General features: G+C 74.3%; 52 protein-coding genes and 3 pseudogenes (1 of these 55 only partly in view). 23 read left to right on the top strand and 32 right to left on the bottom strand.

The window, feature by feature from the left end; genetic code table 11:
• The 11 genes from HUT16_RS28685 to HUT16_RS28635 form a co-directional block, all read right to left on the bottom strand.
• A protein-coding gene (locus tag HUT16_RS28685; protein ID WP_176190941.1) for a toxin glutamine deamidase domain-containing protein crosses the window boundary here: on the bottom strand, window positions 1–1,159 show its 5' end (the start). The gene continues 15,206 nt to the left of window position 1, outside the view; the window shows 1,159 of its 16,365 coding nt (coding positions 1–1,159); it begins with the start codon at window positions 1,157–1,159; its stop codon lies off the left edge, out of view.
• A gap of 4 nt (window positions 1,160–1,163) precedes the next feature.
• Window positions 1,164–2,108 carry a WXG100 family type VII secretion target gene (locus HUT16_RS28680; RefSeq protein ID WP_176190940.1) on the bottom strand — a complete coding sequence of 315 codons (945 nt, stop codon included), beginning with the start codon at window positions 2,106–2,108 and terminating at the stop codon, window positions 1,164–1,166.
• Between the two features lie 400 nt (window positions 2,109–2,508).
• Window positions 2,509–4,461 carry a hypothetical protein gene (locus HUT16_RS28675; protein WP_176190939.1) on the bottom strand — a complete coding sequence of 651 codons (1,953 nt, stop codon included), beginning with the start codon at window positions 4,459–4,461 and terminating at the stop codon, window positions 2,509–2,511.
• A gap of 148 nt (window positions 4,462–4,609) precedes the next feature.
• Complete coding sequence (locus HUT16_RS28670; protein WP_176190938.1) at window positions 4,610–5,416, bottom strand: hypothetical protein; 807 nt, start codon at window positions 5,414–5,416, stop codon at window positions 4,610–4,612.
• 347 nt (window positions 5,417–5,763) lie between these two features.
• A complete protein-coding gene (locus HUT16_RS28665; RefSeq protein WP_176190937.1) occupies window positions 5,764–7,665 on the bottom strand; it encodes a WD40 repeat domain-containing protein in 1,902 nt (633 codons plus the stop codon).
• A gap of 277 nt (window positions 7,666–7,942) precedes the next feature.
• Window positions 7,943–8,479: a GNAT family N-acetyltransferase gene (locus HUT16_RS28660; protein WP_176190936.1), complete on the bottom strand. Its 537-nt coding sequence runs from the start codon at window positions 8,477–8,479 to the stop codon at window positions 7,943–7,945.
• Between the two features lie 347 nt (window positions 8,480–8,826).
• Window positions 8,827–9,957 (bottom strand): methyltransferase domain-containing protein, encoded by a 1,131-nt coding sequence (locus HUT16_RS28655; RefSeq protein ID WP_176190935.1) that lies wholly within the window; start codon window positions 9,955–9,957, stop codon window positions 8,827–8,829.
• 10 nt (window positions 9,958–9,967) lie between these two features.
• Window positions 9,968–10,156 (bottom strand): hypothetical protein, encoded by a 189-nt coding sequence (locus HUT16_RS28650; RefSeq protein WP_176184172.1) that lies wholly within the window; start codon window positions 10,154–10,156, stop codon window positions 9,968–9,970.
• Between the two features lie 721 nt (window positions 10,157–10,877).
• Complete coding sequence (locus tag HUT16_RS28645) at window positions 10,878–11,726, bottom strand: helix-turn-helix transcriptional regulator (RefSeq protein WP_176190934.1); 849 nt, start codon at window positions 11,724–11,726, stop codon at window positions 10,878–10,880.
• 24 nt (window positions 11,727–11,750) lie between these two features.
• Complete coding sequence (locus tag HUT16_RS28640; protein ID WP_176190933.1) at window positions 11,751–12,284, bottom strand: DUF6879 family protein; 534 nt, start codon at window positions 12,282–12,284, stop codon at window positions 11,751–11,753.
• Complete coding sequence (locus HUT16_RS28635) at window positions 12,247–12,519, bottom strand: hypothetical protein (protein WP_176192916.1); 273 nt, start codon at window positions 12,517–12,519, stop codon at window positions 12,247–12,249. Before HUT16_RS28635 ends, HUT16_RS28640 begins: the two co-directional genes overlap by 38 nt.
• 105 nt (window positions 12,520–12,624) lie before the next feature.
• Here HUT16_RS28635 and HUT16_RS28630 point away from each other — a divergent pair, with 105 nt between their 5' ends.
• Complete coding sequence (locus HUT16_RS28630) at window positions 12,625–12,879, top strand: hypothetical protein (RefSeq protein ID WP_176190932.1); 255 nt, start codon at window positions 12,625–12,627, stop codon at window positions 12,877–12,879.
• 7 nt (window positions 12,880–12,886) lie between these two features.
• Here the strand turns inward: HUT16_RS28630 and HUT16_RS28625 are convergent, their stop codons facing one another.
• The 3 genes from HUT16_RS28625 to HUT16_RS28615 form a co-directional block, all read right to left on the bottom strand.
• A complete protein-coding gene (locus HUT16_RS28625) occupies window positions 12,887–15,082 on the bottom strand; it encodes a DEAD/DEAH box helicase (protein ID WP_176190931.1) in 2,196 nt (731 codons plus the stop codon).
• A gap of 163 nt (window positions 15,083–15,245) precedes the next feature.
• Window positions 15,246–15,770, bottom strand: coding sequence for a hypothetical protein (locus HUT16_RS28620; RefSeq protein ID WP_176190930.1), 525 nt, complete (start codon window positions 15,768–15,770; stop codon window positions 15,246–15,248).
• Between the two features lie 163 nt (window positions 15,771–15,933).
• Window positions 15,934–16,671 (bottom strand): MBL fold metallo-hydrolase, encoded by a 738-nt coding sequence (locus HUT16_RS28615; RefSeq protein WP_176190929.1) that lies wholly within the window; start codon window positions 16,669–16,671, stop codon window positions 15,934–15,936.
• Window positions 16,672–16,922: 251 nt separating this feature from the next.
• Between HUT16_RS28615 and HUT16_RS28610 the strand changes: the two genes are divergently transcribed.
• Both HUT16_RS28610 and HUT16_RS28605 read left to right on the top strand, forming a co-directional pair.
• On the top strand, window positions 16,923–17,795 hold the full coding sequence (locus HUT16_RS28610) for an aldolase (protein WP_176190928.1): 873 nt from the start codon (window positions 16,923–16,925) through the stop codon (window positions 17,793–17,795).
• Window positions 17,792–18,703 carry a dihydrodipicolinate synthase family protein gene (locus HUT16_RS28605; RefSeq protein ID WP_176190927.1) on the top strand — a complete coding sequence of 304 codons (912 nt, stop codon included), beginning with the start codon at window positions 17,792–17,794 and terminating at the stop codon, window positions 18,701–18,703. The genes HUT16_RS28610 and HUT16_RS28605 overlap by 4 nt, the downstream gene beginning before the upstream one ends.
• Before the next feature lie 33 nt (window positions 18,704–18,736).
• Here the strand turns inward: HUT16_RS28605 and HUT16_RS28600 are convergent, their stop codons facing one another.
• Window positions 18,737–19,303, bottom strand: a complete 567-nt coding sequence (locus HUT16_RS28600; protein WP_176190926.1) for a helix-turn-helix domain-containing protein — start codon at window positions 19,301–19,303, stop codon at window positions 18,737–18,739.
• 158 nt (window positions 19,304–19,461) lie between these two features.
• On the opposite strand from HUT16_RS28600, the gene HUT16_RS28595 reads away from it, so the two are divergent.
• Window positions 19,462–20,112, top strand: coding sequence for an ABATE domain-containing protein (locus HUT16_RS28595; protein ID WP_176190925.1), 651 nt, complete (start codon window positions 19,462–19,464; stop codon window positions 20,110–20,112).
• A gap of 62 nt (window positions 20,113–20,174) precedes the next feature.
• Here HUT16_RS28595 and HUT16_RS28590 read toward each other — a convergent pair whose 3' ends face one another.
• Window positions 20,175–21,611: a glyceraldehyde-3-phosphate dehydrogenase gene (locus HUT16_RS28590; protein ID WP_176190924.1), complete on the bottom strand. Its 1,437-nt coding sequence runs from the start codon at window positions 21,609–21,611 to the stop codon at window positions 20,175–20,177.
• Window positions 21,612–22,017: 406 nt separating this feature from the next.
• Between HUT16_RS28590 and HUT16_RS28585 the strand changes: the two genes are divergently transcribed.
• Together HUT16_RS28585 and HUT16_RS28580 are read left to right on the top strand one after the other, a co-directional pair.
• Window positions 22,018–22,548 carry an EF-hand domain-containing protein gene (locus tag HUT16_RS28585; protein ID WP_176190923.1) on the top strand — a complete coding sequence of 177 codons (531 nt, stop codon included), beginning with the start codon at window positions 22,018–22,020 and terminating at the stop codon, window positions 22,546–22,548.
• A 31-nt stretch (window positions 22,549–22,579) separates the two neighbouring features.
• Window positions 22,580–23,686 carry an isocitrate/isopropylmalate family dehydrogenase gene (locus HUT16_RS28580; protein WP_176190922.1) on the top strand — a complete coding sequence of 369 codons (1,107 nt, stop codon included), beginning with the start codon at window positions 22,580–22,582 and terminating at the stop codon, window positions 23,684–23,686.
• A 53-nt stretch (window positions 23,687–23,739) separates the two neighbouring features.
• Here HUT16_RS28580 and HUT16_RS39875 read toward each other — a convergent pair.
• Window positions 23,740–23,817 (bottom strand): annotated as a pseudogene (locus HUT16_RS39875) (hypothetical protein); the annotation flags it as partial.
• Here HUT16_RS39875 and HUT16_RS28575 point away from each other — a divergent pair.
• On the top strand, window positions 23,797–24,447 hold the full coding sequence (locus tag HUT16_RS28575; RefSeq protein WP_254898383.1) for a cysteine hydrolase family protein: 651 nt from the start codon (window positions 23,797–23,799) through the stop codon (window positions 24,445–24,447). The pseudogene HUT16_RS39875 and the gene HUT16_RS28575 overlap by 21 nt on opposite strands.
• Complete coding sequence (locus HUT16_RS28570) at window positions 24,444–25,325, top strand: SAM-dependent methyltransferase (RefSeq protein ID WP_254898031.1); 882 nt, start codon at window positions 24,444–24,446, stop codon at window positions 25,323–25,325. The genes HUT16_RS28575 and HUT16_RS28570 overlap by 4 nt, the downstream gene beginning before the upstream one ends.
• An 88-nt stretch (window positions 25,326–25,413) precedes the next feature.
• On the opposite strand, the gene HUT16_RS28565 is transcribed toward HUT16_RS28570, so the two are convergent.
• Window positions 25,414–26,412, bottom strand: a complete 999-nt coding sequence (locus tag HUT16_RS28565) for a hypothetical protein (protein WP_176190921.1) — start codon at window positions 26,410–26,412, stop codon at window positions 25,414–25,416.
• Window positions 26,413–26,503: 91 nt separating this feature from the next.
• Between HUT16_RS28565 and HUT16_RS39395 the strand changes: the two genes are divergently transcribed.
• A complete protein-coding gene (locus HUT16_RS39395) occupies window positions 26,504–27,115 on the top strand; it encodes a TetR/AcrR family transcriptional regulator (protein ID WP_176190920.1) in 612 nt (203 codons plus the stop codon).
• A 123-nt stretch (window positions 27,116–27,238) separates the two neighbouring features.
• On the opposite strand, the gene HUT16_RS28555 is transcribed toward HUT16_RS39395, so the two are convergent.
• Window positions 27,239–28,438 carry an FAD-dependent monooxygenase gene (locus HUT16_RS28555; protein ID WP_176190919.1) on the bottom strand — a complete coding sequence of 400 codons (1,200 nt, stop codon included), beginning with the start codon at window positions 28,436–28,438 and terminating at the stop codon, window positions 27,239–27,241.
• A gap of 111 nt (window positions 28,439–28,549) precedes the next feature.
• On the opposite strand from HUT16_RS28555, the gene HUT16_RS28550 reads away from it, so the two are divergent.
• Complete coding sequence (locus HUT16_RS28550) at window positions 28,550–29,170, top strand: TetR/AcrR family transcriptional regulator (protein WP_176190918.1); 621 nt, start codon at window positions 28,550–28,552, stop codon at window positions 29,168–29,170.
• 170 nt (window positions 29,171–29,340) lie between these two features.
• Window positions 29,341–29,811, top strand: a complete 471-nt coding sequence (locus HUT16_RS28545; protein WP_176190917.1) for a hypothetical protein — start codon at window positions 29,341–29,343, stop codon at window positions 29,809–29,811.
• Here HUT16_RS28545 and HUT16_RS38665 read toward each other — a convergent pair.
• A pseudogene (locus HUT16_RS38665) lies at window positions 29,806–29,996 on the bottom strand (IS5/IS1182 family transposase); the annotation flags it as partial. The gene HUT16_RS28545 and the pseudogene HUT16_RS38665 overlap by 6 nt on opposite strands.
• Before the next feature lie 1,247 nt (window positions 29,997–31,243).
• Between HUT16_RS38665 and HUT16_RS28540 the strand changes: the two are divergent.
• The 5 genes and pseudogenes from HUT16_RS28540 to HUT16_RS28520 all read left to right on the top strand — a co-directional run bounded on the left by HUT16_RS28540 (window position 31,244) and on the right by HUT16_RS28520 (window position 37,473).
• Window positions 31,244–31,774, top strand: coding sequence for a transposase family protein (locus HUT16_RS28540; protein ID WP_254898030.1), 531 nt, complete (start codon window positions 31,244–31,246; stop codon window positions 31,772–31,774).
• 426 nt (window positions 31,775–32,200) lie between these two features.
• Window positions 32,201–32,561 (top strand): annotated as a pseudogene (locus HUT16_RS28535) (IS630 family transposase); the annotation flags it as partial.
• Between the two features lie 89 nt (window positions 32,562–32,650).
• Entirely contained in the window at window positions 32,651–33,403 is a 753-nt protein-coding gene (locus tag HUT16_RS28530) for a PIG-L deacetylase family protein (protein WP_176190915.1), read from the top strand.
• A 179-nt stretch (window positions 33,404–33,582) separates the two neighbouring features.
• Window positions 33,583–34,566, top strand: coding sequence for a LysR family transcriptional regulator (locus HUT16_RS28525; RefSeq protein ID WP_176190914.1), 984 nt, complete (start codon window positions 33,583–33,585; stop codon window positions 34,564–34,566).
• A 222-nt stretch (window positions 34,567–34,788) separates the two neighbouring features.
• A complete protein-coding gene (locus HUT16_RS28520) occupies window positions 34,789–37,473 on the top strand; it encodes a collagenase (RefSeq protein ID WP_176190913.1) in 2,685 nt (894 codons plus the stop codon).
• Between the two features lie 62 nt (window positions 37,474–37,535).
• Here the strand turns inward: HUT16_RS28520 and HUT16_RS28515 are convergent, their stop codons facing one another.
• Window positions 37,536–38,771 (bottom strand): hypothetical protein, encoded by a 1,236-nt coding sequence (locus HUT16_RS28515; RefSeq protein WP_176190912.1) that lies wholly within the window; start codon window positions 38,769–38,771, stop codon window positions 37,536–37,538.
• Window positions 38,772–38,971: 200 nt separating this feature from the next.
• Between HUT16_RS28515 and HUT16_RS28510 the strand changes: the two genes are divergently transcribed.
• From HUT16_RS28510 to HUT16_RS28495, 4 genes are all read left to right on the top strand, one after another.
• Entirely contained in the window at window positions 38,972–39,748 is a 777-nt protein-coding gene (locus HUT16_RS28510) for a hypothetical protein (protein WP_176190911.1), read from the top strand.
• Window positions 39,749–39,992: 244 nt separating this feature from the next.
• The gene (locus HUT16_RS28505) at window positions 39,993–40,862 is read left to right on the top strand and encodes a hypothetical protein (protein WP_176190910.1); all 870 of its coding nucleotides are present in this window, start codon (window positions 39,993–39,995) and stop codon (window positions 40,860–40,862) included.
• A 669-nt stretch (window positions 40,863–41,531) separates the two neighbouring features.
• Window positions 41,532–42,005: an SsgA family sporulation/cell division regulator gene (locus HUT16_RS28500; RefSeq protein ID WP_254898029.1), complete on the top strand. Its 474-nt coding sequence runs from the start codon at window positions 41,532–41,534 to the stop codon at window positions 42,003–42,005.
• A gap of 243 nt (window positions 42,006–42,248) precedes the next feature.
• Window positions 42,249–43,688 carry a hypothetical protein gene (locus tag HUT16_RS28495; protein WP_176190909.1) on the top strand — a complete coding sequence of 480 codons (1,440 nt, stop codon included), beginning with the start codon at window positions 42,249–42,251 and terminating at the stop codon, window positions 43,686–43,688.
• 565 nt (window positions 43,689–44,253) lie between these two features.
• Here the strand turns inward: HUT16_RS28495 and HUT16_RS28490 are convergent.
• From HUT16_RS28490 to HUT16_RS28475, 4 genes are all read right to left on the bottom strand, one after another.
• Window positions 44,254–44,760 (bottom strand): thioesterase family protein, encoded by a 507-nt coding sequence (locus HUT16_RS28490; RefSeq protein WP_217712103.1) that lies wholly within the window; start codon window positions 44,758–44,760, stop codon window positions 44,254–44,256.
• 15 nt (window positions 44,761–44,775) lie between these two features.
• A complete protein-coding gene (locus tag HUT16_RS28485; RefSeq protein ID WP_176190907.1) occupies window positions 44,776–45,033 on the bottom strand; it encodes a hypothetical protein in 258 nt (85 codons plus the stop codon).
• A gap of 314 nt (window positions 45,034–45,347) precedes the next feature.
• Window positions 45,348–47,081 carry a hypothetical protein gene (locus tag HUT16_RS39390; RefSeq protein WP_176190906.1) on the bottom strand — a complete coding sequence of 578 codons (1,734 nt, stop codon included), beginning with the start codon at window positions 47,079–47,081 and terminating at the stop codon, window positions 45,348–45,350.
• 185 nt (window positions 47,082–47,266) lie between these two features.
• A complete protein-coding gene (locus HUT16_RS28475) occupies window positions 47,267–47,710 on the bottom strand; it encodes a hypothetical protein (RefSeq protein WP_176190905.1) in 444 nt (147 codons plus the stop codon).
• A 266-nt stretch (window positions 47,711–47,976) separates the two neighbouring features.
• Between HUT16_RS28475 and sigJ the strand changes: the two genes are divergently transcribed.
• Window positions 47,977–48,954, top strand: a complete 978-nt coding sequence (gene sigJ / locus HUT16_RS28470; RefSeq protein ID WP_176190904.1) for an RNA polymerase sigma factor SigJ — start codon at window positions 47,977–47,979, stop codon at window positions 48,952–48,954.
• A 376-nt stretch (window positions 48,955–49,330) separates the two neighbouring features.
• On the opposite strand, the gene HUT16_RS28465 is transcribed toward sigJ, so the two are convergent.
• The 7 genes from HUT16_RS28465 to HUT16_RS28435 form a co-directional block, all read right to left on the bottom strand.
• Entirely contained in the window at window positions 49,331–49,681 is a 351-nt protein-coding gene (locus tag HUT16_RS28465) for a hypothetical protein (RefSeq protein WP_254898028.1), read from the bottom strand.
• Window positions 49,682–50,018: 337 nt separating this feature from the next.
• A complete protein-coding gene (locus HUT16_RS28460) occupies window positions 50,019–51,209 on the bottom strand; it encodes a methyltransferase domain-containing protein (RefSeq protein WP_176190903.1) in 1,191 nt (396 codons plus the stop codon).
• Window positions 51,210–51,406: 197 nt separating this feature from the next.
• Window positions 51,407–52,237 (bottom strand): helix-turn-helix transcriptional regulator, encoded by an 831-nt coding sequence (locus HUT16_RS28455; RefSeq protein ID WP_176190902.1) that lies wholly within the window; start codon window positions 52,235–52,237, stop codon window positions 51,407–51,409.
• The gene (locus HUT16_RS28450; RefSeq protein ID WP_176190901.1) at window positions 52,234–52,758 is read right to left on the bottom strand and encodes a DUF6879 family protein; all 525 of its coding nucleotides are present in this window, start codon (window positions 52,756–52,758) and stop codon (window positions 52,234–52,236) included. The genes HUT16_RS28455 and HUT16_RS28450 overlap by 4 nt, the downstream gene beginning before the upstream one ends.
• Window positions 52,745–52,936, bottom strand: a complete 192-nt coding sequence (locus HUT16_RS28445; protein WP_176190900.1) for a hypothetical protein — start codon at window positions 52,934–52,936, stop codon at window positions 52,745–52,747. The genes HUT16_RS28450 and HUT16_RS28445 overlap by 14 nt, the downstream gene beginning before the upstream one ends.
• Before the next feature lie 47 nt (window positions 52,937–52,983).
• Window positions 52,984–53,814 carry a helix-turn-helix transcriptional regulator gene (locus tag HUT16_RS28440; protein ID WP_217712102.1) on the bottom strand — a complete coding sequence of 277 codons (831 nt, stop codon included), beginning with the start codon at window positions 53,812–53,814 and terminating at the stop codon, window positions 52,984–52,986.
• Window positions 53,811–54,332, bottom strand: coding sequence for a DUF6879 family protein (locus HUT16_RS28435; protein ID WP_176190898.1), 522 nt, complete (start codon window positions 54,330–54,332; stop codon window positions 53,811–53,813). The genes HUT16_RS28440 and HUT16_RS28435 overlap by 4 nt, the downstream gene beginning before the upstream one ends.
• Before the next feature lie 454 nt (window positions 54,333–54,786).
• Here HUT16_RS28435 and HUT16_RS28430 point away from each other — a divergent pair, with 454 nt between their 5' ends.
• Window positions 54,787–55,698, top strand: a complete 912-nt coding sequence (locus HUT16_RS28430; protein WP_176190897.1) for a helix-turn-helix transcriptional regulator — start codon at window positions 54,787–54,789, stop codon at window positions 55,696–55,698.
• Window positions 55,613–55,843: a DUF397 domain-containing protein gene (locus HUT16_RS28425; RefSeq protein ID WP_176190896.1), complete on the top strand. Its 231-nt coding sequence runs from the start codon at window positions 55,613–55,615 to the stop codon at window positions 55,841–55,843. The genes HUT16_RS28430 and HUT16_RS28425 overlap by 86 nt, the downstream gene beginning before the upstream one ends.
• The last annotated feature ends 40 nt before the right edge of the window (window positions 55,844–55,883 follow it).

The following is a 55,883-nucleotide window of genomic DNA, read 5'->3' as shown; positions in this document are numbered from 1 at the left end:
AGCCCGCGCCCAGCGTCGAGCCTGCGGTCGCACCCAGGCCGGACCCGGCCCCGGCGGTCTCCGTCGCCCGGCTGCCGCCCCCGCTCCCGCTTCCGCTTCCGCTTCCGCTCCCGCCGCCGTGCCCGCCGTCACCGGAATCCGTCCCGGACGGCCCGCGGTAGGCGCTGTCGCCGGAGGAGGAAGAGGCGGGCTTGGTGAACGTGGGCGGGCCGTCGTGGCCGGCCGTGTCGGGGAGGTCGAGCTTGGGGGTGTCGACCGGCTTGGGGGCGTTCCCGTGGCTCTTGATCGCGGAGGCGCCCGCGTGCAGGCCCGCGCCCGCACCGCCGGACAGGCCGGAGCCGAGCAGGGACTCACTGTCGACCTTGCCGGTGGTGATCAGCTGGGTGGAGACGTCCGCGCCGACGCCGACGGCCGCACCCGTGGCGACCTTGCCGGCGGTCGAGTTGAGCGCGCTCTCCGCGCCGATCTTCTTGCCGCCCGCGCCGATGCCCTTGCCGATCAGGTGGGCCGAGGCGCCGCCGACCGCGCCGCCGAGCGCGTTGTGGCCGACCTCGCCCATGTCGATGCTCTTGCGGTGGCCCTCCGCCAGCTCGATGCCCTGGGCGAGGACGTTGATGGCGGCCATCTGGGCGGCCTGCTTGACCGCCATCTCCAGGGTCTCCTTGAGCAGTTGCTTCAGGATCTGCTGGACGACCACCCGGCTGGCCCCGATCATCACCGGCACCTGGAGCAGCGAGGCGCCCGCGGTGAACGGGGCCTCGGCCTCGGCGGTGGCCAACTCGAAGGCGAGGATGCCGAGTTGGGCGATGATCTGGATCTTCGCGGTCTCCGCGGAGTTGGCCATCTGCTCCAGCATGTCGCCCATGCCGTTGAGCGAGTCGACGGCGCCGGGCAGCGCACCGGGCTTGTCGGAGCCTTCACCGACCGTGTACTTCTTCTCCCAGTAGTCGGCCAACGCCTCGGCGGCGACGCCCTGTTGACCGTCCAGGGCGCGCTTGAGCGTCGAATCGGCGCTCTGCGCGGCGTCCTTGAGGTTCTCGGCCGCCGTGCGGCAGTGCTCGGCCATGTGGCGGAGCTGGTCCTCGTCGGCTTCGGGCCAGCGGGTGCCGGCCAGCAGCAGCAGGACCCACTGGAGCGGCTCCGGGAGTTCGACGGCCATCGGGTCAGTGCCTTCCGCTCTGGGTCATCCCCGGGGTGATCGGGACGTGGACGGGGGAGGACGGGAGCGAGGGCGCGACGGGCATCTGCGCGGTGCTCTCGATGCCGCCGAGTTCGGCGACGGTGTTCTCGTCCGCGTTCTGGTAGCTCTCGGCCATCCGCTTGAGGCCGTCGGCGATCCCCTTCAGACCGTCGGGCAGGCTCTTGAGGAGTGCCATGGTGCTCTCGCTGCACTTGAGGTAGCCCTTGTCGCCTTCGGCGAACTTCTTGCCCGACTCGTCGTTGCCCCAGGGGTTCTGGGCCTCCAACGAGGGCAGGTAGGCGTTCAGCGACCGGTAGAGCGAGGCGACCTGCTCGGCGGCCGCGAGCATCGGCGAGACGGCCGCCCGGTACTGGTCGGGGTCCACCTTGAAGCCCGTCCCGGCACCGCCCGAACCCCCGCTCCCGGACGCCGCCGTCCGCGCGGCCACCTTCTGGGCGGCCTGCCCGGTCGGTTCCGCCGCCCGCTCCCGCTGCTGCGGCTGCAAGGGCTCCGACGCCCGCTCGAACGGCTCCACCGGAGTGCCCATCCGCTGCTGCGGTCGCAGGGGCTCCGACGCCCGCTCGAACGGCTCCACCGGAGTGCCCATCCGCTGCTGCGGCCGCAACGGCTCCGCCGCCCGCTCGAACGGCTGCAAGGGCTCCGCCGCCGACTCGAACGGCTCCACCGGAGCACCCATCCGCTGCTGCGGCCGCAACGGCTCCGCCGCCCGCTCGAACGACTGCACCGGCTGCATCGCCGACTCGAACGGCTGCACCGGCTGCACCGGCTGTGCGGGGATGCTGTCCGGGACGGCCGTGCCGACCCGGAAGGGCTCGGGCTCGACGGGGGCCACGGGCACCCGGTGGACCTCGCGGTCGGGTTCGATGCGCGCGGCCTCGACGTACGGGGCCTGTTCGTCGTTGCTCATGGGGTTCCTCCGTCAGTGCGGGCGACGACTGCCGAGCGGTCAGTCCGCGGCGGGCGCGGCCAGGCGGGAGAGGGCGGCGCGCAGGAACGGGCTCGGCACCTGGTAGCCGCCCTCCTCCCGGAGCGGGGCCCGCTCCGGGGCCGCCGCCGCGGCCCCGGCCGCCGCGGGTGCGGTCGTGGCCTCGGGCGCGTCGGGGTGGCCGCGGCGGGCCGCGGCGCTGCGTGCGCGTTCCAGGTAGGCGTCGTCGTCCCGGCCGCCGGAGGTCTCGGCCCGGTCGGTGGCGGACGTCGCGCCGGTGGCGGTCTCGGGGGTGGCGGCGGTGTCCTGGCGGGCCGTCGGACCGGAGGCGGCCTCGCCGCTCGGGGCGGCCCCGGCCTCGGTGCCGTCGGTGGCGGCCGGGTCAGTGGTCGCTCCGCCGCCGAGCAGGACGCCCGCGAGCTGGTTGAGGACCTCGCTCTCGCTCGTGGGTCCGGCCGCGGCGACGGTGGCGGCCGCTTCGGGCTCGGACGTGGTGAAGGCGCCGTCGGCGCGGGCGTCGTCGAGCCAGCGGCGGCGGGCCCGGTGCCAGTGGCGGTCGCGCGGGTCGACGTCGGCGGCCCGGCCGAGGATGCCGGCGTCGCCGTGCAGTTCCTCGTCCTCCTCGCCGCCGAAGCGGGTGGGGCTGACGAAGCGGTTGCCGTGCTTGCCGTCCTTGCCGCCGCCGCCCCGGCCCGCGCCGCCCGCGCCGGGCATGTGGCCACCGGCGGCCGCGCCCGCGGCGCCGCTCCGACCAGCCGTGCCGGCGGCTCCGGAGGCGGCGCCCGCGCCGACCCGCCGGCTCCGGCGGCGGTGCCCGCGGAGCCCGCCCGGACGCCGCCGGCCTGACCGGCCAGGGCGCTGCCGCCCGCGCCGGGGTGCGGCCGGAGGCGCCGCCGAGGCCGTACGGGCTGCCGCCCGCCCCGCCGAACGGGGTGAGCCCGGCCCGGCCGCCGGCGCTCGAACCGCCGCCCCCACCGCCGCCGAGCGATCCCAGGGTGCTGCCGAGGGTGCTGCCGAGGTTCCCGATGGAGCCGGTGCCGAGGCTGCCGGTGCTGCCGCCGATGCTGCTGGGGGTGTAGCCGCTGCCGCCCGGGGTGTAGCCGGCGGTGGACGTCCCGCTGGTGCCGAGGTCGCCGAGGTCACCCAGCCCGGCCAGGCTGAGCGGGCCGCCGGAGCCGGTGGAGGTCGGGCTGAAGACGGGCGCGCCGCCGCCGGAGCCCGAACCGGAGTCGAAACCGGCCAGGTTGGGGGTGGGCAGCGAGAAGGGGGCGAGGCTGGAGCCGCCGGAGCCGCCGCCCGAGGAGCCGCTCCCGTCGAACGAACCGCTGCCGCCGAACGAACCGCTGCCACCGAACGACCCACTGCCACCGAACGACCCGCTACCGCCGGAGGACCCGCTGCCGCCGAACGACCCGCTGCCGTCCAGACCGGGCAGCGAGAAGGACGACCCGTCGGCCGCACCGCCGCCGCCCGCACCACCTGCGGCGCCGCCGCTCAGGCCCGGCAGCGAGAAGGCGGACGGGTCACCGGCGCCACCGGCACCACCCGCGCCGCCGCCGTCCAGGCCGGGCAGCGAGAAGGCCGACCCGTCGGCCGCACCGCCGCCCGGGCCGCCCGCACCGCCCGGCAGGCCGCTGCCGGCGCCCGTGCCGAACAGTCCGCCGGGCGGCACCTTCCCGCCCGAGTCGCTCATCGTGCCGATGCCGCCCGGGCCGCCCGCCAGGCCGCTGCCGCCGACCCCGCCGACGCCCGAACCGCCGTTCGCGGTCGCTCCGTTGAGGGAGCAGGTCTGGGCCATGCCGGTCATGTCGGTGATGTGGTCGGCGTTCTGCCGCAGCATGGTGTCCACGTGGCCGCCGACGCCGTTGACGTACTGGTGGTACAGGGTGGCGGCCTGCTTGATGCCCTCGGACTTGGCGATGTCGTCGTGCTTACCGGCCGGGTGGGCGGCGATGTAGTCCTTGGCGTACTGGAGTTCGCGGATCATCTCGGTCTTGGCGTCGCCCACCGTCTGGGCGGCGTTCTGCAGCGAGGCGGCGACCAGGTGGCCCGACTGCAGGGTGGTGGTGACGTGCGAGCCCTCGCCGCCCGCGAACTTCCGGAGGTACTGGGAGAAGCTGTCGGCGGCGGGCCCGGACATGCTCGCCATGGCCCGCTGGGCGGCCTCGACGATCGCCACGACGTGGTTGTCGGCCACCTCGTTCCAGGCGGCCCAGGCGGCTCCGAGGTCGGCGAGCAGTTCCTCGTCGCCGTCGGGGAAGGTGATGTCGGCGCCGAGCTCGTTGCTCTGGACGGTCTTGAGCACCTCGGCGAGGTCTGCGGGCAGCTCGATCATGGCGACGGGTCTCCGGAGGGGTGCGGTCGAGGTCGGAAGGGGGCCCTGCGGCGGGACGGCCGGGCAGCCGGGCGACGGACGGGCGACGGACGGACGGGCGACGGACGGACGGCCGCCCGACAGCGTCAGGCGGCGTCGGGCGGCGGCGTCAGGCGACCGGCGGCGTCCACACGCCCGGCCCCATGAAGAGCGGCGGCGGGGTGTTGTAGTCGAGCGTGGGCGCGTCCGTGTCCTGGAAGTCGCTGTCCGGGTTGAGGTTGCCGAGCCCCTCGATGGGCGGCGGCGAGGCGGGGGTCCCCTGGTGCGCCGGGGTGTCCGCGGCCGTCTGCAGGGGCGTGCCGTGCAGCCTGGGCGTCGCCAGGTCGGCCTGCGTCGCCTGGAGGACCTCGGTGCCCTCGGTGGGCAGCAGCCGTCCGCGCAGCGCGTGCTCCGGCGTGGCCTCCACCGTCTCGGTGGGCAGCAGCCGCCCCATCGGCGCGTACTGCGGCGTGGCCGTGGCCGAGTCGTCCATCGGCAGCGTCTGCGCCAGCAGCGGCTGGTCCTGCGCGGACGTCACCGTTCCGACCGAGGCGGTGCCCAGGCCGGCCAGTTGCGGGTCGGCCGGCAGGGCGCCGGTGTCGGTGATCCCGCCGAGCGAGGTGGCCTGCTGGTCGTCGTTGGCGCGGTGCCGGGCGGCCATCGTGCGGAGGTTCTCCCCGACCGCGGTGGCGTTCTGCATCAGCGCCTGGATGCCCGCCAGGACCTGCTCCTGGTGCTGGGCGAGGCCGCCGACCGAGGAACTGCCGCCCTGGAGGGCCTTGCCGACCAGGTCGGTTCCGTAGACGGACTCCTGGACCTGTTTCACCTTGGCCGCCAACTTGTTGGCCGGTCCGTTCAATTCGTCCAGCAGCCCGAGGATCTTCTTGGCCGCCGCCTCGACTTCGTCGAGGTCGATCCAGACCGTCTCGTCAGCCATCTGCGCGCCCTCCGCACTCCACCGCCCCCGGTCGGCACGCACCCGTGCCGACGACCCGCGCCGGGGCATGCGGGGTCCGCCGGGCCGAGGCGGCCCGGACGCGCCCGTGTCATGCCCGCACCGGCCCGTTCCGCTGCCACCCTAACCCGCCCCTGGGAGCGCTCCCGGCCAGGTGGGCGTGCCGGGGTGACAACGCGTCACCCCGGCACGATCCTGGCACGCCCGTGCGTCGCGGCGGGAACCGAAAGGCATGCAACAGGTAAATTCACGACATGAACCTGCAAGGGAAGTAAAGACCGGAAGTGTTCACTCCGGGTCGATCGTGAATGTTCCGTGCAGGATTCCGATCAGAGCGTGACCGCTCCGGCCGGGGTGACGATCCGCAGGCCCGCCTCGTCGAGGTCGATGGCCAGCGGAGTGCCGTCCAGCACGGCCTCGTTGAGCAGGGACGCGCTGGCCAGGTGCCACAGCCGCAGCGTCCCGGCGGCGTCCCCGGCCGCAAGCAGCCCCTCGCCGTCGAACTCGCGGCCGACCACGGCCCGGACGGCCGCGCCGCCACCGGCCAACTCGGCGGTGCGGCTGCCGTCCTGGACGTCCCAGACCAGGACGGTGCCGTCGCCCGCGCCCGCGATCACCGCGGGGCGGCCGCCGAGCACGGCGAACGACAGCACCTCGGCGGCCTGCGGGAGCCCGGTGCAGACCGGCCCGGCGGCGCCGCTGCCGGCGTGCCACAGCCGCACCACCAGGTCCTCCCCGGCGGTGGCCAGGATCGGCTGGCCGCCCGCCACGGTGGCGGCCAGCGCGGTGAACGGGCCGCACCCGGTGGCGAACCGGCGGCTGTCGGCGCCGGTGACGGCGTCCCGGACGGCGATCGCACCGTCGCGCCCGGCGGAGGCCAGCAGCGGCTGCTCGCCGGGGGTGAAGGCGATCCCGGCGACCGGCCCGGCGTGCGGGACGGGCAGCGGCAGCGCGGTGCCGTCGGTGAGGCGGTGGCTGCGGACGGCGCCCGCCGCGGTGCCGCAGAGCAGCAGGTCGGCGGTCAGGTCGAGGCTGTGGACGGGGCCGCCCTCGCCCGGCAGGTCGAGGAGCGGTCCGCCGGTGGCGGCGTCCCAGACGGTGAGCGCGCCGTCGCCGAACCCGGAGGCGAGCACCGGCCGGCCGTGCAGGGTGCCGACGGCCAGCGCGGCGAGCGGGCTGCCGGGGCGTCCGGCGGGCACCGCCTTCGGAGCGGGCGTGCCGGTGGCGGCGTCCCAGACGGTGATCCGGCCGGTCTCGTCGCCGGTGTACAGCGCGTCCCCGACGGCGGCCAGCGCGGTGAGCCACTCGCCGGCCGGCCAGCCGTGCAGCGGGCGGCCGTCGTAGACGTCCCAGGTGCGGACGGTGCCGTCCAGCGCGCAGGAGGCGAGCACCGGCCGGTCGGCCAGGGTGGTGAAGGCGAGGGCGGTCACGGTGCCGGTGTGGCCGTCGAGTTCGGCGACCGGCTGGCCGGTGGCCAGGTCCCAGAGCCGGATCCGGCGGTCCTGCCCGGCGGAGGCCAGCACGGCCTGGTTGTCGACGGTGAGCACGGCCAGCGCCAGCACCTCGCCGCGGTGGCCGACCAGCAGGTGCATCAGCTCGCCGGTTCCGGCGTCCCAGACCCGGACGGTGCCGTCGGGGGACGCGGCGGCGAGCAGGTCGACCCCGGCGCAGTGCGCGGCGCGCAGCACGGTCGCGCCGCGGCCGCCGGCGGGCAGGTTGCCCAGCACCCGGCCGTCGTCGGCGCGGACGGCCCGCAGGTCGCCGCCCTGCCCGGCGGAGAACGCCACCGGGATGTCCCGGCAGACCAGTGCGGCGACGGCCTGGGCGCCCTCGCCGCCGGTGGTGCCGTGCGCGACGTCGCCGGTGGCGGCGTCCCAGACCTGGACCGAGCCGTCGGTGCTACCGACCGCGAACAGCGAGCGGCCGCCCGCCTCGCCGAGCGCGACGGCGGTCGGGGCGAGCCCGGCGTCGGCGTCGGAGCCGCCGAGCGGGGCGGCGTCGTCCAGCGCGGTGAGGCCGAACGCGCCGCCCGCCTCGACCAGGGCGTACGCGGCCCGGCCCGCCACGGTGCCGACGGCGGCGGCGCTGCGGGCGGTCCCGGTGGTGGGTTCGGTGCGGGCCAGTGCGGCGGGCAGCGCGGCGGGGCCGGCGGCCTCGCCGAGGACCTGTCCGAGCAGTGCGTCGAGCACCGCGGCGGCGGCGGGGACGGGGCGGCGGTGCCGTCGGTCCACTGCCGGTCGGGCTGGCCGGGCTGCCCCTGGACGGTGAGCCGCCGCCCGGTGGCGGGGGCGCCGTCGGGCGCGGGGGCGGGGTACGGGCCGGTCCCGGCGAGGACGCGGCGGATCAGCGCGGAGTCGATCCGGCCGGTGCGCTCGTGGTCGGCGCGGGCGGCGCGGAAGGTGCCGTCGGCGGTGATCAGCAGTTCGCCGCGGCTGCCGTCTTCCAGCCGTACGCTTCCTGACATGGTGTCACTCCTGGTTCGGTGCGGGGAGTTTGGGAGCCCCGGGGTCAGCAGAGGTCTTCCGGTACGAGTGTCGCGTGCACGGCGTCGTGCAGCCGGTGGGTGCGGGAGCTGCGGAACAGCGCCGGGCGGTAGCCGGCCCGGCGGAAGCCGATCGCGGCGCCGGTGAGCTGGCTGGGCATGTTGTCGGCGGCGGCGTAGGCGTCGATCCGGCGCAGGCCGATCCGCTCGAAGCCGAAGCGGCACACCAGGCGCAGCGCGGCCTTGGCGGTGCGCAGCCGGCGGTGCTCGGGCAGCAGCCAGACGGCGACCTCGGCGCGCTCCCGCTCCGGGTCGAAGGCGACCAGTTCGGCCCAGCCGACGGGTTCCGCCGACTCCGCCGCCTCGACGGTGAAGTAGGCGGCCCGGCCGGTCTCCCACAGCATCGGGGGGATGTCGGTGAGCCACTTCTCGGCGGCGGCGGTGTCCCGGTGCGGGACGACGGCCTGCAGGAACTCGCGCACCAGCGGGTCGTGGGTGCCCCGGTGGACCAGGGCGGCGTCGTCGGGGCGCGGTCGGCGCAGCACCAGCCCGTCGGCTGTCATCGGTTCGTCCCGCACCTCGGTGAGCGCCCGCACCGCTCCCCCCGTCCGCTCCCCTGCCGGCCTGCCCGAACGGCCGCGCGGGCCGCCCCGGCGTACCCTCCCCCGCCGTTCGACCACCCGTCAAGTCGGGCCCGGAGGATGCGCGTTTGCGCACGTCAGCGGGACGTTAGCGGAACGTGAGCGGAGACCCGCAGACTCTGTGGCGGGGTTCGTCACTCCGTGTCCCGCCGCCCACCCGGTCCACCTCGTTCTCTCCCGGACCGGGCGCCCCCGCTACGGGCGGCGGGACTCCCCCTTTCCCTCCGACTCCCGCCCGGTCGCACGACCGCCGCCGGGGCGCGGGCCGGTCAGCCCACGACGTTGCCGGGGTCGTGCAGCCAGACGGTCTGGGTGCCGTCCGCAGCCACGGTGACGCCGAACCGGGACAGCGTCGGCTTGCCCTCTTCGAGCCACCACGAGCGGGCCGCGGCGATCTCGTCCCACAGGCGGCGGGGGCCGGCTTGGCGGACGGCGTCCGGGGCGTCCCAGTCGGTGTAGCGGACGGACGCCCAGGAGCCCGCGCCGTCCGACAGGTGCATCCGGTAGGTGCCGGTCGGATCCGTGCGGTTCCAGCGGTGCTCGAAGCGGACCCCGGGGACACGGACACCGATGGCGAACGCGGTGTCGACGTCGTCGAGCGCCAGGGCGGGATCCATGGCGGAAGCGCTTTGGTGCTCCGGGGGGTGGGCGAGTTCCACCACCTGGTGCGGCCGTTGGGCGCGCATCCACATGAAGCTGACGTTGTCGACGAACCGGCCGTGCGACGGCTCGCCGCGCTCGCCGACGAGGAGGCGCAGCAGCCCGGCGTTGGCGTACGGGGTGCCCCAGGGCGTGACGATGATGCCGCCGGGGGTGGTCTGCTCGATCCAGGCGCGGGGAACATGTCGGACGGCCGCGGTGGAGTGGATGCGGTCGTACGGCGCGTCGGGGCGGTGGCCGTCGAGGCCGTCTCCGACGACGCGGGTCGGGGAGAACCCGGCTTTGGAGAGCCGCTGAGCGGCCTCTGCGGCTACCGCCTGGTCGACTTCGATGGTGGTGACGCGTTGGTCGCCGAGTCGGGCGGACAGCAGGGCGCTGGTCCAGCCGGTGCCGGTGCCGATGTCGAGGACGGTGTTTCCGTCGGCGGCGTCGAGGTGGCGGAGCATGGTGGCGACCAGGGAGGGCATGGAGGCCGAGGACGTCGCGGTGCCCGGTCCGCCGTCGGCTCCGTCGTCGAGCTGGGTGACGACGACGTCGTCGGCGTTCGCCAGCGCCCACCAGGCGGCGGGGTCGTCGTGGCGGGTGATCCGGCGATATCCGGTGAGGCTGTCGTCGTCGGGCGCCCAGACCGCGTCCGGGATGAAGGAAGAGCGCGGGGCGCGCTCGAACGCGCCCCGCCACCCCTCGCCCAGAGCGCCGGCCATCACAAGGCCGGTCAGCAACTGTGCGTTTTTGTCCATCAGTTGGCACTCACTTCTTGATGGGCTTGGACCACTGGCCGTCGGACTCCCTGGGGGACTGCTTCTTGTCCCCGTCGACGCCGCCCTTGCCGTCGCCGCGCTTGCCCGCCATGGTCGGCATCATCGGCTCGGTGACGGCGACGGTGGTACCGGGGCCGGTGTCACCGGGCGGGCGCTGGGTGGGAGCGGGGGTCGTCATACTGGTGTCTCCTTCGCAACGTGCGTGTTCGGAACGCCGGTTGGCGTTCGGACTGTGCGGTGGTGCGGGCCCGCTCCGGCCGGGTTCTTGGCAGATCGGCGGCCGGGGCGGGAGTTCAGGGGTGTTGCGGGGTGGCGGCGTCGCCGATCAGTTCGTCGGGGTGCGCCGGGCCACCGGGGAGGACCGGTCGGGCCGCGTAGTCGGTCTCTACCATCAGGACCGAATCCGTTGCGTGGGTCGGCCGGGTCGTTGGTCTTCAGTGTGACGAAATACCGCGCAGCCGAGTCGGCTTTTCAGGCGGTCGTTTCTCTTAACTGTGTTTTGCAACATGAGAGTTGACTTTCTATCGGCTGCTGGCGAGCTGCTCTTCGCGGCGTCGGTCTTGCTCGGGGGCTGCTGCACGGAGGGTTGGCGGCTCCACCTGGGGCCACCCGCCGCACATCGGGCAACGGCACACCGGCCACGTGATCATGGAACGGCCGTGGTGGGCCGCGATCGACTCTTCGGACGAGGTGCTCGACCGGAGGATGCGGGGGTGGCGTCGGGCTTCACCGTGCTGACACGGATGGTGAGTCTTGCGGTGGAGATGGGGTACGGCGGCCGCTGCGGAGGAGTCTCCATGGAGGTCGCTCCCGTTCGTCCGTCAGGCCTTCCTGCCTGACACGACGTTAGGAGTAGCGGCGTGGGCGGATCCATCTTGTTGCACGGGTTTGCACGGCTGTCACCCGAGGGCTTGAACTGCTGCCCCGATCAGGCCTCGGGCAGCTGCACCGTAGACGGCCATAGCGCTCAGCAGGCGGAACGCCTTGTCGTAGACTGCGACTTCGCTGGGGGCGGTGACGTTGACCACGGCTGAAAGGGACTCGGTCATCACCCGCTGATCGTCGAAGATGAGGAATGCTTCGAGGGGCCACATCGTTCGAGGGGCTGTGTTCGGGATGATGCCGAGAGCGACAGTAGGCAGAGCCATCACTGACAGGAGGACTTCGAGTTGCTCCCTCATGGCGGCTTCATCACCAAACCGGTAGCGGAGGACGGTCTCCTCAAGGATGAACGAGTACCGGTGGCCGCCTGCTCGGAGTAGGTCGAAGCGTTCGCGGCGGGCCTCCACAGCGGCTTCCACATCGTTCGGGGTGCCCTGGAAGTCCGTGATTGTGCGCAGCAACGCTGCGGCGTACCGCTGGGTTTGGAGCATTCCGGGGACGACGTTGGAACAGTAGCTACGACACAACTGGGTGTGCTTCAACAGGGTGGTGGTTTCCTCCTGCGATCGGCGCATGCCGTCGTGGTGGACGCGGCGCCATTGCACGTACATCTCGTCGGCCGCGCGGTTGGCGGCGACCAGGTCGGCGGCCTGGTTCTCGGCGTTGCAAGCCACACACCACTGCCTGATGTCGTCGTCGGAGGCTGGTGTCTTGGCATTGGAGATTCGGGAGACCTTGGACCCGCTCCAACCGGTTCGGGCGGCCAGCTCCTGCCCGGTGAGCCCAGCATCCTGGCGAAGGTCTCGCAGCCGCTTGGCGACCGCTTCCCGGGCTGCCTGTGCTGTGGAGGAGGGTGAGAGGGGCATGAGCTGGCCGTCCGGTCGGGTAGGTCAGACCGCGTACTTTTCGTGTGGAACGGAGCGCCCCCACACCGTTTCGAAAGCTGACGCACAGAGCTGAGCTACCGTCGGGTCCTCGGTAAAGGTCTCACCGAGGTATTCGCCGTCACCGGAGAAGTGTCCGAAACGAACGATCCGGCCGTCGAGAAGCCAGAAGTCGTTACCGGGCAGCGCGATGTCGGACGCTTCGCGGCGGGGCAGCCAGCGGACCTGTTCACCGGCTGCGAGGTTGACCCCCGTGCCCGCGTGTTCGTAACGGATGTAGTCGGTGACCGGCTCGCTGACGATACGGGCCCTCCGGACAGCAACACCTCGGTTCACCAGTTCGGAGACGATGGCTACCCAGGGGCCCCAGTAGGGCGAGGACGGGTCGACGTCGCGCTCTCCGGTGCGTTGCCAGCGTTCGAAGTCTGTGGCCTCGTCGGCTACACCGTAAGCATCACGCATCTCCAAATGGACGGCGGAGCGGGCTACCGCTTGCAACTGCTCAATGAAGTTCGGCGGTTGCGGCACGCTCTGCGTCATCGCAAGCCTTCCTGAGTAGCGGCGCCATTCGGGCCGGGATGTGGATCACGGTCTCGTGTGCCGGGATGACGTTGTCGTGGTCGGCACCGTGCCCGGCGGCGAGTACTTGGGTGATCAGTTCTTCGTTTGCGGTGTAGCCCTGAAGGACGATGTCGCCGTTGTCGTCGTCGACCCACACCGTCGGGCTGTTCGCGGTGCCAGTGTTCGGATCGATACCCACGAACCGTACCGTCATGGTCGCCTCCCCTGTCACGTTGATTTCACGATCTTGCACGGCGCTTCGTTTGCCCCTTATGTTGCCGTTGGCTGGCTGCTCGTGTCCGAGCTTCCCAAAAACGGAATGCCCGCATATGGATGGAGAGGTGGCGTCGGCGCTGCCGCCGCGCCGGGCGAACTGTTCGAGCGGGTGGGCCGCAGCGTCCGCCCGGAGGACTTCCTGATCCGCCAGCACCGGGATGCGCAGCAGGAGTTGTACGACCTGTCGCCCCCGCAGCTGCGCTCCGGTCAGGTACTCGACGGCTTCGACCGCACCGTGGAGGCGTTCCTCGGCGTGCTGGCGGGCGTGAACACCGGCAAGATGCTGGTGCGGATCTGACGGAGCGTCAGTTCACCGCCCCGGCGGGCCGGTCGGCCGATCCGGCCAGGCGGAGTTGCTCGTCCTCGACGATCCGGACCGCGAGTGCCCGGTCGGAGACGTCGACGGCCTCCGGGGCGGCCTCGGCGAGGTCGCTGCGGCGGGCGTACTGGTCGAACAACTCGGCCTTGCCGCGGAGCAGTTCGACCAGGCGGCGGTCGAGGCTGTCGGCGGCCAGCAGCCGGTGCACCCGGACCCGGCGGATCTGGCCCATCCGCTGGGCGCGGGCCACCGCTTGGTCCTCCAGGGTCGGTTTGAGCTGCGGCTCGCAGAGGATCACCACGTTGGCGGCCTGGAGGTTGAGGCCGAGCCCGCCGGCCTGGATCTGGCAGAGCAGCACGGCGTGGCCGTCGGCGGCGGTGAACGCGTCGACCAGTTCCTGCCGCGCCTCGGCGGGCAGCGATCCGGCGACGGTGCCGGTGACGGCTGCGCCGAGCGCGCCGTGCACGGCGGCGAGCACCTCCCGGAAGTACGAGAAGACCACCACCTTGTGCCCGGACTCGGCGGCCTCGGCGACGAGTTCGCGCAGGCGGCGCAGTTTGGCCGAGTGCGCGGGATCGGCGTAGGCGGCGCGGCGCATCGCCATGAAGTTGCCCTCGGCGACGGCGGCGGCGTACGCGGCGCGGTCCGGCCCGGAGAGCTCGTCCCACTCGTCGACCCGTACCACGTCCGGGAGTTCGGTGAGCACGTCCTGCTGGTTGCGGCGCAGGTAGGCGGGGGCGACGGCGCGGCGGAAGGCGAGCGGGCCGAGGGCGCCGAGGCCGGCCGGGAGGTCCGCGAGCAGCTCGGGCTGGAGGTGGCCGATCAGGGTGCGGAACTCCTCGACCCGGTTCTCCATCGGGGTGCCGGTGAGGAACAGCACGTGCTCGGTGCGGGCGGCCCACTCGGCGACCAGCCGGGTGCGCCGGGCGGCGGGGTTCTTCACGAAGTGCGCCTCGTCGACGACCAGCGCGGTGACCGGGTCGGCGGCCAGGGTCCGCAGCGACTCGTAGGTGGCGACCAGGACGCCGCCGGTGGCGAGCCAGCGTTCGCGGGCGGCCTCCCGGCCGGGGCCGTGGTAGCGGTGCGGGGTGAGCGTGGTGCGTCCGGCGGTCTCGCGCTGCCAGTTGACCAGCACCGAGGCGGGGCACACCACCAGGAAGCGGCGTCCCTGCCCCGCCGCGGCCAGGTGGGCGAGGACGGCGAGCGACTGGACGGTCTTGCCGAGGCCCATTTCGTCGCCGATCACCACCTTCTTCCTGGCCAGGGCGAACCGGGCGCCGAACGCCTGGTAGCCGCGCAGCGAGACGGTGCAGCCGCGGTCGTCGAGCGGCTGGGCGCGGACCTGTTCGGCGAGGCCGTCGGGCAGGTGGCCCTCGGCGGCGGCCCGGCCGTCGGTGGCGGTCGGCCCGGCGAGCCGGCCGTCCTCGGCGAGCACGGCCAGTTCGGCGTAGAACTCGGCGGCCCGGTGCTCGAACTCGACCCAGACCTCGACCTCCCCGGCGGGCGGGCGGAGCAGGTCGGCGGAGGCCTGGGCGAAGCGCAGCCCGGCCCCGGCGGCCTCGGCCCGCTCGCCCTCCGCGGCCAGCGACTCGACGGCCCGCCAGGCCCGTTCGCGCTTCTCGGCGCCGGCCAGCAGGCCGCGCAGCCGGCCCCGGGCGTACGCGGCCTCGGCCAGCGGGGCCGCGTAGCGGGCGTCGAGTTCGGCGGCCTCGGCGGCGGCCCGGCGGGCGGCGGGCCCGGCCAGCACCAGCCGGTGCAGGGCGGTGACCAGTGCGGTCGCCTCGGCGTCGGGACGGGCGGGGTCGAGGCGGACGGCGGTGCCCTCCTCGACGGCGGTGGCGATCTGTCCGGCGGCGGCGAGCAGGTGGGCGGCGGTGGGGCCGCCGATGCCGGGAATCCGCAGCAGGTCCTGCCGGGTGGCGTCGCGCACGGCGGCGACGGTGGTGTAGCCGGTGGCGCGCAGGGCGCCGGTCTGCAGGCGGCCCTCGGTGACGTCCTTGAGCCGCTCGACCGGGATGGCCGCCAACTCGGCGCGCACCAGCCGCCGGAAGATCCGCCGGTGCGCCTCGGCGACCTGCCCGACGGCCGCCGCGTGGTCGGCCACCAGGGCCCGCGCGGCGGCCCGCTGCCGTTCGGCCACCGCGACCACGTCCCTGGCCCGGCGCACGCCGCCTCCCGCCACCTGCGTCTCCTCACACCCGCCCGTCCGTCCGCCCCATCCTGGCACCCGCCACCGTCGGCCCGACCCGGGGCCACCGGGCTCGGGCCGGAGCCGGAGTCGGCGGGATCGGGCCAGGGTCGGAGTCGGCGGGATCGGGCCGGGCCGCCGGGCTCGGGCCGCCCGGTCAGCGCTTCCGGCAGGCTTCGGCGGTGAACCGGGCGAGCGGGGCGACGACCGTGGTGGTGCTGCCGTCGGGCTCGGTGCGGTCGTAGCGGACGGTTCCGGGGGCGAGTCCGTCCAGGTCGGCGGCCGTGAAGGAGACCTCGGTGGTGTACCAGCCGTTGTCCGCGCTGTGGGCGTAGAGCCGGTAGCCGGTGCCGGGGTCGAGGGCGCCGACGTAGGCGGTGGCGCTCCAACCCTCGGCGGGTCCGTCCAGGCGCCAGGTGGTGGTGCCGGAGTCGAGGGGGTCCGCGGGCGTCCAGGTGCCGAACCGGCCGTCCTGTCCGGCGACGGTCGTGTCGAGGTTCACGGCGGCCATCTCCCGCCCGCAGAGCGCCAGCACGCCGATCGGGTGCCCGTCCTCGGTCATCGACAGGCCCGCCGCGCCGTCCTGCCCGGCCGTGCAGGCCGAGGTCGCGGCCAGCGCGAGCCCCGCCCCGAGGACTCCGCCCCGACGCCGGAGCGCCGACCCCCGTCCCCCCGGTCCCATGTCCCCTCCTCGTCGGCCCGGGCGCACGCCGGACCGGACCCACGGTAGGGGCGGCCCGTGACGGCGGGGACAGCGGACGGTACCGAAACGATCTCAACGTCCGGCGCGGTCAGCGCAGTCGGCGCGGTCAGCGCGGTCAGCACGGTCAGCGCGTCCAGCGCGGTCAGCGCAGTTCGAGGACGTCCGCGAGGCCGGCCGCGGCGAAGGCGGCGAGCAGCGGTTCGCGGCCCTCGGTGAAGTGGGCCCAGCTGTCGTAGTGGACGGGGACGACCCGGCGGGCGCCGAGGACGCGGGCGGCTTCGGCGGCGCGGGCGCTGTCCAGGGTGAGCAGGGCGTTGTCGAAGATGCCCGCGCGGGCGCCGCCGGCGAACAGGACGGCGGTGTCGACGGGGCCGAAGCGTTCGGCGATCCGCTCGACCACCTCCAGCGAGGCGTTGTCGCCGCTGACGTAGACCACGGGCAGGCCGGGGCCGGTCAGCACGAAGCCGATGACCTCGCCGACCAGCGGTTCGCTGCCGTCGGGGCCGTGCTGGGCGGGGACGGCGGTGACGGTGACGGCGCCCAGTTCGACGCTCTCCCCGGGGGCGAGGCCGCGCGCGGTGCCGCCGAGCCGCTGGGCGCCGCCGCGGGTGGTGAGGGTGAGCGGGACGTCCGCGAGGAACGCCCGGCCGCCGTGGTCGAGGTTGTCGGGGTGCTCGTCGTGCGAGAGCAGGACGGCGTCGACCGGGCCGAGGTCGGCGGGGGCGACGGTGCCCGGGAGCGTCTTGGTGAGGAACCGGCCGTCGCCGCGCGGGTAGTCGCCGGGGGCGTCGAAGGTGGGGTCGGTGAGCAGGCGCAGGCCGCCGTACTCGATCAGGGCGGTAGGGCCTCCGAAGACCTGGACGGTGGGGACGGCGGTCATGGCACACCTCGCGAATCGGCAATCCCCTCATGGGGAATTGAAACTTTCTCCGTGAGGAGAATCTAGCGATCCCTCACGGAGAACCGCAAGCTTTCCCGTGAAGTCGCCCCGATGGCCCGTCAATCCACCCGCCTCGTCGACCAGTCGACATATCAACCCCGAGAGCCCCCCATCGACCAGAGGACACGAGGTGTCCTATAGTGAACTCAGTGTTCAGGGCATCGCCGAACCCACGAAGGAGGCCCCCGGACATGGCCGACAGCTTCGCCACGCCCAAATCCGCCCTGGTCGACCTCGCCCAGCAGCGGATGCGCACCGCCATCCCGGACGGGGACTGGTCGATCCGCCAGAAGCTCGCCCTCACCTGCCGGATCCTGTTCGACGCCGGGCACGACTCCGGCCTCGCCGGGCAGATCACCGCCCGCGCCGAACGGCCCGGCACCTACTGGACGCAGCGCCTGGGCCTCGGCTTCGACGAGATCACCGAGGACAACCTGCTGCTGGTCGACGAGGACCTCGACGTGCTGGCGGGCGAGGGCATGGCCAACCCCGCCAACCGCTTCCACTCCTGGGTCTACCGGGCCCGCCCCGACGTCAACTGCATCATCCACACCCACCCGCCGCACATCTCGGCGCTGTCCATGCTGGAAACCCCCCTGGTGGTCTCGCACATGGACCTGTGCCCGCTGTACGACGACTGCGCGTTCCTGGAGAAGTGGCCCGGCATCCCGGTCGGCAACGAGGAGGGCGAGCTGATCTCCGCCGCGCTCGGCGACAAGCGCGCCCTGCTGCTCGCCCACCACGGGCAGCTGGTCGCCACGGCCAGCGTCGAGGAGTCCTGCACCCTCGCCGTGCTGTTCGAACGGGCCGCCCGGCTGCAACTGCTGGCCTCCGCCTCCGGCCGGATCCAGGAGATCCCCGACCTGCTCGCCCGGGAGGCCCACGACTGGACCTCCACCCCCAAGCGCAGCCAGGCCAACTTCGCCTACTACGTCCGCCGCGCCCTGCGGGCCGGCCACGGCGACGCGCTGACCACCCCGCCCACCGGCACCACCGCCACCACCGCCAGCAGCACCACCGCCACCGCCACCGCCACCGACTCCCCCGAGGACGGCCCCCGTTGAGCAAGCTCGCCCTGGACGGCGTGATCGCCTACCCCGTCACCCCCTTCGACCCGGTGGACGGCGGCGTGGACACCGTCCGCCTGGCCGCCCTGGTCGACCGGCTGGTCGACTCCGGGGTGCACGCCGTCGCCCCGCTCGGCTCCACCGGCGAGAGCGCCTACCTGGGCGACGCGGAGTGGCGCACCGCCGCCGAGACCGCCGTCGGTGCGGTCGCCGGCCGGGTCCCCACCGTGGTCGGCATCGCCGAACTCACCACCCGGGGCGCGGTGGAGCGCGCCCGCTTCGCCGAACGGGCGGGCGCCGACGCCGTGATGGTGCTGCCGCTGTCGTACTGGCGGCTGAGCGAACGCGAGGTGGCCCGGCACTTCACCGAGGTCGCGGACGCGGTCGGCATCGAGGTGATGGTCTACAACAACCCCGCCACCGCCGGGATCGACCTCTCTCCCGAGCAACTCGTGGGCCTGGTCGAATCGGTGGAGAACATCACCATGGTCAAGGAGAGCAGCGGCGACCTCCAGCGGATGCACCGGCTCGCCCAGCTCTCCGGCGGCGAACTGCCGTTCTACAACGGCAGCAACCCGCTCGCGCTGCCCGCGTTCGTCGCGGGCGCGGCCGGCTGGTGCACCGCCGCCGCCTGCCTGGCCCCGGAGCAGGTGCTCGCCCTGCACCGGGCCGTCCGCTCCGGCGAACTCGCCGCCGCCCGCGAGGTGTTCGGCCGTCTGCTGCCGCTGCTGCAGTTCCTCGTGACCGGCGGGCTGCCCACCACCGTCAAGGCCGGACTCGCCCTGCGCGGCACCCCGGCCGGGGCGCCGCGCCCGCCGCTGCTCCCGCTGGACGACGCCCGCAGCGGGCAACTCGCCGCCCTGCTGCGGGAGATCGACGAGGTCGGCGCCCCGCAGGCCGCCTGACGGTCCGTCAAACCGCCTTCCCGGCCCCGCCCTTCACGGCAGGGTCGGGACGCGGCCGTCCGCGGCGCCCGGCTCGTCGTGGATCACCACCAGGATCTCCGCCGCCCGCCCGCCGGTGCTGCGGCAGCGGTGCGGCACGGCGGCGTTGAAGTACACGCTGTCGCCCGGGCCGAGGCCCACCGTCCGGTCCGGGAACTCCAGTTCGGCGTTGCCCGCATGCACGAACAGGAACTCCTCGCCGCGGTGCGACTTGAACGCCTCCGCCGGTCCGTCCAGCGGCGGGTACATCATGAAGGGCACCATCTGCTTGCCCGGCAGCGCCGCGGCGATGCCCTCGTAGCGCGACCCCTCCGGCCCGCCCAGCGGCGTCCGCTCACCGGCCCGGACCACCGTGACCAGCTCGGGTTCGACCTCGTCCGAGAAGAGCCGCCCGACCTCGACCCCGAGCGCCTGCGCCAGCTTCAGCGCGGTGGAGATCGACGGCTCGCTGAGCCCCCGCTCCACCTTCGACAGGTAGCTCTTGGTCACCCCGACCTGCGCGGCCAGTGCCTCCAGGCTGAGTCGGTTCTGCGTGCGCAACGCCCTCAGTCGGCCGGCCATCCGAATCACGTACCCCTTGCTCCGTCGATGCCGCCCATTCTCCCATCCCGCCCGTCGACCATCCCGCCCGTCGGCCATCCCGTCCGTCGGCGCCGGGCGGACCGGATGCCCCCGCACACCCCTCCTCACGGGCAACGCATGCGTTTACCATGAGGGGCATGAGCCAGCGCACCACCCCCGCCCCGACCGGCCCCGCCGCACCACCACCGCCACCGCCCGCGCCCGCGCCCGCGCCCGCGCCCGCGCCCGCGCCCGGGGCCGAGCAGTACCCGGCGCTGGACTTCGCGAACTCGCTGCTGACCCTGCCGGGCGGGCCGCTGGACCTGCTGGGCGAGCCGGCGGCGGCCTCGGCCTGGCTGGTGGAGCACGGCCTCGCGCCGGAAGCGGGACGGGTGCTGGAGCCGTGCGCCGTGCGGCTGCGGGTGTTCCGGGGCGCGGTGCGCGAGCTGCTGGCCGCCCGGACGGCCGGGCGGCCCGCGCCGCCCGGGGCGCTGGCGGCGGTGAACGAGGCGCTGACGGCGGCCCCGGCGGTGCCGCTGCTGTGCTGGGACGCCGAGCGGGGCCTGCACCGCAGCCTGCCGCACCCGGCCGACCGGATCGCCGACCGGGCGATGGCCCGGCTGGCCGCCGACGCCGCCGACCTGCTGACCGGCCCGGACGCCGAGCGGCTGGCCCGCTGCGGCGGCACCCCGTGCAGCCGGTTCTACGTCCGCACCCACGCGGCCCGGCACTGGTGCTCGACCCGCTGCGGGGACCGCGTCCGGGCGGCCCGCGCCTACGCCAGGAAGCGTGCGGAGAGCGGCAGTTGACGTAGCGCCGGAGAACGGCGAGGGCCCCGGCCGACCGGCCGGGGCCCGGGAACCGCGCGACGTCAGCGCGTCGCGGCCGGGAAGGTCGGGTACTCGACGCCGGAGACGTGCTGGACGACCCGGACGACCTGGCAGGAGTAGCCGAACTCGTTGTCGTACCACAGGTACAGGATCGCGTTGTCGCCCTCGACCTTGGTCGCGCCCGCGTCCACGATCGAGGCGTGCCGGGAGCCGATGAAGTCGCTGGAGACCGCGTCGGGCGAGTCGATGAAGTCGATCTGCCGCTTGAGCGGGGAGGTCAGCGAGACCCCCCGCAGGTGCTCCAGGACGTCCTCGCGGGTGGTCTCCCGGGCCAGCTGGAGGTTGAGGATGGCGATCGAGACGTCCGGCACGGGGACGCGGATCGAGCTGCCGGTGATCTTCGCCCGCAGCTCCGGGAGCGCCTTGGCGACGGCCGAGGCGGCACCGGTCTCGGTGATCACCATGTTGAGCGGCGCGGAGCGGCCGCGGCGGTCGGCCTTGTGGTAGTTGTCCAGCAGGTTCTGGTCGTTGGTGAACGAGTGGACGGTCTCCACGTGGCCGCGCAGCACCCCGTACGCCTCGTCCATCGCCTTCAGCGGCGGCACGATCGCGTTGGTGGTGCAGGACGCGCAGGAGATGATCCGCTCGTCCGGCTTGACGGTGTCGTGGTTGACGCCGTGCACGATGTTCGGGACGTCGCCCTTGCCCGGGGCGGTCAGGACCACCTTGGCGATGCCGGGGCGCAGGTGCCGGGAGAGCCCCTCGCGGTCGCGCCAGCGGCCGGTGTTGTCGATCAGGATGGCGTTGTCGATCCCGTACGCGGTGTAGTCCACCTCGCCGGGGTCGTCGGAGTAGATGACCTGGATCGCGTTGCCGTTGGCGACGATGGTGTTGGTCGCCTCGTCCACGGTGATGGTGCCCTGGAACTGGCCGTGGATGGAGTCGCGGCGCAGCAGCGAGGCGCGCTTGACCAGGTCGTCGCCGCCGCCGTTGCGGACCACGATGGCGCGCAGCCGCAGGCCGCCGGCCTTCTCGACCAGCAGGCGGGCGAGCAGGCGGCCGATCCGGCCGAAGCCGTACAGCACCACGTCGCGCGGGGCCTGGCGCTCGATCTTGTGGGCGCCGGTCGCGCCCGCCACCGCCTCGGCGGTGAACTCCGCCGGGGACAGGCCGCGGTCGTCGGCGCGGTGGGCCTCGGCGAGCAGGCCCAGGTCGATCTGGGACGGGCCGAGGTCGAGCGAGGAGAGGGCCTGGAGGAAGGGGAAGGTCTCGGTGATCGAGAGCTCCTCGCCGGCGATCTGGCGGGCGAAGCGGTGCGTCTTCAGGATGCTGACCACCGACTTGTTCACCAGGGAACGGCTGTGCAGCAGGATGGTGACGTCCCGCTCGCGGTGGAGCCGCCCGATGATCGGGATCATCGTCTCCGCGAGTTCCTCGCGGTTCTTCCAGTCCGTGAACACGTCGTCGTTGACAGTCACAATTCAACTTTCGAGGGTAGGCCGAGCTGAGGGCAGGCCGATCTGAGGGTTGGCCGAGCTTGGTCGCGCCCCATGCTAGCCACGGCGCCCGGACCGCCCCGGGGCCGGTCCCCCCGCTGACCAGCGGTGGTTCGCCCCGGACGGGCCCGGCGGACGTGACGGCGGCCACATCCGGCCCGCCCGCCCGCCGCTTCCGCGCTGCTCCGGGCCGGACCTGACGGCGCGTCGGGCCCGGCCGCGCCGACCACCGGGCGTGACCAACGTCACCCGCGTCGCGTTCGTCACTCCGGTGGGTGACGGTGCGCCAGTTTTCCGGTCCCGCGGTCCGGACCGCCCGCAGAGTGGTCCCGGACGGGCCCGGCCGCACCGGTGCCGGACCCGCCGCCGACGAAGGGACGACCCTCCCATGGGACACGAGGCGCACCAGCGGGTGGCATTGGTGTTCACCCTGTTCGACGCCAACGGCAACGGGGTGCTCGACGCGGACGACTTCGACCTGATGACCGCGCGGGTGCTCGCGGTGGCCGACGACTCGCCCGCCGCCGACCGGCAGGCGCTCGCCGACAGCCTGGCCCGCTACTGGCAGGTGCTGTCCGAGACGCTGGACGAGAACGGCGACGGGGTGATCAGCCCCGCGGAGTTCCGCGGCTTCGTGCTGAACCCCGAGCTGTTCGGCGCCACCGCCGCGGCCTTCGCCGACGCGCTCGCCGCGCTCGGCGACCCGGACCGGGACGGCCTGATCGAGCGTCCCCGGTTCCTCGACCTGATGCTGGCGATCGGCTTCGACAAGGCCGGGACCGAGGCGCTGTTCGACGCCTTCGGCCCGGACGGGCAGGACCGGATCACCGTCGCGGCGTGGGCCGAGGGCATCCGGGACTACTACGCGCCCGAGAAGTCCGGCATCCCCGGCGACCGGCTGCTCCCGCAGTCCGCCTGACCCCGCCCCTTCCCCTCCCAGGAGTCCCGCAGTGACCGCACCACTCATCGCCCTCGCCGTCGGCCGGGGCACCGGCCCGGACCTCGCCCCCGTCTTCGAGCGGGTGCTCGACCGGATCACCGGCCGGCACGGCACCCGGGTCCGGGTGGAGCGGTCACCGCGGCTCTACCACTCGTACGTGTCGCTGCGCGCCGAGGCGGCCGGCACCGCGGAGATCGCCGCGGTCACCGAGCAGGACGCCGCGCACTACGAGCACTTCTGCCGCGAGCAGGCGGCGGCCGGCGCCCGGGCGGTGTTCCGCACCGCGATCAACGCCCAGTCGCTGTACCTGGTCCGGCAGCGGCTGGCCGCCGTCAAGGTCGAGCCGCTCACCGCCGGTGCGGCGCGGCTGCTGCTGGTCCGCGACCAGGCCCAGGGCTTCTACACCGGCGAGAACCGGCACACCCCCGGCCGGGTGGTGCGCACCACCGAGTTCAGCCGCGCCGTCACCGAACAGGTGGTGCGCTACGCGGTGGACCGCGCCCGGCAGTGCTGGCCCGAGGGCCCGGCCCGGGTGGTGCTCGCCTACAAGTACCACCTGCTGGACGGGGCGCTGGACGACTGGGCGCAGGGCCTGTCCGCCGAACTCGGCCTGGACGTCACCCCGTTCCAGCCCGACACCGTCAACCGCAACCTGATCGCGCACGGCCCCGAGGACCGCACCCTGCTGGTCGCCGGGAACGAGTGGGCCGACATCATGCACGTCGTCCTGCTCGACCGGTACGGCTCGGAACGGCAGGAGAACCGCTGCACCGAGAACGTCCACCTGCACCCGGCGCTGAACGGTCTCACCGAGTACCAGACCGTGCACGGCTCGGCCGACGACCTGGCCGGCCGCGACCTGGTCAACCCGGTCGCCACCATCCGGGCCGCCGCCCGGATCGCCGAGCGGCACGCCGACTGCCCCGGCGCGGAGGCCGAGGTCGAGGCCGCGATCGCGGCCGCGCAGGCCCGCGGCGTCCGCACCCCCGATCTCGGCGGGACGGCGGGGACCACCGAGGTGGTGGACGCGGTGCTCGCCGCCCTCGCGGGGACGACCGTGCCCGGCCCGACCCCGGCGGCCGAGGCGGTCGGCGCGGTCGGGGCGGTGTCCCGGTGAGCGGCGCGGCCGTGCCGGAAGCGGGCACGGCGGAGGCGGGCACGGCGGAAGCGGGCACGGCGGAGGCGGGCACGGCGGAAGCGGGCACGGCGGAGGCGGGCCGGACGGCCCTGCTCGTGGTCGACCTGCAGAACGACTTCTGCGCGGGCGAGGTCGCCGCCGCCCGCTTCCCCGGCGACCCGGCGCTGCTCACCCGGGCCGCCGCCAACAGCGTCCGCGCGGTGGAACTGGCCCGGGAGTCGGGCGTCGAGGTGCTGTTCGTCCGCTTCCTCGGCGACGTCGCCCACCAGGGGGCGGCCTGGCGGCGGCGGGACGCCCGGCTCGGCAAGCGCCCCAAGTGCCTGGAGGGCAGTCCGGGGGCCGAGTTCCACGGCGTCCGGCCCCGTCCGGACGAGGCGGTGTTCACCAAGCGCGCCTGCTTCGACGCCTTCCAGGACCCGGAACTCGAACCGCACCTGCGCCGCCGCGGCGTCCACCACCTCGTGCTGGCGGGCCTGTTCACCGACGTCTGCGTGGACTCCACCGCCCGCACCGCCTTCCAGCGCGGCTTCCACCTCACCGTGCTGCGCGACTGCACCACCGCGCTGCACCTGGCCGACGCCGACGTCCTGCGCTTCATGGCCCGGGTGTACGGCGCGCGCGTCACCGACCTCGACCGGAAGCCCTTCGCGGACGAGGCGTTCACCGACGAGGCGTTCACGGGCGACGCGTTCGAGGGCGACGCGTTCGAGCAGAGCCGCGCCGCGGAGGTGCGGCGGTGACCGCCACCGACGCCCCCGGGGTGGAGGCGGGCGTCGGCCGGACCGCCCTGCTGGTCGCCAACGCCCGTGCGCTGGAGGCCCGTCGGGCCGGGGCGCTGGCCGTCGACCCGTTCGCCGAGCACTTCGTCCGCGCCTCGCCGGGCTGCGCCGACTGGCCCGACGACCCGGCCCTGGTCTCCCCCGACGACCCGGTGTGGGGGCGGCTGGCCGGCTACTTCGCCCTGCGGACCAGGGTGTTGGACAACCACCTGCTCGACGCGGCGTCGGCCGGTGTCCGGCAGGTGGTGCTGCTCGGCGCCGGCCTGGACAGCCGGGCCCACCGGCTGCCGTGGCCGACCGGCACCACCGTCTGGGAGCTGGACCGCCCCGAGGTGCTCGGCTTCAAACAGCGGGTGCTGGACGACATCGGCGCCGTCCCGCTCGCCGGGCGCCGCACCGTCCCGGTCGACCTGCGGGCGGACTGGACGGGCGCGCTGACCGCCGCCGGGCTCGACCCGGCCCGGCCGGTGGCCTGGCTCGCCGAGGGCCTGTTCCCGTACCTCCCGGCCGAGGGCGAACTCGCCGTCGTCACCGCGCTGGACGGTCTGAGCGCCCCCGGCAGCACCCTCGCGTACGAGGTCAAGACCGGCCTGGAGTCGCCCGCCGTCCGCGCCTCCCCCGTCTACACGGCGGCCCGCGAGCGGCTCGGCATCGACCTGCTGGCCCTGTTCGCCCCCGGCCCGCGCCCCGACACCGCCGCCGCCCTGACCGGCCTCGGCTGGGCCATCACCGTCAGCACCCCCTTCGCGTACTCCTCCGGCGCCCTCCGCCCGGAGCCGCACGACGCACTCGCCGCCAACCGCTGGGTGACGGGGGTGAAGCGGCCGGGCCCGTCCTGACCGGTCGGGCCGCCGATCGGCCGCCGGCGGCCGACGGCCCCCGCCGCTTCCCCGGCCGTCCGGTCGTCCGGCCGTCCGGTCGGCCCGGTCAGGCGTCGTCCGTCAACCCCCGCAGCACGGGCCCGAGTTCGGCGATCAGGCGGCGGTAGGTGTCGAACGCGGGCTTGGGCGTGTGGTCGTCGCGCAGCAGCCCGAAGTGCTGGAACGGGCTCGTCCCGGCGCTGTCCGCGTCGCGCAGCGCGAACAGCGCGTAGCCGTCGATGCCGAGCTCCCCGGCCCGGTCGGCGACGGTGCGGATCACCGTCTCCAGGGCCCGGGCCTGGTCGGCCTCGGCGCGGCCGGGGCCGGTCGGCCAGCCGTTCTCGCAGATCCGGACCGGGACTCCGGCGGGGATGCCCGCCTTCGGCAGGTCGGTGTGCCGGAAGGTGTCCAGCAGCCAGCCGGTGACCTCGGCGAGCCGGTCGGCGGGGACGGGCCGGAAGACGTCCGGGAAGCAGTCCAGGCCGACGTAGTCGAGCGCGTCCCGGAAGCGGTCGTCGGCGAGCCTGCCCAGGTCGGACCAGAAGGCGGCGTCCGGGTCGAGGCTGGGGACGGCGTTGAAGCCGACGGCGGCGTCCAGCCCGAGCGCGCGCACCTCGTCCTTGGCGGCGACCACCCCCGCCACCAGCGCGGCCAGCACGTTCGGGACGCTGCCGTCCAGCACCGGCAGGTCGGCGTTGGGCTCCTCGCAGACCTGCACCGAGCCGAGCCGGTCGCCGAGTTCGCGCACCTGGCCCCGCACGTACGCCTCCCAGCCCGCCAGGGAACCGGTCGGCTCGCGGAACTGGAGCACCAGGTCGACCCGCCGCCCGGGCCGCCGCAGGTACGCCTCCCAGCCGTCGGGGGTCTGCGGCGGCGCGGGGACGGTGGCGGCGAAGGAGCGGTAGACCCGCACCCGGAAGCCGGGTTCCGCACCCTGTAGCAGGTCGAGCGCCCCGGCGATCCGCGCCGGGTCGTCGGGGCGGACGGGGTGGGCCAGGCCGTGTTCGTCGCCGAGCAGCCCGCCCGGGTAGATGCCGAAGGTGAACTCCCGTCTCCGGTAAGCCATTTCGCTCTCCTCGTCACCGTCGGAAAAACTTGGCGTGACACCAATTTTTCAGTGACCCTATCATTCCGTCGTCATTCCGTAGGATGGGCGCATGGGCCTTCGCGAGACCAAGAAGCAGCAGACCCGCACCGCCATCGCGGACACCGCGCTGCCGCTCTTCCTGGCGCACGGCTTCGACCGGGTCACCGTCGCCGAGATCGCCCGGCACGCCGGCGTCTCCACCAACACGGTGTTCAACTACTTCCCGGCCAAGGAGGACCTGTTCTTCGACCGGCAGGACGAGGTCGAACGGCACCTCGCCGCCCTGGTCGACCCGCTCCCGGCCACCGCCTGCTGCCCCGCCGCGGCCGTCCGCGACGACCTGTGCGCCGCCCTGCGCCGGGCCGACCCCGCGATCGGCCTCGCCCCCGACTCCGCCGCCTTCTTCCGCACCGTCGAGGCCAGCCCCGCGCTGCGCGCCCGCGAACGCGAGATCGGCGAACGCGTCGAAGCCGCCCTGGCCGCCGCCCTCACCACCCGCCACCCCGCCGACGCCCCCCTGCTGGCCGGCACCCTGACCGGCCTGCACCGCGCCGTCCTGCGCGAACTCCGCCGCCGCGTCCTGGCCGGCGACCCGCCCACCGCCGTCGCCGCCGACCTCGCCGCGGCCACCACCCGCGCCTTCGCCCCGCTCTGCGCCTGCGCCGCGCCCGGCACCGCCTGAGCCCCGGCGCCGCCCGCCGCCCGGGCCCGGGTCCGCCGCACGAACGCCCGCCGCCCACCGCCCACCGCCCACCGCACGAACGCCCGCCGCCCACCGCCCACCGCCCGCCCGAGGGCGCTCCACCTACGCCGCGTCGCGGCCGTGCTCGGTGCCCGCCATCGCCCGGCGGATCAGCGGGCGCAGCGGCCGGGCCTGGAGGGTGCGCATCGCCAGCGCGTTGACCCGGATGCCGAGCGCCGTCTTCGGCGCCGCCGCGGCGACCCGTCCGGGCGGCAACTGCTGGGCCGAGGCGGTCCGCGGGCGCATCGTCCGCTCGAAGGCGGCGAGCGCGGCGGGCAGCCGGCCGGGGTCGGCGAGGGCCCCGGCCGCGTCCAGGGCGGCGGCCAGTTCGGCGGCGCCGCGCAGGGCCAGTGCCGTGCCGAGGCCGCTGAGCGGGCTCGCGCACCAGGCGCTGTCGCCGAGCAGCACCACCCGGCCGTCGTGCCAACTCGGCACGTGCACCTGGTCGTAGGTGTCCAGGGCGAAGTCCTCGGCCTGCCGGGCGGCGGCCAGGAACTCCCGGGTGCGCCAGCCGACGTCGGCGAAGGTGCGCTCCAGCAGGGCGAACCGGGCCTCGCGGTCCCGCCGGGGCGGCAGCGCGTCGGCGGCGAAGGTCAGCCCGATCTCCTGCTCGCCGGCCCGCCCCGGCCGGGCCGCCACGCTCCGGCGGCCGGACGCGTTGTGGGTCAGGAACCAGCCGTCCAGCCGCGGCGTGCCGGGCTGCTCGCGCAGGGTGAACCAGGCGTGCGCCAGGCCGAGCGGCCTGCGGTAGCGCTGCTCCGGACCGAAGCGCAGCGCGCGGACCTTCGAGTGCGCGCCGTCGGCACCGACCACCAGGTCGAACTCCTCCGCCCCGCCGCTGCGGAACCGGGCCAGCACGCCGGTCGGGACGTCCTCCAGCGCCTCGACGGTCTCGCCGAAGCGGTGCGTGACGCCCGGCCCGGCCGCCCGGTGGAGGATGCGGGCCAGGTCGCTGCGGAGCAGCTCCTCCGCGGAGACGTAGCCGCGCCCGTCGAAGGCGGTCACCGGCATCTCGGCCAGCCGCCGCTCCCGCTCGTCGATCCAGGCCGCCCCGGCCTGCGGCACCAGGCAGGCCAACGCGGCCGGGAGCAGCCCGAGTTCGTCGAGCACCCGGCGGCAGTCGCCGCGCAGGTCGACGGTCTGCCCGCCGGTCCGCGGCGCCGGGGCGATCTCGGCGACGGTGACCGCCCAGCCGGCCCGCTCCAGCATCAGTGCGAGCGCGTCCCCCGCGATCCCGCCGCCCACCACCAGTACCCGCGCCATGGCGCCCTCCCGTTCACCTCGACCACCGGATTCGCACTGACGCGAATCTTTCGCATTTAGCTTGGCACGTCGCCACTCACTAACGCAACAGATTCGCGATAAGCTGGCGGAGTGACGCAAGCAACCGGAACCTCCCGACCCGGCGGGCGGACGGCCCGCACCAGGGAGGCCGTCCACGCGGCCACCCGCGAACTGCTGGCCGAGTCCGCCGACGGCACCGTGGAGATCGCCGAGGTCGCGGCCCGCTCCGGCGTGCACGTGGCCACCATCTACCGCCGCTGGCGGACCGCCGACGGGCTGATCATCGACACCGTCGTGGAGGAACTGGGCCGCCGCTCCCCGCTGCCCGCCACCGGCGACCTGCGGGCCGACCTGCTCCACTGGATCGGCCGCCTGCTGACCGACCTGCGCGAGCCCGGCCACCTGGCCTTCTTCCGGGCCCTGCTGCGGACCGGCGGCCGGGTCGAGAACGGCCTCGACTTCGTCGAACCCCGGATCCGCCAACTCCAGGACACCCTGGAGGCCAGCGGCACCACGGTGCTGACCTGGACCGACCTGCTCGAACTGATCCTCACCCCGGCCTACGTCCGCGCCCTGCTCTCCTTCCCGATGGACCCGGCGACCGACGCCGCCCGCCTGGCCGACAACGTCATGGCGATCCGGGCGGCCCGCGAGCGGGCCCAACAGGCCGAACAGACCGACCAGACCGGGCAGGCCGAGCAGACCGGATAGGCCAGGCAGACCGGGCAGACCTGATACCTCGACCGCCCCGACGCACCCGTCCGAGTGCCCCGACCCGCTTCGGCCCGCGCCCCCGCCCCGGGAGCGCCTAGGAGCTGTCCGGCCGATATGGGCGCGGGGAGTCGGCGGAGGTTGTCTGCGCGGTCCCATAGCCTGCGCCCATGACCACCGAGGAGCACCTCTCGACGATTGACGCGTTGGCCGCGCAGCCGTTCCCGGAGGTGGCCCATGCCGACGCCTTCGGGGGCGGTGGACCTGAGCATCATGTGCGCGGCCTGCAGGTCAGTCGGGATTTCTGGGATGACGACGACGGGCAGGCCCGGGTCGAGGCCGAAGCCGAACTGCAGGCCCGCCTCGACGACTTGGCGGCACGCCTGACGGATCGGTGGGGCAGTGCGTTCGTCGTGGACCTCGGACCGCATCTCAGCGCCGGCTGCGAGGGGGAGCCGGTGCCCGAGCCGCTCGACTACCTCAGCCAGCAGGCCGTGAGCATGCAGGTGTGGCCGCTCCCCGACAGCGGTCGTTGGCTCGCGCTGGCGATCGGCCAGGCCGACAAGGAGCTGCCTCTCATCCTGTTTGCTGCGGTCGGCCGGGCTTCCGCACTCGACGTGAACGCGAGTGGCCGGTCATGAGCGGAGCCGCACGATGACAGCTGCAGCTGGGGCAGTGCCGAGGAACACGTAGCCGCGCTTGTCACACCCCGTAGCCACCGCACGGAAGTTCTTGAGCCGATTGGCGGCTCGTTCGACAGTGCTGCGCTTCTTGTACCGCTCCTCGTCGAACCCGGTGGCCGTCCGCCTCTCGATCCCTTGCGCAGGAACGGGCGACAGTCACATGATCGGCCCGACAGGTCCTAGTTGACCCAGGCCCCAGGGGTACCGGAACCGGAGGTCCCTTCCCGGAGGAAAACCCGAAGCTGGTGCGTTCCGTCATTGTGGTACAGGTGGCTCGTGCTGCCGTATGCCCATGCGGTGTAGGTCGTACCTCCGTTGGAGGTGTTTCGCTGCTCCAACTGGACCATGCAGTCGGATGCCCCGGAGGTCACCCCGACCGCCCAGTTCCAGCTGCTGCCATCCGAGACTATCCAGGCATAACAATGAGGACCAGCCACGGTGCCGCCGAAGTTGTAGGCACTTCCGGCGAAAGCGGTTGTCGCGGTAAGTCCGAGAACCCCAATCACCGTTACGCCTACGGCCATCAGCTTCTTCGTCCGACTCAGAACGCCCTTCAACTGGATCCCCTCCCAAGCTCGTTGGCGCATTCAGCGAGTGCGCGCTACCGCGTCTTGATCGAGTCCGGACTCCGCGCAAGATGTTCAACGATATTGGTTCGGACGGAATCAAACCACCGCTCACTGCGTCCGTTTCCCTTGTGCCGGCAATCCACTCCTTGCACCTCCTGGTGCACGTCGGCATTGGCCGGGGTGCAGGGCTTCGGCGAAGTCGCGGGATGTCCGATTCGTGAATGTGGCCTCGAGAGGGTGAGAGGCGTTCACGGATACGGATGTCCGGCCCGAGGCCCAGCCTTACGGCAGCTTCAAGCTGTCGACCAGTTGCACCTGGGGATCCCACGCCGCCGGGCGTTCGCTCACCGGTCCGCGCCAAGGGCAGCCAGCCTCGATCCATGCGGCTCGCGCGGTCATGACCCCCGCATTCGAGGCGTCCTCGTAGCCGAACTCGATGAAGCAGCAGCTGCAGATTGCGAACGACGGCGTCAGTCCGTCGGAACCCCAGGGATCGAATCCCTGATCGAGCCCGCACACAGGGCAATGGGCTCCTGGCCTCGGTGTCCTCGTCACAGGCTGATGCTACGTGCCGTCGGCCCCGTCGCTGATGCCTGCCCGGGTCGGGCAGGCACGGCTTCCAAGATCATGGAGTTCTCTACGCCCCGTGATCCAAGTGGAAGACCGTGCCTGTCGACGCATCGTCTCTGATCCCGCCTGCCCTTGACCAGCTCCGCGAGCGACCCGAGGTCGCTCCTGCCGGGGTTCCGGGGCTGCCGGGGCGATTGGCCGCGGTGCCGGACCCTCGTGATCCGCGCGGGGTGCGCCACGCGCCTGCCGTCGTGCTCGCGCTGACCGCGTGCGCGGTGCTGGCCGGGGCGACCTCGCTTCTGGCGGTGGGCGAATGGATCGCCGACGCCCCGGCCCAGGTGCGGGAGCGCCTCGGTGTCCGCCCCGATCCTCTGGTGCCCGAACGGCTTCTGCCTGCCGAATCGACGGTCCGCCGGCTGCCGGCCCGCATCGACGCCGACGCGCTGGACCGGGCCGTCGGCCGCCGGCCCGCAGACCGCCGACCCGTGAGCGCCGGCTTGCACGGGCTGGCGGTGGACGGCAAGAGCCTGCGCGGAGCCGCCAAGGCCCATGGCCGCAAGATCCGCCTCCTCGCCGCGATGGCGCACACCACCGGCCCGGTCCTGGCCCAGTTGGACGTCGGCGAGAAGACGAGTGCGCCACGCGCGATGGCGACCTTGCGCAACCTGGCCGTCGGAGCCCTGAAGCGGACCGGCGTCACGAACATCACCGCCGCCCTCCGCCGCAACGCCCGCGACCCGCAGAGACCACTCGGACTCCTCGGACTCCTCGGACTCGCGTGATCACAAACCGGACATCACCCGACTACGCCGAAGCCCTGGGCCGGGGTGGCCTGCGAGCACCATGAGCGGGAGGGCTGCATTCCGTTGCTCGGGTCCGCTACCACCGGTCCGGCGTACCGCCGACGCCCTCTTCCTGGCGGGCGACGACACCTCCTGGTCACCGGAGGCCGGCTCGATCGTGTGCCGGCCTCCGGTGTGAACGTGACCCGGGGGGTGATGACCCTGCTCGGCGGGTGCAGCGCCCCGGGCGGCCCCAGCCCCGGCGACCTGCTCGCCCACCTCGATGACCGGCCCCTCCCGCCGGACGCGCTGGACGGCCGCGGGGAGTCGACGGTCGGGCTCAGGGCCGCCGGACCGCGCCCTCCTGCCTCACGAAGTCGACCCGGTGCAGGGCATCGACGCCCTGGAAGGGGTCGCCCGGCAGACAACGACACCCGCTGGGGCGTCAATCGCCGCCGCAGGGGCATTGACCACACCCGGCCGGGCTGCGCTGGGTTCGATCCGCCGAGCCCGTCACAACCGGGTCGAGCTGTGCTTCACCCCGGCCCGCACGTCCTGGGCCAACCCGATCGAAGCGCACTCCGGGCCGCTGCGGCAGTTCACGATCACGAACTCCCACCACCCCCGTCACACCGTCCGGACCCGCGCGCTGTACGCCCACCTGTGCTGGCGCAACACCCGTACCCGCGCCCCGGACCTGCTGGAAGCCCAACGCCGCGAACGCGCCCGTATCCGCAGCGAAAAGGGTGTCCGCTACGGCGGACGTCCCCTCGGCCAGGCAGCCTGACCACCCCGCCGGCCCGGTGAACGTTTCCGGTCGCAGCACTAGCGTGGTCGTGGGCGCGCGGGGTCGCGCGCGGGAGAGGTGGTGGCGGGATGGAACTGCCCGACGTACTGGGTGTGTTCGCGCATCCGGACGACGAGTCGCTGGCGGCGGGCGGGCTGCTGGCCCGGCACGCGGCGGCGGGGGCGCGGACGGCCGTGGTGACCGCGACCTGGGCGGAGGGCACCCATCGGGTGCCCGAACTGGCCCGGGCGCTGGCGGAGTTGGGGGCCGGACCGCCCCGGCTGCTGGGTTACGCGGACGCCAAGGTCCCGGAGTCGGCGCCCGGCGCGGCCCGGCTGCTGGACGCGCCGCTGGAGGAGGCGGTGCGGCGGCTGGTCGCCGAGGTGCGCGCCTTCCGGCCTGAATGGGTGGTGACGCACGACGCGTACGGCGGGATGACCGGCCACCCGGACCACCGGCAGACCCACCGGCTGACGGTGCTCGCGGTGCAGGCCGCCGCGCTGCCCGGCCTGTACCCGGAGCTGGGCGAGCCCGTCCGGGTGCGACGGCTGCTACTGGCCACCCACCCGGAGCGGGCGGCCCGCGCGCTGGCCGGGCTGCTGCTGCGCCCCGGGCGGGTGGCGTACGCCGTGCCGGACGGGGAGGCGGAGGCGTTGGACGTCTCGCCGTGGCTGGAGCGCAAGTTGGCGGCGGTGTTCGCGCACCGCTCGGAGGTGGAGCGCGGCGCGCTGCCGGGCCGGCTGGCGGCCGCGTCCTCGGCGGACCGGGCCCGGATGGCGGGGACGGAGTGGTACCAGCGCCACCCGCTGCCCGCCGGGCAGGTTGGCACACCGTCCGCCTGACGGGCCGCCGGGTGCCGACGGGCCCGCCTTCCAGGGAGTTTCCACCGGCCGGGGGCTTGACGCGGCACTGCCGGGAAGCCAAGGTGAGCGCAATCATCTGACATGTTGCGTGTGACATTGCATAGGTCGCCCGATGCCACCGCCGAGGCGGGGCCGCCCGCACGCGAGGAGGGCCCGCCGTGGATCTGGAACTGCGACACCTGCGGGTGCTCTGCGCGATCGCCGACAGCGGCAGCGTGGGGCGGGCGGCGGCGGCGATCGGCGCGTCCCAGCCCGCGACCAGCACCCAACTGCGGCGGATCGAGCGTTACTTGGGCGCGGTGGTGTTCGACCGGACGGCGGCCGGCGTGGTGCCCACCACCTTCGGGGCCGAGGTGCTGGCCGCCGCCCGCGAGGTGCTCGCCCGGGTCGACCGGCTGGGCCGGGCCGGCCTCCCGGACGGCGGGCGCCCGCACCGCGAACTGCTGCTGGCCGCCGACTGCCCCGCCCTGCTGCCCGGCACCCTGGCCAGGGCCAGGCAGCTGCGACCGGAACTGCGCTTCGCCCTGGCCGCCGCCCGTCCCGCCGAACCGCCGTCCCCCCAGCCTCCCGCCCAGCCCTCCGCCCAACTCCCCGAGCCGCCCTTCGACCTGGCGCTGCTGCTCGACCACCCCGGTTCGGGGCTGCGCGCGACCCCGGCCCTGGCGGCGCGGGTCGTCGCCACCGAGCCGGTGTTCGTCGCACTGCCCGCCGGGCACCCGTTGCGCCACCACGCCGAACCCGCCCTGGCCGACCTGGCCGGTGAGACCTGGCTGCTGCCGGCCGCCGACGGCGCGGCCTGGCCCGCACTGCTCCGGGCCGCCTGCGAGGCGGCCTCGTTCGCCCCGGCCGGGGTGCGCGAACTGCCGTGCGGGCGGCGGGAGGTGCTCGACCTGGTGGCCGCCGGGCTGGGTGCGGCGCTGGTGCCGGGGAGCGCCGCACCGGCGCCCGGCGTCGCGGTCAAGCCGCTGCTGGGGACGCCGCTGTGGCTGCGGTACGTGCTGCTGTGGCGGCGTGCCACGGTCGGTCCGGCTCTGGCCGACACGCTGTTCGGGGCGGCCGCGGCCGCGTACCGGGAGCTCGCCGCCGAGGCCCCCCACCTGCACAGCTGGGCCGGTCGCACCTTCCGCCCGCCGCGCACCTGAGCCACGCGCCCGGGCCACCCGCGCGAACCCCGCGCCCGAACCCCGCGCCCGCGCCGAGCGCCCGCACCCCGTCCCAAGGTTTTCCCGGTCGTGTTATGCCGCGTTCATGCAATGTCATATGACCTGTGACATTGTTCTGACCCGGCTTCCGGTGCCAGGATGCTCACCGCGTCACCCTCCCCCTCTGATGTGCTCAGTGAGCTCCCTCCCCCAGGAGAAGCAGTGCGTCTGCGCATACCCCTCCCCACGCTGGCGGCCGGTCTGCTGGCCGGCTGCACCGTCGCGGCCACCCTGCTGCCGGTGACACCGGCCGCGGCCGCCACCGGCGGGCAGTCCGCGAAGGCCGCCGCCGCGGCGGTCTCCGCCCCGGCCTCCGCCGCGGACGCCGCGGCCCCCGGCGGGGCCGTCCCCAAGCCGCTCGGCCCGATCGTCGACGCGGCCCCCGAGAGCCTGGCCCCGGTGGCCGCGCCGCTGCCGCCCGCCCTGCTCGGCCAGGTCCAGATGGGGCAGCCGCAGGGCACCGCCGTCCAGACCACCCCGCGCCCGGCGCAGCGGAACGCCGGGAGGACCCCGGCCGTCAAGCCGCCCGGCGCCCCCGGTGCGACCGGCAGCCGGGCCACCACCGCAACCACCGCCGCAGCCGCCGCGCCCACCGCGACCGCCGCGCCCGCGCAGAGCTGCACGTACGGCGACTTCGGCAGCCGGTCCGGTGCCGACCTGGTGAACTTCGTCAAGTCCTCGACGAGCACCTGCGTGAGCACGCTGTACAACGTGACCGGCACCGACGCGGGCGCGATCTTCAAGCAGGCGAACATGCTCACCGTCGCGAACGCCTTCAAGGGCCTGGCGACGGCCTACGACGGCACCGACGGCTCCGGCATCCTGCAACTGGTGCAGTTCCTGCGGGCCGGGTACTACGTGCAGTCCTACTACCCGGCCGCGGTCGGGGCCTACGACGCCTCGCTGACCGCCGCCACCAGGGCCGGCCTGGACGCCTTCTTCGCGGGCACCCGCTGGAAGGACGTCACCGACGCCAACGGCACGGTGCTGTACGACGTGCTGGTGCTGACCGACAGCGCCAACCTCCAGGCCACGTACCTGAACGTCTACCAGCAGGTGCTGAACGGGTACGGCAACGGCTACAACGCGACGCCGAAGATGGTCAACGCGGTCAACGCGGTGCTGTTCGCCCCGCTGTGGCGCGGCAACTGGAACGCCGACTTCGTCACCGCGATCGGCGCGGACACCGGCCTGGTCACCTCGCTCGGCAACTTCGCGCTCAACCACCGCGACCTGCTGGGCACCTCGAACGCCTTCCTGGACGTCAACGCGGGCAACGACATCGCCCGGATGGCCGGGACGTCGACCGCCGTGGAGAACGCCGCCAAGCCGCTGATCAAGCAACTGCTCGACACCACCCGGATCCTCGGCGACTCCGGCCCGCTCTACGTGCACGTGGCGTTCAACGCCAACACCTACGACAAGGGCCAGTGCTCGTACTACGGCACCTGCGACCTGCCGACCAAGCTCGCCGACGCCGTCCTGCCCAACGTCCTGGTCTGCGACAACAAGACGCTGCGCGCCCAGGCCCTGACGGCGGCCCAGCTCCAGCCGGTCTGCGACAGCCTGCGCGGCGAGGACGCCTTCTTCCACCGCCTGGTCAAGGACGACGGCCCGGTGCCGAACCAGTACGGCAAGACGCTCGTCATGCCGGTGTTCGCCGGCGCCACCGACTACCAGACCTACTCGTGGGCGATCTACGGCAACTCGACCGACAACGGCGGCCAGACCGTCATGGACGTCACCGACCCGAACAACCAGCCGGTGTGCGTGATGTACCAGAAGTCGTGGAACGACGACTTCGCGGGCAACGTGTGGAACCTCAACCACGAGTACACCCACTACCTCGACAACATCTACGACATGACCGGCGACTTCGCCACCGAGATCTCCGTCCCGGACATCTGGTGGATCGAGGGCGTCGCCGAGTACCAGTCGTACGCCTACCGGGGCGTCACCGACACCCAGGCGATGGCCGAGGCCGCCAAGCACACCTACAAGCTGTCGACGATCTTCCAGAACACGTACGACAACGCGGACTCCACCCGGGTCTACCCGTGGGGCTACCTGGCCGTCCGCTACATGTTCGAGAAGCACCCGGCGGACGTGTCCGCCATGCTCGGCCGCTTCCGCACCGGCGACTACCAGGGCGGGTACGCGGTCTACAACGGCCTCGGCACCTCCTACGACGCCGACTTCGACGCCTGGCTGACCCGGTGCGCCGACGGCGCCTGCTTCGCCACCGGCCCGACCGCGCTGTTCGACCAGTCCGTGAGCGGCGCCACCGTCACCCTGACCGACCGCTCGGTGGTCACCGGCTCCCCGGCGCAGATCACCGGTTGGCACTGGACCTTCGGCGACGGCTCCTCCTCCGACCAGCGCAACCCCTCGCACACCTACGCCAAGGCCGGCACCTACACCGTCGCCCTGACCGTCACCGACGCCAACGGCCGCACCACCGCCACCCCGGCCTCGGTCACCACCACCGTCGACGGCGGCAGCGGCCCCACCACCCTGCCGACCTGCACCGACCAGCGCACCGACGCGATGGGCCGGAACTGCCGGCGCACCGGCCGCACCCGCACCGCCGGCAGCATCGACTACCTGTACGTCTACCTCCCGGCCGGCACCAGCACCCTGAAGGTCACCGCCAACGGCGGCACCGGCACCGCCTACCTCTACTACAACGCGGACACCTGGGCCTCCCCGAGCGCCTTCACCGCCTCCTCCACCAACCAGGGCACCGCCCAGACCGTCACCGTCACCAACCCCACCGCCGGCTACCGCTACCTGAGCCTGTACGCGGTCACCGACTTCTCCGACGTCACCATCAGCACCCAGTTCTGACCCGCCGACCCCCACCCCCGGCAGCCGCGGCCCCCAACCGCGGCTGCCTCCGGCGTCCCCCCTCAGCCCAACCGCCGCGCGGCGGCCTCCCGCAGCACCTCCCACTCCGCCGGGCTGTCGCGCAACTCGGCCAGCCGAAAGGCCGGTCGACCTTCCACGGGAACGTTCCGGACGGCGTACAGCCGGGCGTCCGACTCGCAGTCCCAGAGCGACTCGCTCAGCAGCGGGGCCGCCGCTTCCGGGTCGATCGCGTGCAACGCCCGCAGGTAGGACGGGCGTTCGTAGCTGTGCGGGGTGTGGTGCCAGAACCGGCGCAGCAGCGGGGCGGCCTCGGCTGCGGCCGGGCCGAGCCGGGCCAGGCCGTCGGCGACGAGATTCGGGCCGCACCAGCCGCGCTCCTCCCACTGGCTCGCCAACTCGGCCACCAGCCGCGGGGCGTCGCCGGGGCCGCCGTGCTCGGCGAGCACCCGCACGCCCAGCCACTGCAGCCGGTCGCGGTCGTCGTCGGCCCACTCCCGAGCCGGTCCGACCGCGAGCGGCCCGAGCCGTCGCACCGCGCGGTGCACGCCACCGAGCGCCCGCACGCCGAACCCGTCCCGCCCGTCGGTGGTCAAGTCCGGTACCAGCGAGAGGAGTCGGACCGGCACGGCAGGGCGTTCGGCCAGGGTGTTCAGGGCTTCGTCGCGTTCGCGGTACGGGGTGTCCGGATCGGCCAGCGCGGCGAGCAGCCGATCGGTGCGGGGCGTGATCCGCACCCGGTGCCGGGACCGCGACGCGGGCTCCCGGACGGGCAGCAACTCCCGCCAGGTCAGCCAGGGTTCGGATCTCCAGAAATCGGGCCGCTCACCACCGAGACGGCGCACCGCGTCCGGCCCCAGGTCCTCCCACCAGTCCGCCGGCCAGCTGTCCGCCGGGACGGACAGCGTCTCCTGCCACCACTCGCCCTCCCGCACGTACCGGCGCAGTGCCTCGCGGGCCGGCACCGAACCCAGCAGGCCGAGCGGGGCCAGCGTCTCCCGGGCACGCTCGGAGCCGTCCTCGTCGGGGCCGTCGAGCTGCGCCAGCAGTGGATCGATCGGCAGACCCAACTCCCGTACCAGGAAGGCAAGGTAATCGGCCCGTTCGTCGACGCTCCGGTCCCACCGGGTGTCCCGGCGCAGGCAGTCGAGCACCGCCTCGGCCCCGGCGTCCCGGTCGGCCAGGGCGTGCGCCCAGCCCAGGCCCCGGCCGCGTTCGAGTGCGCCGAGCAGGGTGCCGGACGGGGAGTAGGACCAGGCGGTGCCTTCGGTGTCGTTCACGGGCGACGAGGGTGCCCGACACCGCAGCCGGGCGCGAACGGTTTTCCGCCACCGCCCGGGCCGAGCAGGAGGGGCCGGACGGGAGGGGCATCCCGATCGGGGCGGGTGACAGGGCGTGGCGGCTTGCGCTATACCGAGGGCGTACGGCGGGTACGGGGGCGGGCCGATCGGCGCGCGGGCCGTCGGCGGGGAGGGGTGCCATGGGATCGATCGGTGCGGTGGGTGCGGCGGCCGGGCTGGTCGTCGCGGTGCTGCTGCGGTGGCTGCCCGGCGGGGGGCGGGCGGACGGGCTGTCGGCGGTCGGTGTCGCGGGCGTGCGGGGCGGGGCGGCGGCCGCGCTGGGGGTGGCCGTGGTGGAACTGCACCTCGCGGGGACGGTCGAGGCCGCCCGGAACGGCCGGCTGCGGCGGCTGGTGCACACGGACCCGGGGCCCGGCCTGACGCCCCTGCACCGGGCGCTGTGGGCCGCGTTCGGCCGGGAGCTGTCGCTGTCCGACGCCGCCGGCACCCCGACGGCGCGGCGGGCCCGGGCGGAACTGCTCGCCGACCTGGCCGCCCGCGGCCTGCGCTGCGGCCGGGCCCGGCTGGCGGCGGCGACCGTGGCGGCGCTGGCGGCCTGCGGCACGGGCGCGGCCGTCGCGGCGCTGGGGAACCCCGGGGCGGGCCTGCCGACGGCGGTCCTCTCGGCGGCCGTCCTGGCCGCCCCGGCGCGGACCTTGGCCGGCCACCGGCTGCTGCGCGCGCTGCGCCGCCGCCACCCGCTCCCGCCCGCGGCCCCCACCGGGCCCACGGCGGAGACCGGGCTGCTCGTCGCCCTGCACGGCCGCCGGGCCCTGCGCCTGCTGCTGCCGGACTTCGCCGCCCGCACCACCCTGCTCGGCGGCCGGGCCCTCCAGGAGACCGTCGCCCGGGACAGCCGCGACCCGTACGGTCTCAGCTCCAGTTCCTCCGGCGGCGACCCCGACCACCACATGTGAGCGCAGGGTCCGTTGGCGGCGCAGGGTCCGTTGGCGGCGCCGGATCCGGGCCGGGCCGGGCCGGGCCGCCGGTGCGGCTGCTGCGGCGCAAGGAGCTGGAGGCGCCGGCCGACTCCTGCCTGTCGGGCGGCTGGCGGGCCGCCGAGGCGTACGCGGTGGCGCCCGGCGAGGACCGGGACGAGCGCTGGTCCCGGCTGGACTTCCTGACCCGGCTGGCGGCCGAACGCGACGCGTGGCTGACCGCGTGGGAGCAGTCGGGGCGGCGCCGTGCACCGCCGCGACGGTCCGGGCCCGGCTGCTGGTGCAGCGGGCCTGGGAGGCGCGCGGCGACGGCTTCGCCCCGCAGGTCGCGCCGGAGCGGCTGGCCGCGTTCCGGCAGGGCCTGTCCGAGGCGCACCGGGTGGCCCGCCGGGTGGCCGGGGCGGACCCGCGCGACCTCGGGCCCTGGGCGGTGCTGGTCACCACGGCGCGCGGACCGCGGCTGCCGCAGCAGGAGTTCCGGGAGCTGTGGGCCGAGGTGCCGGCCCGGGCGCCGCGCCACGTCGGCGGGCGCTGGCAGGCGATGCAGTACTGGTGCGCCGAGTGGCACGGCAACGACGTGCTGATGCTGCGCTTCGCGGTGCGCGCGGTGGAGGAGGCCCCCGCCGGTTCGCCGCTGCCCGGGCTGCACCTCCAGGCGCTCACCGAGCTGGAGGCCCGGCACGGCACGGGCGGGCTGCCCGCCGGCCGCCGGTACCGGGAGCTGCTGCCCCGGGCGGCGGCGGCGCTGGACGCGGTGCCGGAGTCGAACGACCGGATCCCGACGCTGCGGCACCTGTTGGCGCACTTCGCACTGCTGTCGCGGCGACCCGCGCTGGCGTTGGAACAGTTCCGGCTGATCGGCCCGTGGTGCGGCGCCCACCCGTGGTCGTCCGCGCCGAACCCGGTGCGGGCCTTCGACCGCGCCCGGGCGCTGGCCGCGACGCGGGCGCCCGCGGCCGCCGCGGACCGGAAGGCCGCCGGGAACGGGAGGAGCCCCGGGGGCGGGAGGAGCCCCGGGGGCGGGAGGAGCCCCGGGGGCGGGAGGAGCCCCGGGGGCGGGAAGGGCACCCGGGTAGGAAAGGCACCCGGGTAGGAAAGGCACCCGGCGGTGGAAGAACCGGAAGGTGAGCTGCCGGGTGACCGCGGGCGCCTGACATTCCGGTGCTTGTCCGGACGAGTCGGACGGCCTGGCGGGGGCCGCCGGAGCCGGGCGGCGGCGCGATCCCGCCCGTCCGGCACAGCGGACGGACGAGCGCCGTGACCACCCCCGGATTCGGTCGTTATCCCCGGACGTGAGTGTCGACCCCTGGGCCCCGATGGGCGTCCGCGAGGAAACGATTCAGCAAGCCCCCATCTACGCACGGCTGGTGACCATCTGGCACCAGTCCGGCCGTACCGTGCCCGGCCGCCGGGACCACGAGTGGTCCCGGCTGATCACGCCGCCCCGGTTCTCCGCCCACCCGGCACCCGCGCGGGAACGGTTCGCCCCGCACCCCCCGCCCGATCCCGGCCCCGACCCTGATCCCGGCCCCGGCCCCGCAGCCGGGAGCGGGGGCGGGACGGCCGTTGCGGCCGGGCCCGGGGTCGGATCCGGAGGCGGACCCGAGGCCGGAACCGCCGTGCCGGAACCGCCCGTTGCGCCGCCCGCCACGCCACCGGCCGCCCCGCCCGTACCGCCCCCGCCGCCCATCGCGCCACGCACCGCCGCCGTCCCCGCCCTGTCGTCCGTCGCCCCGTCCGTCGTCCGCCCGAGGGAGGCCCAGTGAGCCACCAGAACACCTCGCACGCCTGGCTACGGCGCAACGGCGAGCCGGACTGCGTGCTGATGCTGGACGTGACCGTCTCGCCGTGCCCGGGGCTGCGGGTCTCGGTGCCGGCCCGGCTGCGCTACCACCGGGCCGACCCGTACGCCGTGCACCTGGACTGCCACGTGGACCTGGAGGAGCCGATCACCTGGCTGTTCGCCCGGGACCTGCTGGTGGACGGTCTGGAGGGGTGGGCCGGGATCGGGGACGTGACGATCCGCCGGTCGGTCGCGGACGGGGAACTGCTGGCCATCGCGCTGAGCACGCCCGGCCAGACCGCGGTGCTGCACACCCCGGCCGAGCCGGTCCGCGGCTTCCTGGAGCTGACCCACCGGCTGGTGCCGGTCGGCACCGAGCACCGGCACCTGGACACCGAGGGGTTGCTGCGGCGGATGCTGGAGGAGGCCGGGGGCGCGGAGAAATTCGAGTAGGCGGGCGGCGGGAAAGCCGGGCGGATCATATTTCTGTCGTGTCATCATATCGTGCGGCCGCCCGAACTCCCCTCCACCGAGCGGGAATCACTCCTTCGCCAGCGAACCGAAACCTGCCGCGCAGTATCGGTTTCCACCCCCGGACGTTGAACGGTCGGGGCTTGGCCGAAATCGGTATTCGCCGTCGGCGCCGCCGGTTATTCTGAGGCCAACCCCTTCAGTGGTCCGCACGAGGAGTTGTCGATGCCGCACACCCGTGGTCCGAACGCCGCGCTGCGCGGCTGCATGGCGGAGGCCGGGTGGAACGGCCCGGCCCTGGCGGCCGCGTTGCAGAAGGTGGCCCGGGAGAGCGGCTTCAGCGTGGGCTACGACCGGACGACGGTGGCGCACTGGCTGTCCGGCACCCAGCCCCGGCCGCCCGGCCCGCAGTTGCTGGAGGAGGCGTTCGCCCGGCGGCTGGGCCGCCCGGTCTCGCGCGGCGAGCTCGGCCTCCAGCCGGCCGATCCCTCGCTCGCGGAGGAGTCGGAACGGGAGCCGACCGACGCCCTGACGGGGCTGCGCCGGCTGCATTCCTGGCCGAATTCCACCGAGCCGCAGGACGAAACGTTTCAGCCTCCGCTGTTCCAGATCCGGATGCTGCCCTCCCCCCGCCCGCCGATGAAACCCGGCTTCGCGACGAATCCCGGATCTGCGGTGAAACCGGAGTCGGTGGTGAAACCCGGCTCCGCGGTGAAACCCGGGTCCGGAACGCGGCCCGGGCCCGGAACGCAGCCCGGGTCCGCGGCGGAATCCGCGTCCCGGCCGCCGCTGGTGCCGACCGTCCGCCGGTCCGGGCCCGAACGGGTGGGGGCGCGGCAGGTGGAGGCGGTGCGGGAGATGACGGCGTTCGGCGCCCGGCACTACGACGGGTACGGCGGGGCGATCGCCCGCGGCCTGCTGCTCGGCTACCTGCGCGACCACGTGCTGCCCTGGGCGAAGTCCCCGTCCGGCGGCCCCCGGCACCGCGAACTGCTGGTGGCGGCGGCCCAGTTGGTCCGCCTGGTCGGGCGGACGTACACCGACGACAACCGGCACGGCGAGGCCCAGCGGCACTACCAGCTGGCGTACCAGCTCGCGGCGGAGGCGCAGGACGGCCCGGCCCAGGCGATGGCGCTGCGCGACCAGAGCACCCAGGCCGGGGCGCTGGGGCACCAGGCGTACGCGGCCCGGCTGGCGGACGCGGCGGCCGAGCACCTGCCGCCGGACGCGGCGCCGGGGGTGCGGGCGTTCGTGCTGGCCCAGCAGGCGGTGGCGGCGGCCCGGCTGCGGCAGTCCGCGCAGGCGCTGAAGCACCTGGAGGGGGCGCAGCACTGGGCGGGGCGGGCGGCGGCGGAGGGCGGCCCGCACCGGTACCCGGAACCGGCCCTGCTCTACCAGGCCGCGCAGGTGCACCGTTCGCTGCGGGCCCCCGAACTGTCGCTGTCGTACCTGCGGGCCTCGCTGCGGGCGCGGCCGCCGGGCGAGCACCGGACGATCGGGCTGTCGCTGCTGCAACTGGCGCACCTGGAGCTGGACGCGGGGAACATCCACCAGGCCCGACGGGCGTACGCGAGCTTCCGGGAGCGGCAGGACGCGCTGCACTCCCCGGCGACGGTGCTGCAACTGTCGCGGCTGGAGGGCCGGTTCGCCCGGCTGGGCGGCTGACCGACGGTCGGCCGACGGCCGACCGGGGGCGAGTCGGTCCGCGGTCGGTGGGTGATCCGTCCGCGATCCGTCCGCGGTCCGCCCGCGATCGTCGCTGCGGGGGCAGGCGGGGGTCCGGTCCGGCGGCGGGGTGAGTCGTGCGGGTCCGGTGCTTGGCGGGCAGGGGCGGCGGTGATCAATTGGCGTCATGAACGATCCCTCGTACTACTCGCTGATCCGACCCGTCCCCCCGCAGGTACCGGCCCCGGCGCCGGAGGGCCCGCCGTGCGCGGCAGCCGACGCCGCTCCGGGCGGTGACGTCCCGTTCCCGGCGGGCCCGGGCCCGGTGGTCCCGGGGCCGGACGGGCCGCCCGGCAGCAGGCGGTTCAGCTGACGGGCCCGGGCGGGAACGGGGCCGGCCCCGGGGCCGGGTGGGGTACCCGGGCCGGGGCCGGCGGTGGTTCTCCCCGGGGCGGGGAGGGCGTTCCCGTGGAGCGCCCGGGACGCGTGCTCAGCGCTCCCGTCCGTCCGTCCCGTCCGTCCCGCCCGTCCCGTTCATCCGATCCGTCCCGTCCGGCGGGCCGGTTCAGCAGACGCGCTCCCGCTCCCGCTCCCGTCCGCGTTCGCGCTCGCCGAGGCCGGGGGCGGAGACCCGGAGCCGGCCGGTGGAGGGCACGGGGACGCGGCCGACGGGCGCGACGGGGGCGGCGGGGCGGACCCGGTAGCGGTTGAGGTGGTGGCGTTCGGCCTCGCGCAGCGGGCGGCTGCGCCGGGTCGCGGCGTCGGTCGGCACGGTGACCGTCCTGGCCTGGAACACCATCTGCCCGCGCCGGCGGGCCTCACAGGTGGTGCTGATCGAGGACCGGCCGAGGCGTTCCACCCAGATCTGCACGGGCAGCGGGGTGGGGCAGTGGTAGAGCGGGGAGCGGTAGTCGATCTCGTGACGGGCGATCATGAACCCGTCCTCGAACAGGTCCTGCCCCTCGGTGTCGTCGTACAGCAGGCAGTAGACGGCCTCCTGCACGTACTGGAGCACCTTGAGGTTGTTGACGTGCCCGAAGGCGTCCATGTCGCCCCATCGGGTGCGGCACATGTAGGTGTACAACGGTCAGCCGTCCGTTCGGTGTTCGGCGCGGAAGCCGAGGCTGCGGCGCAGGTATCCGTAGGCGTACGGGGAGCGGTGCAGCGCGGTGTCGTGGCCCTGCTCGTAGACCTCGGCGGCGGTGTCGAGGACGGCTTGGCCGAGCGCCCGCTCGGTGCGGCGGCAGAGCTTCTCCAGTTCGGCCAGCCGCTCGGCGGCGGGGAGCCCGGCGAGGGCTGCGCACTCCTTCTCCACGTGGTCGACCCCGTCACGGTGTTCAGACATCGATTCCTCGTTTCCGGTCGGGCTTGGTTCGCGATTGACGGTTCACAGGAGGATTCATCCGTTGAGGGAGAAGGAGCGGCGGCTTCGTTGACGCCCAATGTCCTTCCGCTGGTCAAACTCGATCAGGAACCAACCGGAAATGGTGAATCACCCGGTCTTTCGTTGAAGTTCCCGGCAAAGCCGTCAACTTTCAACACACGCCGCCGAAAGCCCCGGACGCGCCCCGGACACACCCCGGGCGCCGGGTACGGCCGGAGCGGCGGATCTCTTCCGGGGGCGGCATTCGTGCGAACGTCCGCTCTTCGCCGGGGTGTTCAGCCGAGCAGGGTGAGGGCGAGCACCGAGTGGGGCAGGGCGGCGATGACCAGGCCGTCGGGGGTGACGGTGAGGGTGCGGACGGCCGCGCCGAGGCGGAGGTCGGCGCCGCGGTGGCGTTCGCCCCAGCGGCGCAGCCGGAGCAGGCCGTCGGACCAGGCGGCGGCGAGCAGCAGTCCGGCGGGGGTGCTGCCGAGGGCGACGGCGGTGACCGGGTGGGGGCGCTGGTCGACGGGGGCGGGCAGCGGGGGGCGGCCGGGCATCCAGGTCCACACCCGGCCGTCCTCGCCGCCGCTGGCGACCAGGGCGCCGCCGTCGGCGGGGGACACGTCCAGGGCGGTGACCGGGCCCTCGTGCAGGGGGTGTTCGGGCCGGTGGGTGGTGCCGGTGGAGACCTCGTGGCAGGTGGTCAGGCCGTCGGGGCGGCCGAACACCACGGCGTCCTCGTGGGCGGCGACGGCGGTGCACGGGTCCGGGGCGGCCGGGCCGCCGTCGGGGAGGCCCGGCGCGCCGCGCACGGTGAGCGGGCGCAGCGTGCCGGAGGCGTCGAGCAGCAGGGCGCCGCCGAACGGGGTGCCGGTGAGGGCGCGCGGGTGGGGTTCGGCGAGCGGTTCGGGGGCGTCGAGGAGGCGGCCGGTGGCGGGGTCGGCGAGGTGCAGGCCGGTGCCGTCGAGGAGCAGCAGGCGGCCGGCCGACGGGCCGAGGCCGAGGGTGGCGGCGCACGGGCCGGTGGCGGGGAGGTGCTGCCAGACGGCGCGCCAGCGGGTGTCGGTCCGCCGGGCGAGTTCGGCGCAGTGCGCGGCGGCCTCGTCGTGGCGGCCGGTGAGGTGGGCGTGCAGGACGGCGGCCCGGTCGGCGGGGCGGGCGGTGGCGGCCCGGTCGGGGGCGGCGCGGCGCCAGGCCTCGGCGAGCGGGGTGGGCGGCGCGCCGGTGTCCTCGGCGAGCTGGAACGCGGCGGTGACGGTGGCGGGTTCGGCGTGCAGCAGCAGGTCGATCTCGCCGAGCATCGGGGTGCCGGGGTCACCGGCGGAGGCGTGCCGGACCAGCAGGGCGAGCCGTTCGGGGTCGCTGGCGGCGAGGTCGGGGCCGCCGTCGGGGCGGGCGGGTATGCCGGCGGCCACCTCCCACATCACGGCGGCGTGGTCGACGGGCGGGCTGCCGGCGGTGACCAGGTCGGCGAGCTGCTGGGGGCGCAGCCGCCAGCGGTCGGCCATCGGGGGCGGGGGCAGCAGGTCGGCGGCGGCGGCGACCGTGCGGGCGTCGGCGCCGGGGAGGGTGGCCCAGAGCGCGGTGCTGAGCGGGCCCTCGGCACCGGCCAGGGCGGCGAGGGCGGCGCGTTCGGCGGCGGGGACGGCCGTCCACCAGGTCTCGGCGAGCGCGGCGGCGCGGGCGGCGGGCGGCAGGGCCGGGTCGGGGGCGGCGCCGGGGGTGCGGGCGGCGAGCTGGGCGAGGCCGGGGCTGGGGTGGGTGGCGGCCGGGTCGACGGGGTGGCCGGGCAGCCCGGCGCACCAGTCGGCGTACTTGGCGGGGTCGGTCCACTGCGGCTGGTCGAGGTCGAGGACGGCGCCGGTGGGGGCGGCGGCGCCGAGCGCGTCGGCGGCGGGGCCGGGGGCGGCTTCGACGACCAGCAGCAGCCAGGGCACCGACAGCAGCGGGACGAGGAGCTCGCGGGCGACGCGTTCGGGCAGGTCGGGCAGCCGGGGGCCGCCGGCCCGGTCGAGGTCGGTGACCACGATGGTGCGGGGGGTGCCGTCCTGGAGCGCTTCGAGCAGGTCGGCGGGTTCGCCCGCGGTGAGGCCGAGCAGGTCGGCGAGCCGGGCGGTGGCCGAACGGACCGTCAGCCCCTCGGCGTCCAGCAGGGCGTGGACGCGGCGGCCCGGGCGCGGGTGGTCGGGCGGGCAGGCGGCGGCGAGCCAGGTCAGCAGGTGGGTGCGGCCGCTGCCGGAGGAGCCGGTGATCCGGCACAGCCGGGGGGCGCGGCCGTCCTCCAGCCAGGAGAGCAGGGCGCGCCCGGCGGGGCGGCGACCGGCGCCGAGCGGGGCAGCGCCGGGGCGGGACCGTCGGCGGACGCGTCGGCGGGCACGGGCCGGGGCAGCGGGCGGCCGTGGCGCGGGTTGGGGCGGTAACCGCCGGTGCCGCCGGTGCCGCCGGTGCCGCCGGTGCCGCCGGGCGGGACGCTGCCGCGCACGGCGTGCACCGGGATCCGTCCGGCCGGGTCGAGGCCGTCGTCCAGCAGGTACTGCCAGGCGGCCGACGCCCGGGCCTCCCCCGTCCGGTCCGCCGCCCGGTTCTCCGGCCGCTTCTCCGGCCGCTTCTCGGGCCGGTCCTGGAGTCGCGCGCCGCCGCGGTTGTCGCTGTCCACTTGTGCCTGTCCTTCGTGTCCGTCCCCGTCGGCCGCCCCCCGCGGCGGGCGCACGGGCGGACCCCGGGGCGGGCCCCGGGCTCGTCGTGGCACCGTCACTTCCGGCCGCGCACAGCCTACTTGAGGTGCGCGGACAACCGTTCGGGTACGTGTGGGCCGGTCCGGACGGGAGCATGATCCGGATCACACCGGGTGCGGTCCGGCACCGTTCGGGCGGATCGTCCGGTTCCCTGGTGCGGACGCGGACGGCTGACGAGGGGTGCACGATGGACGGGGAGAGCGCGGGCACGGCGGCGGGCGCCGGGGCGGAGGTCGGCGGGGCGGAGGTCGGCGGGGGGACGGCGGGGGAACGGGCCACCCGGGCGTACGCGGAGCACCGGGAGCTGCTGTTCGCGCTGGTCTACGACCTGCTCGGCAGCGTCGCCGACACCGAGGACGTGCTGCAGGACACCTGGCTGGCCTGGGCCGCGCGGACCGCCGACCCGGCGGCCGGGGAGATCGAGCACCCGAAGGCGTACCTGGTGCGGATCGCGGTGAACCGGGCGCTGGCCCAGCGGGCGGCGGCGGCCCGGCGGCGCGAGACGTACGTCGGGCCGTGGCTGCCGGAGCCGCTGGTGGGCCCGGCGGCCGGGGCGGACGACACGGCGGGGGACGCGGCGCTGGCCGCCGAGCGGGCCGAGGCGGTGTCGCTGGCGCTGCTGGTGGTGCTGGAGACGCTGTCGCCGCTGGAGCGCTCGGCGTTCGTGCTGCACGAGGTGTTCGGGTACAGCGGGGCGGAGATCGCCACGATCCTCGGCCGCAACCCGGCGGCGGTGCGGCAGTTGGTGAAGCGGGCCCGCGAACACGTACGGGCCCGGCGGCCGCGCTACGAACCGGAGCCGGGCGTGCGGCGGCAGGTGACGGAACGCTTCCTCGCCGCCGCCCTGGGCGGCGACCTGGCGGCCCTGCTGGAACTGCTCGCCCCGGACGTGACCCTGGTCGGCGACGGCGGCGGCAAGGCCCCCGGCGGACGACGGCCGCTCACCGGCCGCGCCAAGGTGGCCCGCCTGCTGGTGGCCCTGGCCCCGAAGACCGGCCGCGGCCTGGAGACCTCCTGGCGCACCGTCAACGGCGCACCCGCCGTGGCCTTCTCCGCCTTCGGCCGCCCGTTCGCGGTACTGGTCCTGGACCTGGCCCCGGAGGGCGACCTGATCACCGGCATCCACGCGGTCTCCAACCCCGACAAGCTGGGCACCCTGACCTGAACGGCGGCCAGAAGGCGGGCGCCGGGCCGGAGGCGGGAAGCGGGCGGGGGCGGGAGCCGGGCCGAGAGCAGGCACCGGACCGAAAGCAGGCACCGGACCGAGAGCAGGCCCGGGCCGAAAGCAGGCACCGGACCGAAAGCAGGCACCGGACCGAAAGCAGGCACCGGACCGAAGGCGGAGAGCGGTGGCCGCGCCGGAAGCCGGACGTCCGACCGAGGGCAGGTGCCCGGGGCCGGACGTCCGACCGAGGGCGGGTGCCCGGGGCCGAACCTCCGGCTCCGGTTCAAGCCTCGTCCCCGCTTCCGATTCCGGTTCCGATTCCGGTTCGGGCTCCGGCCCCGCAGGCGGGCGCCGGGTCACCGGCCGGGAGGAGCCGTCACCACTCGTGGGCCTCGGTGGGCACTCCGCCGATCTCCAGCCACAACTGCTCCCGGCCCAGGCCCTTCCGGTGTCCGTACCGGTCGGCGCGGGCCAGGATCGCCAGGACGGACATCGCGAGGTCCGTGCCGTGCGGTCCGCGCATCCGTACGGAGACCCGGACCGCGCCACCGGCGGTCCAGACCGTCGAGGGGCGGTCGCCGAGCAGGGCCTGCAGTTCGCCGGCCAGGACGCCCGCCCGCTCCCGGGCCGCCCGCAACTCCGCCTCCGTGCGCGGGTCGGCCGGCGTCGCCGGTTCCTCGGCCCGCGCCTCCGGCTCCCCGCCGGGCCCTGCACTTGCTGCACGCACTCCGCTGCTCCCCACCGCCCGGCATCACACGACAGGCCCACAGTAAGGCCGCCGGTGCGCCCCGGGCGCCGGGTGCGTCAAGTTCGCCCTGCTGCGGGCCGAACTCGCCGTTCCCGTCGGCGGGGTGGCCGCCCAGCCCGCGACGGCCGCCGGGCGGCCCGGCCACCCAGTGTGCAGGGCCGTGGTGGTGCGGGTGCAGGCGGCCCAGGCGACGGTGCGACGGTGCGACGGCGGGCTCGGCGGCCGCCCCGCCCGGCCCGCCCCGCCCGGCCGTCGGCCTGACCCCCGACCCGGCCGGCCCGCCCCGGTCGACCGTCGGCCCGGCCCCCGCTCCGGGTCAGCGGTACTGCGGGACGGGGCACGCCGGGGAGTCCAACCACGGCACCGCGCCGCCCGGTCCGGCCGTGAGCCCGAACCTGGTCGGCTCCGGCCGGCCCCGGTCCCGCCACCAGGCGAGGGCGCGTTCCACCGACTCCCACAGCCGCCGCGGCCCGGCCTGGTACACGGTGGCCTCCGGCGTCCCCTCGTCGCGCCACACCACCGCCGCCCAGGACCGGTCGGACAGCCCGTAGCACCACACCACCACGGTGCCGTCCTCCTGCCGGTGCACCAGGTGCGTCACGTCCGGCACCGCCAGCCCGACGACGAACCGCTGCCCGGCCCAGCGGTCGCCGAGGGCGTCCGCGCCGAGCGCCGTCCGGTGCCGGGTGTCGGCGGAGCCGGGGAACTCCGGTACGTACGCGGCGTGTTCGGGGAACACGAGGCGCTGGTTCCGCGCCTTCATGAACTCCACCAGCCCGGTGAACCGCCCGTGGGCCGTGCCGTCGGGCCGCACCTCCAGCCTGACCACGGCGTCCAGCGGGCTGAAGTCCGTCCCCCAGGGCGCGAGGACCACACCGCCCGGCCGGGACTGCGCGAGCCACGCCGGTGCGATCTCCCGGACGCCGTACGTCACGACGACCCGGTCGAACGGTTTGCCGCCCGGTCGGCCGAGTTGACCGTCCCCCACCACCAACTCGACTTCCAGACCGGCGCGTTGCAGGTGGGCGACCGCCACCGCCGACACGCTCCGGTCCCATTCGACGCTGACCACCCGCCCCGGCCCGAGCCGGTGGGCCAGCAGCCCGGCGTTCCAGCCGCAGCCCGTTCCGACGTCGAGCACCCGCAGGCCCGGCCGCACGTCGAGGTCGCGGAGCATCGACGCGACCACGCTCGGCATGCTGAGACTGCTGGTCGGCACCGCCCCCGGCCCGGGCCCGTCGTGCGCCCCGTCGTCCCACTGCGTCACCAACGGGACGTCGGCCTCCGTCGCGGCCCGCCAGGCCCCCGGGTCGGCCTCCCGGTCCACCAGCACGCTGCCCCCGGTGGCCATGTCGTGCGACCAGACCCGCGGCGGCGTGAACAGCGCACGCGGCACGGCGTCGAACGTCCGGGCCCAGTCCGGGGAGAGCCGCCCGGCCGGGAGCAGGCCCCGCCCCGGCCCGAAGCCGGGACGGCCCGCCCCCTCCCCACGGAGGACGCCGGTCACTTGCGGCGCCCCCCGTTCCCGGGCGGCGCGCTGCCGTCCGGCGACGGCGGGGCCGGAGGCGGCGGCGGCTGGATCGGCGCGGGGCTTCCCCCGTGTCCACCATCGGCGTCGAGCATCAAAACAACCTCCCTGCATCGGCGGAACCGGCGACCGGACGGGCCGCCGGATTTCACGGTAGGGCCGACCGGAAAGGCGCTCTAGCCGGTTTCCCGTTCCCGCAAGAACTCGTCCCGAATGCCCTCGACCAGAACGCGCATGTCCTCCCCGGCCAGAGCGGCGGACGAGAACTTCTCGAACTTCCGCACGTAGAGATCGACGTCCCGGGGATCGGTCACCACCAGTTCCGCGTGGACGGTTTCCACGGTCACCAGCCTGTCGTCCCGAACGACGAACGAGTGGCCGGGCACGTCCTCGCGGAAACCCACGAGCGGCATCACCCGCACGTCGACGGCGGGGAGCCGGGAAACGGAAACGATCCGGTCCAATTGCTCGACCATCGCCGGGGCCGACACCAGCCCCCACCGGAGAACGGATTCGAGGATCACGAACTGCAGCGTCTTGGCCGGGTCGTGGAGGATGCCCTGCCGGTCGAGGCGGCCGCTGACGGCACGGGACAACTGCTCCTCGCCGAGGTCCTTTCTGGCGAACACCGCCCGTGCGAACTCGGGGGTCTGCAGGAGTCCGGGAACCAGGGACGTCTGGAAGATCCGCAGCAGCGTCGTGCTGCTGTCCATCGCCTTGATCTGCCGCTGCTTGCGGTGGTACCCCAGCCTCCGGTACAGCCGCCACGCCGTCGCCTCGGTCGCCTCCGCGCGGGCGGCGGCCATGTACTCGGCCTTCACCGCCTCCGACACCCCGATCGCGGTGAGGATGCGGTCCACGTCGGCGACGGACACCGCCGCCCGCCCGTTCTCGATCTTGCTCAGCTTGCTGGTGGACATGACGGCGCCGCGGGCCACCGTCTTGGCCTCCTTGCCGGAAGCCTCCCGCAGTGTCCGCAACGCCGGGCCCAACTCCGACCTGTTCACTCGCCGAACTCGGCCCACCAATCGGTGAACGGCACGGCGTGCGCGAGCGCCGCGTCCCGGTAGGTCTCGAACTCCGCGATGCGGTCTCCCCCGGGGAAGTCGGCGCCCAGGTACCCGCCGGCGCCGTCGTAGCTCATGACCGCGACGTCCTCGCCGTCGAAGAGCCAGAAGTCGGGGACGCCCTGGAGCGGGTTCTCCCGTCCGGTGGTGTCGAGGATGAAGAACTCCTCCCCGGCCGCCATGTTGCGGCGGTATCCCCACGACAGTTCGAAACGCAGGTAGTCGGTCAGCGGCCGCGACAGCACGTGCACCCGGTACATCCTCCTGCCGGAGCGCACGGCGTCTCCGACCGTGGTGACCCAGGAGGAGTTCCTGAACTCCTCGGGCTGCTCCTCGCCCGCCAGGAACGCGTGGTAAGCCTCCACTCCCCCGGACCGGCTGTAGTCGCCCAGGGTCTCCAGCCGGAACGCCTCACGCCTGAACTCGGAGAACATGTCGCCGAGGTTCTTAGACGAGCCCATCGCGGACCGCCTTCCGGATCAGTTCCACAGGAATCTCCACCATGGTTTCATGCTCGGGAATCTCGCGGCCGTGGTCGGTGATCCACTCACCCTGCACGACCAGCGTGCCCCTGTCGGTGCGGTAGAGCGTAGGACAGTCGCCCTCGTCGCATGAGCTCAACAACGCTTCCAGCTTCACAGTCGCCCCCTCGTTGCCGGATGCCGCAGCCGGACCGGAAAGGCGCTCTAGCCGGTTTCCCGTTCCCGCAAGAACTCGTCCCGAATGCCCTCGACCAGGTCTCTCATCGCGTCACCGACCTGAGCCACCTGTTCGAATGCCTCGAACTTTCGAACGTACTGTTCGACGTCCCGGGGCTCCCTGGTCGTCACCTCGGCGTGGGGGATCTCAACGACCGCCATCCTCGCGTCGAAGAGGACGAATGAACACGTCGGCGGCTCCGGCATCCGAACGCCCAGCGGCACCACCCCGATGGCGACGTTCGGCAGCCTCGACACCGTCACCAACCGGTCGAGTTGCACCGCCATCATCACGGGCCGGACCAGCCTCCACCGGAGGACCGATTCGGTGATCAGGAAACGGAAACTCCGGCGGGTCTCGTAGAGGGCCTCCTGTCGGCGCAGCCGCGCACCAAGCATCTTCTCCAGGGATTCATCGGAGAGTTCGGAATTCCGCAGGATCGCCCGGACGTACTCCGGGGACTGGAGGAGCCCCGGTACGCACGAGGCCTGGAAGACCCGGACGGACTCCGCCTGGGACTCCACCGCCCGGATCTCCTCCTGGTGCCGGTGCAACCCCGTCCGCCGGTAGAGGCGCCACGCCGTCGCCTCCGTGGCCACGACGCGGGCTGCTTCCACCAACTGCGCCGAGACCTCCGGTGGAACTTCGAGCGCGGCCAGGATGCGCTCCACGTCCGTGACGCTCGGAGCCGCCTTGCCATTCATGATCTTGCTCAGCTTGCTCGGAGACATGAGAGCGCTGCGGGCCACCGCTTTGGCCTCCTTCCCGCTGGCCTCCCGGAGTTCCCGCAGCGCTCTCCCCAGATCGACGCCGTTCACTCGCTGCCGTACCGCTCCCACCACTCGGCGAACGGCACGGCGTGCGCGAGCGCCGTGTCCCGGTACTCCAGGTACTCGGCCGCGCTCGGCTGCATGTCCGCCCCGACAAACGATCCACCCGGCCCGTACTCCATGGTGACCACCGTGGTCTCGTCGAAGGCCCAGAAGTCGGGAACGCCCTCCACAGGGTTCGGCTCGTCAGTGGTGTCGAGGATGAAGAACTCCTCGCCGGAACGGGCGTTCTTCGTGTACCCCCAGCCGAGTTCGAACCGGAGGTACGAGGTCAACGGCCGCGAGAGGACGTGCACCCGGTACATGCGCTTGCCCGCCTGCACGTTGGCCCGGACCTCGTCGGCCCACTCCTGGTTGTAATCCTCCGGCTGCGGCTCGCCGGCAAGGAACGCCCGGATGCTCTCGGCCTTCGACGAGCCGGTGTAGTCGTCCAACGTCTCCAAACGAAAAGCTTCCCGCTGGAAGTCGGTGAACAGGTTTCCGAATTCCTCACCCGAGATGCGCATCTACAAGCCTCCGAATCAGCGATGCGGGAATACGTACGACGGCTTCACCCGCCGGGGGCCTGATGGCTTCCAGCGCCTCCTGGTCGTCCACGACGTACCCCTGCACGATCAAGTCCCCCGTCCCGTCCACGCCGTAGACCGTGGGGCAAGTGCCTTTCTCGCACTCGCCCACGAGCCTGGTCAGCTGCATCGCCGCTCCCCTCCCTGCTCGACTGTGCCTCGTTCGATACTGCTGAAGCCGCAACACCAGGGTCAAGGGATCACAGTTGCGGGAACGGGAAACCGACTTGGCCCCGGAGGCGCACGCCCCCGGCGTTGGGGTGGTGCGGGGGGATTGCGGCTATCCAACAGGTCGTCAGTTTTTTCAGCAGCGGGGCTGGGGAACCCACTTCGGCAGTTACGATCGGCGGCAGTTCAGATCAGCGCCTTCGCCTGTTTGAGTGGGGGAACTACCGTGCGAATCAACAAGCTTGATCCTGCATCAAGTCCGCTCGCGACCTTCGGCTGGCAGCTGCGCGAGCTGCGCAACCGGGCGCGCCTCAGCCAGGACGAGCTGGGGTACATGGTCAACTACACCGGTGCGTACATCTCGATGATCGAGAACGGGAAGCGGGTGCCGCCCTCCTCGTTCGTCCGGGCGGCGGACAAGGCGCTGGACGCCGTCGGGACGCTGGAGAGCACCTGGTACCTGCTGGGGCACACCTCGCTGGTCGAGGGCTTCCCGGAGTACATCGTGCTGGAGGCGAAGGCCCGGCTGATCCGGCTGTTCAAGGCGGGTCTGGTCCCGGGCTTGGTGCAGACCGAGGAGTACGCCTCGGCGGTGGAGGCGGGCTACGTGGCGCGCGGCAGCATCACGGCCGAGCAGGCCGAGGAGCGGGTGCGGGTCGTGATGGTCCGGCAGGCTCCGCTCGAACAGCCGGACGGGCCGCGGCTGCACGTCGTGCTGGACGAGAGCTGCCTGCGCACCGTGATCGGCGACCCGCAGGTGATGGCCCGGCAGCTCGACCACCTGCTCGCGCTCGCGGAACACCCGAAGGTGGTGCTCCAGGTGATGCCGTTCGAGCGGGGAGCACTCCGGCCCTTCACCCACTTCATGGGCCTGCTCGCCATGCCGGATCGCGAGCTGCTGGGGTACACCGAGACACCTCAACGCGGTTATCTGACAAGGGATCCTGACACCGTGACGACGTGGAACACGGATTACGATCTCTTCCAGGTGGAAGCCCTGTCCCAGGCGGACTCGGTGGCCACGATCCGCAAGCTCCGGAGAGGATTCCAGCATGGTGACCAGCCCCAGCGCCGCGGCACTGCGCGCCGCCGCGTGGCACAAGTCCAGCTACAGCGGGGGCGGCGGGGAGTGCGTTGAGCTGACCCGCGACTTCGAGGCCGCCCACGGCCTGGTCTTCGTCCGCGACAGCAAGAACCCCGAGGGACCGGCCCTCGGCCTCACTCCCACCGCGTGGCGGAACTTCGCGACGGCCGCCGCGCGCGGCGCCTTCGGCGAGGTCTGACCTCCGGTACGACGGAGCCCCGGACGGGGGTCGGGCGACC

The organism is Kitasatospora sp. NA04385 (assembly GCF_013364235.1).
Classification (GTDB): Bacteria; Actinomycetota; Actinomycetes; order Streptomycetales; family Streptomycetaceae; genus Kitasatospora.
This window is presented reverse-complemented; position numbering and strand designations above follow the sequence as displayed.

Excerpts from the sequence above, each read along its gene's own strand:
- HUT16_RS28680 (WP_176190940.1), bottom strand. The coding sequence starts at position 2,108 with ATGAGCAACGACGAACAGGCCCCGTACGTCGAGGCCGCGCGCATCGAA.
- HUT16_RS28675 (WP_176190939.1), bottom strand. The coding sequence starts at position 4,461 with ATGATCGAGCTGCCCGCAGACCTCGCCGAGGTGCTCAAGACCGTCCAG.
- HUT16_RS28670 (WP_176190938.1), bottom strand. The coding sequence starts at position 5,416 with ATGGCTGACGAGACGGTCTGGATCGACCTCGACGAAGTCGAGGCGGCG.
- HUT16_RS28660 (WP_176190936.1), bottom strand. The coding sequence starts at position 8,479 with ATGACAGCCGACGGGCTGGTGCTGCGCCGACCGCGCCCCGACGACGCC.
- HUT16_RS28655 (WP_176190935.1), bottom strand. The coding sequence starts at position 9,957 with ATGGACAAAAACGCACAGTTGCTGACCGGCCTTGTGATGGCCGGCGCT.
- HUT16_RS28650 (WP_176184172.1), bottom strand. The coding sequence starts at position 10,156 with ATGACGACCCCCGCTCCCACCCAGCGCCCGCCCGGTGACACCGGCCCC.
- HUT16_RS28645 (WP_176190934.1), bottom strand. The coding sequence starts at position 11,726 with ATGCCCCTCTCACCCTCCTCCACAGCACAGGCAGCCCGGGAAGCGGTC.
- HUT16_RS28640 (WP_176190933.1), bottom strand. The coding sequence starts at position 12,284 with ATGACGCAGAGCGTGCCGCAACCGCCGAACTTCATTGAGCAGTTGCAA.
- HUT16_RS28635 (WP_176192916.1), bottom strand. The coding sequence starts at position 12,519 with ATGACGGTACGGTTCGTGGGTATCGATCCGAACACTGGCACCGCGAAC.
- HUT16_RS28630 (WP_176190932.1), top strand. The coding sequence starts at position 12,625 with ATGCCCGCATATGGATGGAGAGGTGGCGTCGGCGCTGCCGCCGCGCCG.
- HUT16_RS28620 (WP_176190930.1), bottom strand. The coding sequence starts at position 15,770 with ATGGGACCGGGGGGACGGGGGTCGGCGCTCCGGCGTCGGGGCGGAGTC.
- HUT16_RS28615 (WP_176190929.1), bottom strand. The coding sequence starts at position 16,671 with ATGACCGCCGTCCCCACCGTCCAGGTCTTCGGAGGCCCTACCGCCCTG.
- HUT16_RS28610 (WP_176190928.1), top strand. The coding sequence starts at position 16,923 with ATGGCCGACAGCTTCGCCACGCCCAAATCCGCCCTGGTCGACCTCGCC.
- HUT16_RS28600 (WP_176190926.1), bottom strand. The coding sequence starts at position 19,303 with ATGGCCGGCCGACTGAGGGCGTTGCGCACGCAGAACCGACTCAGCCTG.
- HUT16_RS28595 (WP_176190925.1), top strand. The coding sequence starts at position 19,462 with ATGAGCCAGCGCACCACCCCCGCCCCGACCGGCCCCGCCGCACCACCA.
- HUT16_RS28585 (WP_176190923.1), top strand. The coding sequence starts at position 22,018 with ATGGGACACGAGGCGCACCAGCGGGTGGCATTGGTGTTCACCCTGTTC.
- HUT16_RS28565 (WP_176190921.1), bottom strand. The coding sequence starts at position 26,412 with ATGGCTTACCGGAGACGGGAGTTCACCTTCGGCATCTACCCGGGCGGG.
- HUT16_RS39395 (WP_176190920.1), top strand. The coding sequence starts at position 26,504 with ATGGGCCTTCGCGAGACCAAGAAGCAGCAGACCCGCACCGCCATCGCG.
- HUT16_RS28555 (WP_176190919.1), bottom strand. The coding sequence starts at position 28,438 with ATGGCGCGGGTACTGGTGGTGGGCGGCGGGATCGCGGGGGACGCGCTC.
- HUT16_RS28545 (WP_176190917.1), top strand. The coding sequence starts at position 29,341 with ATGACCACCGAGGAGCACCTCTCGACGATTGACGCGTTGGCCGCGCAG.
- HUT16_RS28530 (WP_176190915.1), top strand. The coding sequence starts at position 32,651 with ATGGAACTGCCCGACGTACTGGGTGTGTTCGCGCATCCGGACGACGAG.
- HUT16_RS28510 (WP_176190911.1), top strand. The coding sequence starts at position 38,972 with ATGGGATCGATCGGTGCGGTGGGTGCGGCGGCCGGGCTGGTCGTCGCG.
- HUT16_RS28495 (WP_176190909.1), top strand. The coding sequence starts at position 42,249 with ATGCCGCACACCCGTGGTCCGAACGCCGCGCTGCGCGGCTGCATGGCG.
- HUT16_RS28490 (WP_217712103.1), bottom strand. The coding sequence starts at position 44,760 with ATGTGCCGCACCCGATGGGGCGACATGGACGCCTTCGGGCACGTCAAC.
- HUT16_RS28485 (WP_176190907.1), bottom strand. The coding sequence starts at position 45,033 with ATGTCTGAACACCGTGACGGGGTCGACCACGTGGAGAAGGAGTGCGCA.
- sigJ (WP_176190904.1), top strand. The coding sequence starts at position 47,977 with ATGGACGGGGAGAGCGCGGGCACGGCGGCGGGCGCCGGGGCGGAGGTC.
- HUT16_RS28450 (WP_176190901.1), bottom strand. The coding sequence starts at position 52,758 with ATGGGCTCGTCTAAGAACCTCGGCGACATGTTCTCCGAGTTCAGGCGT.
- HUT16_RS28435 (WP_176190898.1), bottom strand. The coding sequence starts at position 54,332 with ATGCGCATCTCGGGTGAGGAATTCGGAAACCTGTTCACCGACTTCCAG.
- HUT16_RS28425 (WP_176190896.1), top strand. The coding sequence starts at position 55,613 with ATGGTGACCAGCCCCAGCGCCGCGGCACTGCGCGCCGCCGCGTGGCAC.